The 57,671-nt window shown below is 36.9% G+C and carries 63 protein-coding genes, 1 tRNA gene and 2 pseudogenes (1 of these 66 only partly in view); 35 read left to right on the top strand and 31 right to left on the bottom strand.

Going from position 1 to position 57,671, the window contains the following annotated elements; translation table 11 throughout:
• Window positions 1-369: 369 nt before the first annotated feature.
• Window positions 370-495, bottom strand: coding sequence for a hypothetical protein (locus IPP64_05310; GenBank protein MBL0328835.1), 126 nt, complete (start codon window positions 493-495; stop codon window positions 370-372).
• Window positions 496-725: 230 nt separating this feature from the next.
• On the opposite strand from IPP64_05310, the gene IPP64_05305 reads away from it, so the two are divergent.
• The 6 genes from IPP64_05305 to IPP64_05280 all read left to right on the top strand — a co-directional run bounded on the left by IPP64_05305 (window position 726) and on the right by IPP64_05280 (window position 3,466).
• Window positions 726-980 carry a hypothetical protein gene (locus IPP64_05305; protein MBL0328834.1) on the top strand — a complete coding sequence of 85 codons (255 nt, stop codon included), beginning with the start codon at window positions 726-728 and terminating at the stop codon, window positions 978-980.
• An 858-nt stretch (window positions 981-1,838) separates the two neighbouring features.
• Window positions 1,839-2,204: a hypothetical protein gene (locus IPP64_05300; GenBank protein ID MBL0328833.1), complete on the top strand. Its 366-nt coding sequence runs from the start codon at window positions 1,839-1,841 to the stop codon at window positions 2,202-2,204.
• Window positions 2,205-2,331: 127 nt separating this feature from the next.
• On the top strand, window positions 2,332-2,511 hold the full coding sequence (locus IPP64_05295; protein ID MBL0328832.1) for a hypothetical protein: 180 nt from the start codon (window positions 2,332-2,334) through the stop codon (window positions 2,509-2,511).
• Window positions 2,512-2,784 carry a hypothetical protein gene (locus IPP64_05290; protein MBL0328831.1) on the top strand — a complete coding sequence of 91 codons (273 nt, stop codon included), beginning with the start codon at window positions 2,512-2,514 and terminating at the stop codon, window positions 2,782-2,784.
• A 43-nt stretch (window positions 2,785-2,827) separates the two neighbouring features.
• Window positions 2,828-3,175, top strand: coding sequence for a hypothetical protein (locus IPP64_05285; GenBank protein ID MBL0328830.1), 348 nt, complete (start codon window positions 2,828-2,830; stop codon window positions 3,173-3,175).
• 78 nt (window positions 3,176-3,253) lie between these two features.
• Window positions 3,254-3,466: a hypothetical protein gene (locus tag IPP64_05280; protein ID MBL0328829.1), complete on the top strand. Its 213-nt coding sequence runs from the start codon at window positions 3,254-3,256 to the stop codon at window positions 3,464-3,466.
• A 52-nt stretch (window positions 3,467-3,518) separates the two neighbouring features.
• Here the strand turns inward: IPP64_05280 and IPP64_05275 are convergent, their stop codons facing one another.
• The gene (locus tag IPP64_05275; protein ID MBL0328828.1) at window positions 3,519-3,716 is read right to left on the bottom strand and encodes a hypothetical protein; all 198 of its coding nucleotides are present in this window, start codon (window positions 3,714-3,716) and stop codon (window positions 3,519-3,521) included.
• Window positions 3,717-3,979: 263 nt separating this feature from the next.
• Window positions 3,980-4,324 (bottom strand): mechanosensitive ion channel, encoded by a 345-nt coding sequence (locus IPP64_05270; protein MBL0328827.1) that lies wholly within the window; start codon window positions 4,322-4,324, stop codon window positions 3,980-3,982.
• Window positions 4,325-4,454: 130 nt separating this feature from the next.
• On the opposite strand from IPP64_05270, the pseudogene IPP64_05265 reads away from it, so the two are divergent.
• The 3 genes and pseudogenes from IPP64_05265 (at window position 4,455) to IPP64_05255 (ending at window position 6,036) form a co-directional block, all read left to right on the top strand.
• A pseudogene (locus IPP64_05265) lies at window positions 4,455-4,681 on the top strand (DUF1456 family protein).
• Between the two features lie 130 nt (window positions 4,682-4,811).
• On the top strand, window positions 4,812-5,243 hold the full coding sequence (locus tag IPP64_05260) for a GNAT family N-acetyltransferase (GenBank protein MBL0328826.1): 432 nt from the start codon (window positions 4,812-4,814) through the stop codon (window positions 5,241-5,243).
• Between the two features lie 394 nt (window positions 5,244-5,637).
• The gene (locus IPP64_05255; protein MBL0328825.1) at window positions 5,638-6,036 is read left to right on the top strand and encodes a hypothetical protein; all 399 of its coding nucleotides are present in this window, start codon (window positions 5,638-5,640) and stop codon (window positions 6,034-6,036) included.
• 16 nt (window positions 6,037-6,052) lie between these two features.
• Here the strand turns inward: IPP64_05255 and IPP64_05250 are convergent, their stop codons facing one another.
• Both IPP64_05250 and rocD read right to left on the bottom strand, forming a co-directional pair.
• A complete protein-coding gene (locus IPP64_05250) occupies window positions 6,053-6,544 on the bottom strand; it encodes a hypothetical protein (protein MBL0328824.1) in 492 nt (163 codons plus the stop codon).
• A gap of 344 nt (window positions 6,545-6,888) precedes the next feature.
• On the bottom strand, window positions 6,889-8,130 hold the full coding sequence (gene rocD, locus IPP64_05245) for an ornithine--oxo-acid transaminase (GenBank protein ID MBL0328823.1): 1,242 nt from the start codon (window positions 8,128-8,130) through the stop codon (window positions 6,889-6,891).
• Between the two features lie 165 nt (window positions 8,131-8,295).
• Here rocD and IPP64_05240 point away from each other — a divergent pair, with 165 nt between their 5' ends.
• The 7 genes from IPP64_05240 (at window position 8,296) to IPP64_05210 (ending at window position 15,995) form a co-directional block, all read left to right on the top strand.
• A complete protein-coding gene (locus IPP64_05240; protein ID MBL0328822.1) occupies window positions 8,296-9,036 on the top strand; it encodes a hypothetical protein in 741 nt (246 codons plus the stop codon).
• 229 nt (window positions 9,037-9,265) lie between these two features.
• Window positions 9,266-10,027 carry a hypothetical protein gene (locus IPP64_05235; protein MBL0328821.1) on the top strand — a complete coding sequence of 254 codons (762 nt, stop codon included), beginning with the start codon at window positions 9,266-9,268 and terminating at the stop codon, window positions 10,025-10,027.
• A 147-nt stretch (window positions 10,028-10,174) separates the two neighbouring features.
• Complete coding sequence (rlmD, locus tag IPP64_05230) at window positions 10,175-11,608, top strand: 23S rRNA (uracil(1939)-C(5))-methyltransferase RlmD (protein ID MBL0328820.1); 1,434 nt, start codon at window positions 10,175-10,177, stop codon at window positions 11,606-11,608.
• Between the two features lie 178 nt (window positions 11,609-11,786).
• Window positions 11,787-14,309, top strand: a complete 2,523-nt coding sequence (locus IPP64_05225) for a carboxypeptidase-like regulatory domain-containing protein (protein ID MBL0328819.1) — start codon at window positions 11,787-11,789, stop codon at window positions 14,307-14,309.
• A 12-nt stretch (window positions 14,310-14,321) separates the two neighbouring features.
• On the top strand, window positions 14,322-14,906 hold the full coding sequence (locus IPP64_05220; GenBank protein MBL0328818.1) for a methyltransferase domain-containing protein: 585 nt from the start codon (window positions 14,322-14,324) through the stop codon (window positions 14,904-14,906).
• 52 nt (window positions 14,907-14,958) lie between these two features.
• Complete coding sequence (locus IPP64_05215; GenBank protein ID MBL0328817.1) at window positions 14,959-15,474, top strand: C40 family peptidase; 516 nt, start codon at window positions 14,959-14,961, stop codon at window positions 15,472-15,474.
• A gap of 20 nt (window positions 15,475-15,494) precedes the next feature.
• Window positions 15,495-15,995, top strand: coding sequence for a phosphoribosyltransferase (locus IPP64_05210; GenBank protein MBL0328816.1), 501 nt, complete (start codon window positions 15,495-15,497; stop codon window positions 15,993-15,995).
• On the opposite strand, the gene IPP64_05205 is transcribed toward IPP64_05210, so the two are convergent.
• Genes IPP64_05205 through IPP64_05195 form a run of 3 tightly spaced genes read right to left on the bottom strand, consistent with a single transcriptional unit; the run spans window position 15,992 to window position 16,986 of the window.
• Window positions 15,992-16,333, bottom strand: a complete 342-nt coding sequence (locus IPP64_05205) for a hypothetical protein (protein MBL0328815.1) — start codon at window positions 16,331-16,333, stop codon at window positions 15,992-15,994. The two genes, IPP64_05210 and IPP64_05205, sit on opposite strands and share 4 nt — an antisense overlap.
• A 25-nt stretch (window positions 16,334-16,358) precedes the next feature.
• Window positions 16,359-16,508: a hypothetical protein gene (locus IPP64_05200; GenBank protein ID MBL0328814.1), complete on the bottom strand. Its 150-nt coding sequence runs from the start codon at window positions 16,506-16,508 to the stop codon at window positions 16,359-16,361.
• The gene (locus tag IPP64_05195) at window positions 16,468-16,986 is read right to left on the bottom strand and encodes a hypothetical protein (GenBank protein MBL0328813.1); all 519 of its coding nucleotides are present in this window, start codon (window positions 16,984-16,986) and stop codon (window positions 16,468-16,470) included. Before IPP64_05195 ends, IPP64_05200 begins: the two co-directional genes overlap by 41 nt.
• A 231-nt stretch (window positions 16,987-17,217) precedes the next feature.
• Here IPP64_05195 and IPP64_05190 point away from each other — a divergent pair.
• The 9 genes from IPP64_05190 to IPP64_05150 all read left to right on the top strand — a co-directional run bounded on the left by IPP64_05190 (window position 17,218) and on the right by IPP64_05150 (window position 29,401).
• A tRNA-Lys gene (locus tag IPP64_05190) sits at window positions 17,218-17,290 on the top strand.
• 441 nt (window positions 17,291-17,731) lie between these two features.
• Window positions 17,732-20,110 (top strand): TonB-dependent receptor, encoded by a 2,379-nt coding sequence (locus tag IPP64_05185; protein MBL0328812.1) that lies wholly within the window; start codon window positions 17,732-17,734, stop codon window positions 20,108-20,110.
• A 2-nt stretch (window positions 20,111-20,112) separates the two neighbouring features.
• Entirely contained in the window at window positions 20,113-20,691 is a 579-nt protein-coding gene (locus IPP64_05180; GenBank protein ID MBL0328811.1) for an NAD(P)H-dependent oxidoreductase, read from the top strand.
• A gap of 27 nt (window positions 20,692-20,718) precedes the next feature.
• On the top strand, window positions 20,719-21,741 hold the full coding sequence (locus tag IPP64_05175; protein ID MBL0328810.1) for a sensor histidine kinase: 1,023 nt from the start codon (window positions 20,719-20,721) through the stop codon (window positions 21,739-21,741).
• Window positions 21,738-22,493: a response regulator transcription factor gene (locus IPP64_05170; protein MBL0328809.1), complete on the top strand. Its 756-nt coding sequence runs from the start codon at window positions 21,738-21,740 to the stop codon at window positions 22,491-22,493. Before IPP64_05175 ends, IPP64_05170 begins: the two co-directional genes overlap by 4 nt.
• Window positions 22,494-22,546: 53 nt before the next feature.
• Window positions 22,547-23,875 (top strand): DEAD/DEAH box helicase, encoded by a 1,329-nt coding sequence (locus IPP64_05165; protein ID MBL0328808.1) that lies wholly within the window; start codon window positions 22,547-22,549, stop codon window positions 23,873-23,875.
• An 8-nt stretch (window positions 23,876-23,883) separates the two neighbouring features.
• Complete coding sequence (locus IPP64_05160; GenBank protein ID MBL0328807.1) at window positions 23,884-24,105, top strand: DUF2132 domain-containing protein; 222 nt, start codon at window positions 23,884-23,886, stop codon at window positions 24,103-24,105.
• Between the two features lie 180 nt (window positions 24,106-24,285).
• On the top strand, window positions 24,286-28,737 hold the full coding sequence (locus tag IPP64_05155) for a hypothetical protein (GenBank protein ID MBL0328806.1): 4,452 nt from the start codon (window positions 24,286-24,288) through the stop codon (window positions 28,735-28,737).
• A 103-nt stretch (window positions 28,738-28,840) separates the two neighbouring features.
• Window positions 28,841-29,401 carry a hypothetical protein gene (locus IPP64_05150; GenBank protein ID MBL0328805.1) on the top strand — a complete coding sequence of 187 codons (561 nt, stop codon included), beginning with the start codon at window positions 28,841-28,843 and terminating at the stop codon, window positions 29,399-29,401.
• Here IPP64_05150 and IPP64_05145 read toward each other — a convergent pair whose 3' ends face one another.
• From IPP64_05145 to paaA, 17 genes and pseudogenes are all read right to left on the bottom strand, one after another.
• Window positions 29,402-29,857 carry a hypothetical protein gene (locus tag IPP64_05145; protein MBL0328804.1) on the bottom strand — a complete coding sequence of 152 codons (456 nt, stop codon included), beginning with the start codon at window positions 29,855-29,857 and terminating at the stop codon, window positions 29,402-29,404.
• The gene (locus IPP64_05140) at window positions 29,857-30,300 is read right to left on the bottom strand and encodes a hypothetical protein (protein ID MBL0328803.1); all 444 of its coding nucleotides are present in this window, start codon (window positions 30,298-30,300) and stop codon (window positions 29,857-29,859) included. The genes IPP64_05145 and IPP64_05140 overlap by 1 nt, the downstream gene beginning before the upstream one ends.
• Before the next feature lie 4 nt (window positions 30,301-30,304).
• A pseudogene (locus IPP64_05135) lies at window positions 30,305-30,697 on the bottom strand (hypothetical protein).
• 1 nt (window position 30,698) lies between these two features.
• On the bottom strand, window positions 30,699-31,295 hold the full coding sequence (locus tag IPP64_05130) for a transferase hexapeptide repeat family protein (protein ID MBL0328802.1): 597 nt from the start codon (window positions 31,293-31,295) through the stop codon (window positions 30,699-30,701).
• Window positions 31,296-31,315: 20 nt separating this feature from the next.
• A complete protein-coding gene (locus tag IPP64_05125; GenBank protein MBL0328801.1) occupies window positions 31,316-31,642 on the bottom strand; it encodes a four helix bundle protein in 327 nt (108 codons plus the stop codon).
• A gap of 63 nt (window positions 31,643-31,705) precedes the next feature.
• Entirely contained in the window at window positions 31,706-32,917 is a 1,212-nt protein-coding gene (gene pcaF / locus IPP64_05120) for a 3-oxoadipyl-CoA thiolase (protein ID MBL0328800.1), read from the bottom strand.
• A 50-nt stretch (window positions 32,918-32,967) separates the two neighbouring features.
• Window positions 32,968-33,393, bottom strand: coding sequence for a hotdog fold thioesterase (locus IPP64_05115; protein ID MBL0328799.1), 426 nt, complete (start codon window positions 33,391-33,393; stop codon window positions 32,968-32,970).
• A 20-nt stretch (window positions 33,394-33,413) separates the two neighbouring features.
• Window positions 33,414-34,157 (bottom strand): phenylalanine 4-monooxygenase, encoded by a 744-nt coding sequence (locus IPP64_05110; protein MBL0328798.1) that lies wholly within the window; start codon window positions 34,155-34,157, stop codon window positions 33,414-33,416.
• Window positions 34,158-34,419: 262 nt separating this feature from the next.
• On the bottom strand, window positions 34,420-35,604 hold the full coding sequence (locus IPP64_05105) for an NAD(P)-binding domain-containing protein (GenBank protein MBL0328797.1): 1,185 nt from the start codon (window positions 35,602-35,604) through the stop codon (window positions 34,420-34,422).
• A 3-nt stretch (window positions 35,605-35,607) separates the two neighbouring features.
• Window positions 35,608-35,973, bottom strand: a complete 366-nt coding sequence (locus IPP64_05100; GenBank protein ID MBL0328796.1) for a four helix bundle protein — start codon at window positions 35,971-35,973, stop codon at window positions 35,608-35,610.
• Window positions 35,974-36,019: 46 nt separating this feature from the next.
• Complete coding sequence (locus IPP64_05095) at window positions 36,020-36,799, bottom strand: 2-(1,2-epoxy-1,2-dihydrophenyl)acetyl-CoA isomerase (GenBank protein MBL0328795.1); 780 nt, start codon at window positions 36,797-36,799, stop codon at window positions 36,020-36,022.
• Between the two features lie 60 nt (window positions 36,800-36,859).
• Window positions 36,860-37,903: an ATP-binding protein gene (locus IPP64_05090; protein MBL0328794.1), complete on the bottom strand. Its 1,044-nt coding sequence runs from the start codon at window positions 37,901-37,903 to the stop codon at window positions 36,860-36,862.
• On the bottom strand, window positions 37,885-38,367 hold the full coding sequence (locus tag IPP64_05085; GenBank protein ID MBL0328793.1) for a PAS domain-containing protein: 483 nt from the start codon (window positions 38,365-38,367) through the stop codon (window positions 37,885-37,887). The genes IPP64_05090 and IPP64_05085 overlap by 19 nt, the downstream gene beginning before the upstream one ends.
• A gap of 58 nt (window positions 38,368-38,425) precedes the next feature.
• Entirely contained in the window at window positions 38,426-38,920 is a 495-nt protein-coding gene (gene paaJ, locus IPP64_05080) for a phenylacetate-CoA oxygenase subunit PaaJ (GenBank protein ID MBL0328792.1), read from the bottom strand.
• Window positions 38,921-39,002: 82 nt separating this feature from the next.
• Window positions 39,003-39,761: a phenylacetate-CoA oxygenase subunit PaaC gene (gene paaC / locus IPP64_05075; GenBank protein ID MBL0328791.1), complete on the bottom strand. Its 759-nt coding sequence runs from the start codon at window positions 39,759-39,761 to the stop codon at window positions 39,003-39,005.
• A 4-nt stretch (window positions 39,762-39,765) separates the two neighbouring features.
• Entirely contained in the window at window positions 39,766-40,053 is a 288-nt protein-coding gene (gene paaB / locus IPP64_05070; GenBank protein ID MBL0328790.1) for a 1,2-phenylacetyl-CoA epoxidase subunit B, read from the bottom strand.
• Window positions 40,054-40,141: 88 nt separating this feature from the next.
• Entirely contained in the window at window positions 40,142-41,083 is a 942-nt protein-coding gene (paaA, locus tag IPP64_05065; GenBank protein ID MBL0328789.1) for a 1,2-phenylacetyl-CoA epoxidase subunit A, read from the bottom strand.
• A 211-nt stretch (window positions 41,084-41,294) separates the two neighbouring features.
• On the opposite strand from paaA, the gene IPP64_05060 reads away from it, so the two are divergent.
• Window positions 41,295-41,729 (top strand): hypothetical protein, encoded by a 435-nt coding sequence (locus IPP64_05060; GenBank protein MBL0328788.1) that lies wholly within the window; start codon window positions 41,295-41,297, stop codon window positions 41,727-41,729.
• A gap of 30 nt (window positions 41,730-41,759) precedes the next feature.
• Complete coding sequence (locus IPP64_05055) at window positions 41,760-44,819, top strand: PKD domain-containing protein (protein ID MBL0328787.1); 3,060 nt, start codon at window positions 41,760-41,762, stop codon at window positions 44,817-44,819.
• 78 nt (window positions 44,820-44,897) lie between these two features.
• Here the strand turns inward: IPP64_05055 and IPP64_05050 are convergent, their stop codons facing one another.
• Window positions 44,898-45,968 (bottom strand): 2Fe-2S iron-sulfur cluster binding domain-containing protein, encoded by a 1,071-nt coding sequence (locus IPP64_05050; GenBank protein ID MBL0328786.1) that lies wholly within the window; start codon window positions 45,966-45,968, stop codon window positions 44,898-44,900.
• Between the two features lie 115 nt (window positions 45,969-46,083).
• On the opposite strand from IPP64_05050, the gene IPP64_05045 reads away from it, so the two are divergent.
• Window positions 46,084-47,247 carry an acyltransferase gene (locus IPP64_05045; protein ID MBL0328785.1) on the top strand — a complete coding sequence of 388 codons (1,164 nt, stop codon included), beginning with the start codon at window positions 46,084-46,086 and terminating at the stop codon, window positions 47,245-47,247.
• Window positions 47,248-47,319: 72 nt separating this feature from the next.
• On the opposite strand, the gene IPP64_05040 is transcribed toward IPP64_05045, so the two are convergent.
• Window positions 47,320-48,423 carry a T9SS type A sorting domain-containing protein gene (locus tag IPP64_05040; GenBank protein MBL0328784.1) on the bottom strand — a complete coding sequence of 368 codons (1,104 nt, stop codon included), beginning with the start codon at window positions 48,421-48,423 and terminating at the stop codon, window positions 47,320-47,322.
• Window positions 48,424-48,521: 98 nt separating this feature from the next.
• On the opposite strand from IPP64_05040, the gene IPP64_05035 reads away from it, so the two are divergent.
• The 7 genes from IPP64_05035 to IPP64_05005 all read left to right on the top strand — a co-directional run bounded on the left by IPP64_05035 (window position 48,522) and on the right by IPP64_05005 (window position 54,678).
• Window positions 48,522-49,517, top strand: coding sequence for a hypothetical protein (locus IPP64_05035; GenBank protein ID MBL0328783.1), 996 nt, complete (start codon window positions 48,522-48,524; stop codon window positions 49,515-49,517).
• 159 nt (window positions 49,518-49,676) lie between these two features.
• Entirely contained in the window at window positions 49,677-50,327 is a 651-nt protein-coding gene (locus IPP64_05030) for a carboxypeptidase-like regulatory domain-containing protein (GenBank protein MBL0328782.1), read from the top strand.
• Between the two features lie 69 nt (window positions 50,328-50,396).
• Window positions 50,397-52,892 carry a TonB-dependent receptor plug domain-containing protein gene (locus tag IPP64_05025; GenBank protein ID MBL0328781.1) on the top strand — a complete coding sequence of 832 codons (2,496 nt, stop codon included), beginning with the start codon at window positions 50,397-50,399 and terminating at the stop codon, window positions 52,890-52,892.
• A gap of 16 nt (window positions 52,893-52,908) precedes the next feature.
• A complete protein-coding gene (locus IPP64_05020) occupies window positions 52,909-53,286 on the top strand; it encodes a hypothetical protein (GenBank protein MBL0328780.1) in 378 nt (125 codons plus the stop codon).
• 32 nt (window positions 53,287-53,318) lie between these two features.
• Window positions 53,319-53,732 (top strand): hypothetical protein, encoded by a 414-nt coding sequence (locus IPP64_05015; protein ID MBL0328779.1) that lies wholly within the window; start codon window positions 53,319-53,321, stop codon window positions 53,730-53,732.
• 30 nt (window positions 53,733-53,762) lie between these two features.
• Entirely contained in the window at window positions 53,763-54,005 is a 243-nt protein-coding gene (locus IPP64_05010) for a hypothetical protein (protein MBL0328778.1), read from the top strand.
• On the top strand, window positions 53,998-54,678 hold the full coding sequence (locus tag IPP64_05005; GenBank protein MBL0328777.1) for a DUF4159 domain-containing protein: 681 nt from the start codon (window positions 53,998-54,000) through the stop codon (window positions 54,676-54,678). Before IPP64_05010 ends, IPP64_05005 begins: the two co-directional genes overlap by 8 nt.
• 3 nt (window positions 54,679-54,681) lie before the next feature.
• Here IPP64_05005 and IPP64_05000 read toward each other — a convergent pair whose 3' ends face one another.
• The 4 genes in view from IPP64_05000 to IPP64_04985 are tightly spaced (each overlapping or abutting the next) and all read right to left on the bottom strand, a layout consistent with a single transcriptional unit that may run on beyond the window.
• A complete protein-coding gene (locus tag IPP64_05000; GenBank protein ID MBL0328776.1) occupies window positions 54,682-55,335 on the bottom strand; it encodes an alpha/beta hydrolase in 654 nt (217 codons plus the stop codon).
• The gene (locus tag IPP64_04995) at window positions 55,335-55,946 is read right to left on the bottom strand and encodes an inorganic pyrophosphatase (protein ID MBL0328775.1); all 612 of its coding nucleotides are present in this window, start codon (window positions 55,944-55,946) and stop codon (window positions 55,335-55,337) included. Before IPP64_04995 ends, IPP64_05000 begins: the two co-directional genes overlap by 1 nt.
• Window positions 55,943-56,536, bottom strand: a complete 594-nt coding sequence (locus tag IPP64_04990; GenBank protein MBL0328774.1) for a hypothetical protein — start codon at window positions 56,534-56,536, stop codon at window positions 55,943-55,945. The genes IPP64_04995 and IPP64_04990 overlap by 4 nt, the downstream gene beginning before the upstream one ends.
• Window positions 56,536-57,671: the 3' portion of a T9SS type A sorting domain-containing protein gene (locus IPP64_04985; protein MBL0328773.1), read on the bottom strand. Its footprint extends 439 nt past the window's final position; the window shows 1,136 of its 1,575 coding nt (coding positions 440-1,575); its start codon lies off the right edge, out of view; its stop codon occupies window positions 56,536-56,538. Before IPP64_04985 ends, IPP64_04990 begins: the two co-directional genes overlap by 1 nt.

Below are 57,671 nucleotides of genomic sequence, written 5' to 3'. Positions count from 1 at the left end.
CTTTCTCTGGAGTTTTACTTCCAAAAATTTAATTCCACTGGTTCTTTTAATCCCGCAACCCGGAATACTTCTTCATCTGTAGTGGGCAGATGTCAACATTCGCTTTTTTAAATTTTTCAGATGATAAACAATAAAACGACATGTCTTCCTGAAAACCAAACTCCAAAGCTTTATCAAACTCATCCAATACCAAACGTATGGATGGTTGCAGTATTTATATTTTCATTGCGAATATGAAATGCCAATCGCCCCGGTGTTCCTACTAATACAGCCGGTGCTTCACACCCAAACTATTTTTTCCGTTTTTTGTAGAATGTCCGCCATACGCACACCACTTTAAATCCGGTTTGCACGAGTTTAAACACTTGTTCAATTTGAATGGGCTAACCCCGCGATGGAACAATCACCAAGGCTTGAATCCTTCTTCGTTTTATCCAAAGAATTTAAAACAGGCAATAGAAATCCTAGCGTTTTTCCCGAACCCGTTGGCGACAATAAAATAATATCGTTTGATTTCTAGCGGCTTCAATCGTTGCTAATTGCATTTCATTTAATGAGGCAATTTTTAAATTCTCCAGTGCTTTCTGTAACATCATCATGTAGTTGAACAACAAAGGTAAGTTAGATTTCCTATACTACACTATTTATTGTAACTTAGCGTTAGTAGTATTCAAATGAAATTGTTAAAACATATTTTTTCGCCTCGTTAATTTCCAATGTTAACGATGATCACTTCATTCGTTGATGAGTCAGAAGAAGAAATCAAATATGAGATACTAGCACAAGGAACTACTGCCCAACTCAATTTTAGTGGAGGACAGTATTTTACGATAGATAATATTTTTGAATACGATGAATTCTGGATTCATCTTACAGGAAGTACAACAAATAAGCCCTATGCGGACCTGAGTATATCTACGATTATTGTTTGGGGAGGAGTTGGAAAATCGATAAGATTACCTTTTCAAACCAATTCATAAATATCTATTCTACAACAACAAAAGCAGGTCCTCCCTAATATGACTATGGCCAGTGGCAGCCTGCTACTACCTCCATACCGACTCATTAAAATTCCCTGCAACAGTAACCCCTGTCAAATCTTTTGTGCAGGTGCTTGAACCTGAAGCAAAGGAAGACTAACATCCTTAAAAAATAGATTCTCTGTTGGCTCTTCTTTACACCCAAACAAAACAATTATTTGTCATTTTTGAATAATCACAGAATTATATTCTGCAAAAATTAATTTGCTTGGAATTTAAACTAATTAATTTTACTTAGCTATACAATTATTGGGTTAGTAATAAAATTATAACATTAAGTTTATAAAATCTTACAGTTAAAGCCATGGCGGATACAACCACTGATAAAAAAGAAAATCAACTCTTCCATCGAAGAGGCGACTTTGATAAAAGGTTTGAATTGATGTGCACTGCCAAAGCAATGGCAGAACTTATGAAGCCAATAAAGAAGTAACCGCAAAATATGCATGCTACTCCACGCGGACATGAAGCGATTCAGTTGGTTGTTAGTTTGCAATTGTTACCTACAGGATTTTCTTTCGGCCTATTACCGTGACGATAGCATGATGCTTGGAATCGATGCAGCCCTATCGAATTAATGACGTTGCAGCTATTGGCAAAACGCGATGACCCTTTTTCCGGTGGAAGAACCTATTACTGCCAAGCGATCGTTTAAAAAGAGACGATATGCCTAAAATCGTCCACCAAATCTTCTGCAACGGGAATGCAAGCCATCCCAACAAACGGGTGCCATGGGTATTCAATATTTAGAAAAACAAAACCCAAACTCATTTACCCTCTCCAAGGGAGAGGGAGAAAGTGGACAAACCCATTGCGGTTTGTTCTCTAGGTGATGCGTGTATTACCGAAGGTGAAGTGGCGGAAGCATTTCAAATGGCGGTATTAAAAAAATTGCCAATCCTTTATGTTGTTCAAGATAACGAATGGGATATTTCGGCAAACGCAAAAGAAATTCGCGCTCAAGATGCCACCGAATATGCCAAAGGATTTAAAGGATTGGAAACAAGAACCATTGACGGAACGGATTTTGAAAAATCATACAACACCGTTAAAGAAGTACTGCCATTATCCGCAAAGAACGCAGAGACCTTTAATTCATGCGAAAAAACCTTTGTTAAATCACCATACCTCAGGCGAGCAAAGAATGGTACCGCGATGATTTGAAGAAGTACAAAACTTGATCCGTTTCAAGATTGCACAACAAATGATTGTAGCATGATTTCTATCCGAATTAAATGAAACTGAATTATCGCAAAAGAAAAGGTAGGAACGCGATTATCAAAAAGCATTGATGCAGAAGATCCTCGCCCTGAAGATTTATTTTCTGATCACGACTACTGCACCTACTCCTGTTACCGAAGAAAAGGTGAAAGAGAACCGCAGGAAAGAAAAACTGTTATGGTGGATTCTGCTTTCCAATTCAAGAATTGATGGAAACATCCGGAATCTTTGCTATACGGCCAAGATGTAGGTGGACGATTCGGAGGAGTTTTTCGGGAAGCAGTTACTCTTGGCACAACCATTTGGGGACAAACGCGTATTTAATACACCTATCCAGGAAGCATTCATTATTGGCAGCACTGTTGGAATGAGTGCGGTTGGTTGCAAACCCATTGTAGAAGTTCAGTTTGCCGATTACATCTGGCCGGGCTTAAATCAATTTATTACAGAAGTTTGCGAGATCCAGTTATTTGTCGAATGGCAAATGGCCGGTGAGTGCCATCATCCGTGTTCCAATTGGTAGCGTATGGAAGAGGTGACTCTATCACTCTTCGAGTGTAGAAAGTATTTTAACCAATATCCGTGGTATCAAAGTATGTTATCCTTCCACCGGTGCTGATTTAAAAGGTTTGATGAAAGCTGCCTACTACGATCCGAATCCGGTAGTGATGCTCGAACACAAAGGATTGTACTGGAGTAAAGTGAACGGAAGATGCAAAACCATTGAACCGGATGAAGATTATATTATTCCATTCGGAAAAGCGCATGGTGCGGGTAGTAGGAATGGAAAACGGAAAATGGAAAAATGGAAGATGGTACATTTGCCGTCTCACATTATACATCATCCATCACAATCATTACTTAGTGAATGGGCGTGTATTGGGCAAAAATGCAGCGAAAATTTCCCTTATTAAGTTGAAATTGTGGATTTAAGAACACTAATCCACTGATGAAGAAACAATTTAGCTACCGTTAAAAAACATGGAAAATGCATCGTACTTACGGAAGAACCTTATAACAATGGTTTCTCGCAAGCATTGGCAGGACGAATTTCTAAAAAATGTTTCGAATATTTAGATGCTCCGGTAGAAGTAATCGGTTCGGAAAACCTTCCGGCTATTCCTCTAAATTCTACGTTGGAAACAACCATGTTGCCGAATGCCACCAAAGTTGCAAAAGCAATTGAAGAATTATTGAACTATTAATAACTACCCCCTTTTATAAAAAAAGCTCCCGAATCATCGGGAGCTTTTTTATTTATTCTTGTACCATTACGCGCTTAATCTGCGGACCTTTAATACCATTGTCGATTAATGCCTGATGAATATTTTCATACGCATTGAACTGCACAAATTGAGAATTGTCGGGTGTGGCATATGGACGAATGGAAAGCATCATTGCACTTTCTGCATAGCCAACAATATTTACAGTAGGCGCTGGTTCTTTTAAGATCAATCATCCTTACTCAACTCTTCCAGAATTATTTTTCTCACCTTGTGAAGGTCTTCCATTAAAATCAACACTCACCTTTAATATCCACACGCAAACTTCCTTGTTTAGAAACATTGATGATCGTACCATTAGATACCGCACCATTCGGCAAAATAATCCGTTTTGTTTTTCCGTAATCATAATGGTATTAAAATCTGAATTCTTTACCTGTCCACTTTCACCTGACACGTTATTAAATCACCCACCTTGAACGGCTAAAATTAAAATCAAACACCACCAGCAAAATTCGACAAAGAACCTTGTAAGGCCAAACCGATTGCCAAACCTGCTGCTCCAAACACTGCTACAAGAGAAGTGGTTGGCAAACCAATCATTCCGGCAACCGTAATTAAAACAATAATTTTTAATCCGATGTTCACCAAACTTCTTACAAAACTTCCCAATGAAACATCGTAATGACGGCCATTAAAATATTTAATCAAAAGTTTATCCACGCGTTTGGCCAGCCAAAACCCGATGACCAAGGTGAGCAATGCTTTTATCAATCCTGGTAAATAAGAAATCAAGGTATCCAGATACGGATGTAACTTATTTAATAGTTCGTTACTCATATTCATAATTTTAAAACATAATTACAAGGTTCAAATCTACAAATAAATGAGGCGATATTGACTATTTTTGAAGAAGAAACAACGATTCATATATTATTGATAACTTTGCAGATTCAAACACTAAACGATGCTGTCAAACAACGATATTCTAAAATTACGCGTAGCGCTGAGCTAAAAGACGAAGATGTTATTAAAATCTTAAAGTTGGTCGATTTTCGAAATTTCAAAAAGTGAAGTCAATGCTTTACAGAACACCCGACCACCAAAACTTCAAACCTTGTGGCGATCAGTTGTTGCGCAACTTTAAATGGATTAATTATCTACAAACGTGGACCAATGCCTCCGAAAAAGAAGTGACAGGTGGCGGCAAACAATAGAATAAAATAATCATCGTGACCAACAATTAAAATTACAGCAGGATTAATTCCCCCTTTAAAGGGGGCCAAGGGATTGGCAATCACCAATTCACGCAGTCTCACATAAATAAATGAATCACTCCTACACCTTCAAAGAACTCCTCACACCCGAAGAAATGCTTCAACACATTTCTCTTCTTCAACAACTACAACCGACACTTACCATAGAAGATTACAAAATCCTGCTTCCCGAAATGCTAAAAAATGACTACGGACAAGTGGCTATTTTTGATGCGGATACATGCATCGGTATTTCCGGATATTGGATCAATACCAAATTGTATTCCGGGAAATATTTGGAAATGGACAATGTAGTGATTGATAAAAACTACCGCTCCAAAGGGATTGGAAAACTAGTATGCGATTGGTGTACCCAAAAAGCAATAGAAAACAATTGCAAGAAAATAATGCTGGATGCTTATTTAGAAAATGAAAAAGCTCATGCCTTCTACGAACGAGAAGGATTTGTAAAAAAAGGATACCACTTTATAAAAACGATATAAAATTCCTTTCTAAACTGCATTTATAAACCCTAATACCCAATTATTAATATTTACTACCTTCGGTGTACCAGGGGCACTCCATAAAATGTCTGGGGGACATTTTATGAGTGGAGCCAGTTTGAAGGGGAGGGTTTCAGGATGACCGGAAACCTAAGATGATATGTTGGGAAATATGTTTTTTAGGTTTTGTATTGGAAAATTGCTAAAATAAATGGAACAACTGTTGAAACCCTACTTATCCGAAAAAATTAGTATTCAAAGATCCAAACAAAGGTAAACCTAGCGGATACAAATTGCGTCTGACAGGTGATTTATAGACATTTTACATTGTTTAGTAGGGGCTTTTGTCTAGTGGGTAGATAAACATGTTAGATTAATAAGTATATTTGATGACATGAAAAAAACATTTGCAGCAATTTTTATTTTACTTATTTCAGCTTGCGGAAATAGCTATAAAAACGATATAAATGTTTCTGAAGCAAAATCCATGTCGGAAGAACTACTGGTAAAAATTCAAGAACAAAATTACGATGTAATTAGGCAGTACTACTCGGATAACTTTTTTGTCGAAGTAAGTGAAGACCAATGGAAAAAAAATCTGATGATGATTAACGACAATATAGGAGAAATCAATAGGTTTGAATTATCCAACTCCGAAATTACATATGGAAGTGAACCCTTTGTCGCGTTGACATATATAGTAGACAGAGGAAAGACACCTGAAATTCATGAATTCTCAATAACCAAGGAAAATGGCACTCTCAAGATCTTTGGTCACAAGATCAAATTATAATTAATTATAACACTTACTACTTCGTCTCCCGAATTGTAAAGCCATTAAAATCCTTAATAGTTTGGGAAAAATATTCTAGATCTTCCTTATCAGTAAACTTTGTGATCAAATAGCTAATATCAGTATCTTTTATTTGGACAAAAACGCGCAGAATTGTTGTACCAGAATCATAATCCGCAAGCTCTTTACGCTTTGTTATGGTTAATTCAAGATCTAAATACGCGTTTTCGAGCTTATAGTAGTTAAGAACAGGTATTCCTAAAACTACACCTTTTTTTGTAACGAGATACTCGCCTTTTTTATGAAATTCTATTTTTTCTCGATAAGTGAAAGTCAATAACACAAGCAAAACCAAAACCGCTGCGGTTCGAATATTAAAATGACCAGAAGAGTAGTAGAGTCCAATTACAATAATAAAAAACATCCGTTGCCAGATCTTTCTTTTAATTATTATCTCCAGTCTCTGATCACTAACAGTGATTTTGTAACGTAAAAGCAGTTTATTCATGTGTCCCTAAAATCGATGCTTATTAAGGTGAAGGATTAATTTACTTTATTTCAGGTGCAGCACGGGTGCGCAATGGGGTTCGAACACTTATTCATTTTCTTCTCATTGTACTCCTCCGGTCATCCTGAAACCAAACCTTCGATACACCGAAGTAAGCTAATATAGTAATTTTTAGTTTCATTTACTACAAGATGCCTTATGAGGAGTTCGGCATTGAATGCATTTTGCACATTTGGTTTATAACTCAAAATTGAAAAGTTTGTTTCGCTTAAAAACAATCAAATCTTATTCATAAAAAAAGCCCCGTAATACATACGAGGCTTTTTAATTTATTGTTTATAGGATTAAAACATCTTCACCACTTTTCTAATAATACTTACACATTCCATCAACTGTTCTTCAGTTATCACTAATGGAGGCGCAAAACGAATAATATCGCCATGTGTAGGTTTCGCTAACAATCCGTTTTTCATCATTTCAATGCAAACATCCCAAGCGTCTTTTCCATTGCGTTCATTAATCACCATCGCACAAAACAATCCTTTTCCTCGCACCAATCTCACCAATTCCGGATTTTCTGCTTGAATCTTTTTCAATTCGGCTAACAACAATTTTCCTAATCGTTCTGAATTTTCGGATAGTTTCTCTTCTTTCAAAACAGTCAATGCTGCTATTCCAACCTTACATGCCAGTGGATTTCCTCCGTAGGTGGAACCATGTTGTCCGGGCTTGATGCACAACATCACTTCATCGCTTGTTAATACGGCAGAAACGGGATACGTTCCACCGGACAATGCTTTTCCTAATATCAAAATATCGGGATGCACTCCATCGTGGTCGCAAGCCAATAGCTTTCCGGTTCTTCCCAATCCGGATTGAATTTCATCTGCAATAAACAATACATTGTTTGCTTTACACAAATCATAGCATTTTTTCAAATAACCTTCATCGGGCACCACCACTCCAGCTTCGCCTTGTACCGGCTCAATTAGAAATCCGGCTACCGTTTTATCTTTTAACAATTCTGCCAACGCTGCCACGTTGTTGTATTCTACGGATAGAATTCCGGGTGTAAACGGTCCGAAATTTTTACGCGCATCTTCATCATTACTTGCCGAAACGATAGAAATGGTGCGACCATGGAAATTGTTTTGACAAACAATAATCTTTGCTTCGTTTGCCGGTACGCCTTTTTTCTCATATGCCCATTTACGTGCAAGTTTTAATGCCGTTTCTACGCCTTCGGCTCCTGTATTCATTGGCAATACTTTATCAAAACCGAAATAAGAAGTGATAAATTTTGCATATTCTCCCAACGAATCGTTATAAAATGCACGAGACGTAAGGGTTAATTTTTGAGCTTGTTCAATGAGGACAGAAATAATTTTAGGATGACAATGTCCTTGGTTTACGGCACTATATGCTGCAAGAAAATCAAAGTATTGTTTTCCGTTAACATCCCACACATACACACCTTCTCCACGCTCCAAAACCACCGGTAACGGATGGTAGTTGTGAGCTCCGTATTTTTCCTCTAATTCGATTGCTTTTTGTGCGCTAATTTTATTTTCTGACATTGTTTCCATACGATTCATAAATTACTATACAAATTTAATGAAAATAACTGTAACTTTATAGAAAGTAAAGTCCGAGTATAATCGTCATTCTGCCTAGCAGCACCCATGACGTTAAAGACCTTAGCAATGCGAGTGTTTAGACTATTTATATTTTTTGCTTGTTTTATTTTTTGCATGAATACCGCATCATCGCAAGAAGTAATAGATAGTATTGCTGAAAAAGCAGAACCTGCCGCTGTAAATACCAACTCCTCCAACTATACCGATTCCGCTGCTACTGAAAAATTCAAAAAAGTTGATGAATACGTTCTGAAACTAAAAAAGAAAAACAAAGCGGTTCCCATTCTTGCAAAAGAAATCACAGCACCTTTTACAACCGAAGAAGAAAAAGTACGGGCATTATTCATCTGGGTAACCAACAACATTGCATACGATTGCGTTACTTACCACAACAAAAAAACACCGAAAGGAAATTTTAGCTATAAAACACCCGAAGAACTTTTAATAAAACTGGATAAATACTATTACAATTATTCGATGCTGGTGGTGAGAAACAAAAAAGGAGTTTGTGATGGTTATGCAATTCTTTTCCGCGAACTTTGCAAAAGTGTAGGCATCGAATGTCAACTTGTGGAAGGCAGAGCAAGCGAGAACAAAGACAAAATAAAAAAACTTCGCAAGAGAAATAGTTTCAGCACCAACCATACCTGGAACAAAGTAAAAATAAATGGCACCTGGTATTATCTGGATGCTACTTGGGCTGCAGGGTATTGCGACAAGCCCGTAAAAAAGTTTTATAAAAAATTTAATGCCTATTATTTTTTAGCATCGGAAGACAATCTGTATTCAACACATGCAGAAAATGTTCGGTTTACCGAAAGAAGAAACAATCCTACCAAACAAGCCGAAGATTAGGTCACTTCGAGTTCGACCAGCGGGAGAGTATCGAGAAGTAGTTGATAGTTATTTTTTCGTTTGTTCTCGATACGTTCCTCCGGAACACTCGAACTGACACTAACACCAAAGTCAATTCGAAAAAGTAACTTTTTCTCGCCCGTATCTTTTTTATAGCACCTCGTTATATTGACACATTCGGCCGAATGAATCAATACTAAACGCTACGAACCCTTTAATCTTTACTGCTATGAAAAAGACCCTATTCATTGGTTTTGTATTCATTTTATTTTTTACAAAACAACAAATCGCTTTCGGCCAAGCCACACTTGATAAAACACTTACCGCTCAAGTGGATGCTGATATACTTGCATTTAAAGAAACCTATACCACCATTCCGGAACTCTCTAAAAAATTAACCACAAAGTATGAAACCGAGGAAGAAAAAGTGAGAGCCATCTTTCGTTGGATGACAAACAACATTGCGTACGATTGTAAAACATTTCACAACAACGGAAAAATAAGAGGACTCGATTCCAAAGATTACAACAATTCAAAAAGTTATTATTATGCTATTGCAGAACATGTGATGAAATCTAAAAAAGGAATTTGCAGCGGATATACCTTTCTGTTTTATGAATTGTGTCGCGCTGCGGGATTAAAATGTTACATCGTAAATGGAATCACGAGTCAACACCCCAAAACAGTAAACTTCTTCCGCAAATTGAACATGTTCAATACCAACCATGCCTGGAATAAAGTAAAAATCGACAATAGCTGGTATTTTATCGATGTGACCTGGGCGAGCGGTTCCTGCAATAGAATGGTCACAAGATTCAAAAAACAATTGGATTCAAACTACTATTTAACACCGGAAAATGAACCTTACGTTACACATGCAGAAGAAAAAACAGAAAGTGCTGATTTCAACGACTATATTGATAATCCGGGATATCCTAACCATCAAAACCGACATCCTTGTCTAAACATTTTTTATTGCACCGACTGGTAAAGACATTCACAAAAAAATGGAATCCAGAACAATAGGAGTGAATTGAAAGGATGATCTAATTTTGCTGCCTCTGTAAGCAAATAAAATCAGCGAAAATCCTGAAAATCCGTTAAATCTGCGTTCCATTTTTTTGTAACTTCGTGCGTTATGAGAAATGCCAATAAAAAACCTTTACCCATACTTGAGAACATTACTGTAATTGATGCCAGCTCTGATGGACAATCTGTTGCCAGAACGGAAGAATATGTCATTTTCATCAAAGGTGCCGTACCCGGAGATATTGTTGATGTACAAGTCACCAGAAAAAAGAGCAAATACAGAGAAGCGACAGCTATTGCTATCAAACAAAAATCAGATAAACGTACGGAACCGATTTGTGAACATTTTGGAACCTGTGGTGGCTGTAAATGGCAAAACATGAGCTACGACTGGCAATTGTTCTACAAACAAAAACAAGTGAGCGATGCCTTAACACGCTTAGCGAAAATTGAATTACCCGAAATACAAAAAATTCTTCCTTCACAAAAAGTGTACAACTACCGCAACAAGCTGGAATTTACATTCTCCAACAAAAAGTGGTTGACGAAAGAACAAGTAAACGACAAAGCACTTTCATTTGGAGATGGTGCAGGAGAAGTTTCCCGCAATGCACTTGGATTTCACATTCCAGGCATGTTTGATAAAATTTTAGACATCAACACCTGCCATCTGCAAGAAGAACCTTCCAATGCAATACGCAATGAAATAAGGAAGTATGCGCTTGCAAACAACCTTTCTTTCTTCGATTTAAGAGAGCAAATCGGGTTTTTAAGAAACATCATCATCCGCAGTACTTCTACCGGTGAATGGATGCTGATTGTTGCATTTCATTATGACGACAAAGTAGAAATCCCTAAATTATTAGATCACATAGCCAACCAATTTCCGCAAATCACGTCCTTACAATATGTGATTAATTCTAAAAGAAATGATACAATCGGAGATTTGGATATTCTCGTATATAAAGGAAATGATAGTATTTACGAAAACATGGAAGGCCTAAAATTTAAAATTGGCCCGAAAAGTTTTTATCAAACCAACTCTGATCAAGCGTATGAATTGTACAAAGTAACACGTGAATTTGCTGCAATCAAAAACACAGATGTTGTTTACGATTTATATACCGGTACCGGAACCATCGCCAACTTTGTTGCCCATCAAGCAAAAAAAGTGGTTGGTGTAGAATATGTTCCGGCTGCAATTGAGGATGCAAAAATAAATTCCGAATTAAACAAAATCTCCAATACGGTGTTTTATGCCGGAGACATGAAGGATGTGTTGAACAACGAATTTATTAATGAAAACGGTAAGCCGGATGTGATCATTACCGATCCTCCAAGAGCCGGAATGCATGAAGATGTAACAAAAAAAATATTAGAGATAGAACCCAACAGAATCGTTTATGTCAGCTGCAACCCTTCTACTCAGGCACGAGACCTACAACTATTGGATTCAAAATACAAAGTAATAAAAGTACAACCGGTTGACATGTTCCCACAAACACATCACGTTGAAAACGTTGTGCTTTTGGAACTGAAATAGGTGAGTAAGTAACTAGGTGACTAGGTAACTAAGCTCTTGGATAATGGGATGATAGCGTTATAATGTGATAAAGTTGTATCGGAAATAAAAAATTGAAAACTAAAAATATTAATTACAAAGAAATCCATTTCCCTCTTGATCCCGATAGCTATCGGAAGTGTTAGGGCTGTGTTTACGAATGACTATTAAAAAACTACTATATCTTTTACTCTTTCTCTTGTTCAGCTATGCATCAATGGCTCAGCAACCCACCGTTATTAGCGGGCATGTTTCTGAAATTGGAACCAACAGCGGAATCCCTTTTGTAAACATCTATTTCAAAGGAACATTAATTGGAACGGTCACCGATTTTGATGGTAATTATTCAATCACCACAACTACTCCCAAAGATTCAATTTATGTGTCGCTCATCGGATATAAATCAAAAGCGAAAAAAGTAGAAAAAGGGAAAGTACAAGAAATCAATTTTCAATTAAGTCCGGAAGCCCTTAACCTCAACACCATTGAAATTCGTCCGGGCATCAATCCTGCCTTGCGCATCATCCGGAATGCACAATTGAACAAAGCGAAATACGATCGAGATAACTTAACTGCCATTCAATACATCAGCTATACCAAACAAGAAGCAGATGTGGATAATATCACTCCGAAAATGCGCAGATGGAAGTTATTCCGACCCTTCGCTGCCATGTGGGACAGTTTGGATTTAATCGTTGGCGAAGAAAGTAAAGCAAACCTTCCCGTAATGATGAGCGAAGTGATTTCAGATATCTACTCCTACAAAGAAGCAGAAAGAAGACACGAAGATGTTGCTGCGGTAAAAATTAAATTTGTGGGAATGAAAGATGGAAGCGCTGTTTCTCAGCTTACAGGAACAGATTTTCAAAACTACAACTTCTGCAAAAACAGTGTCGCCATTCAAGGAAAAGACATCCTCTCTCCTATTGCAGAAAATGCAATGCTCTTCTATAATTACATTTTGGTGGATAGCGTTTTTATCGACAGCATGAAATGTTATAAAATTGATTGTCATCCTAAAAACAAAAAAGATTTAGCCTATACCGGATTTGTTTGGATTACGGATACCACATTTGCTATCAAACAATTGGATTTAGGTATTATTTTGGATGTGAATGTGAATTGGATCGATCATGCGAGAATTCAACAAGTATTAATTCCAACCGAAGCCGGACCATGGGTGCCTGCTCAAACCAGAACGCTGGTTGATTACACCACACTCACCGATAAGTTTGTAAGTATGGTGGTGAAAACCTACAACTCCAACCAAAATTTTGTGGTGAATAAACCTAAAGAAGCAGACTTTTATAAATCACGAATTACCTACGCGGAGAGCGCATTAACGAAAGATACGGCTTGGTGGGGAGAAAACCGACATGAACCGTTAACGAAATTGGAAAACAAATCGTACGACATGATTGACACCGTGCGGAACATTCCATTTATCCGTAAAGGAGTAAACATTTTATACTTTTTATTTTCCGGCTACAAAGACATCGGACCAGTTGACATTGGACATTACATCAATGTATATGGATACAATGCATACGAAGGAACACGTTTGCGTTTGGGATTCAGAACCAATCAAAAATTCAGCGACACCTGGATCATCAGAGGATATGGAGCATACGGATTTAAAGACGAAGGATTTAAGTACAACCTTCAACTAGAAAAAATTCTAACACGTTATCCTTGGAGCAAAGCCGGTATTCAATACCGTGATGATATTGATCAGATCGGAACCAACTTCAATTATTCAAACAACATGAACCTGGGACAAGCGCCCAACAACTTAAACAACACCTTTGCACAAATTGGGAACATTTCAAAATTGGTTCGTAAACAAGAAGCACGCATCTGGTACGAAAAAGATTTTAATCCAGGCATCAATACAAAAATCACCTTTCAAAACATCCGCACCAACCCGTTGTTTCCAATTAATTTTGGCGACCAGTTTAATATTTTTCAAACACGAAAATATTCCATCACGGAGGTATTAATCGACACCCGCTTCTCTGTAAAAGAACGTTTTGTACAAAACGGAACAGAACGCATCAGCTTTGGAAACAACAAATCACCCATCATCACCTTCAACTATACACTCGGTTTAAAAAATGTATTTGCCAGCGATTTTGAATATCACAAAGCAAGCATCTCCTTCTCTAACCGCTTTCGGATGGCTACCTTGGGCTATTCGCAAGTGTATTTAAGAGCTGGAAAAGTATTTTCTAAAATACCGTATACCTTACTTGAAATTCCTCGTGGAAATGAAAATGTATTTTATGGAAATAACATTTTCAATCAAATGAATTATTTTGAATTTGTTAGTGATCAATTTATCGAAGCATTTTGGCAGCACCATTTAAACGGACTTATCTTTAACCGAATTCCATTTATCAAAGATTATAACTTCCGTGAAATTGTAGGAATCAACATGGTGTATGGAACGCTGAGCCAACGAAACAAAAATTTCAACAGCAACAACACGTTCACCGTAATGGACGATGTACCTTATTTTGAAGTTGATTTAGGAGTTGAAAACATTTTAGACATCATTCGCATCGATTTTCTATACCGCTTAACTTATAACGATGATTTTTACAAAAAAGAATATGAACTGGCCAACCCTGGGAATCGAATCAACAATTGGGGAGTAAAAATCGGATTGCAATTTTCATTTTAATATTTTAATAGTATGCTAGATTTAACAAAAGAATATTGGACCTCCCGTTATACTGAAAATGATACCGGCTGGGATTTAGGAGAAATCTCCACTCCACTCAAAGAATACATTGATCAACTCACGGATAAAAGCATTTCAATTTTAATTCCGGGAGCGGGCAATTCTTACGAAGCAGAATATCTTTTCAAAAACGGTTTTAAGAATGTAACCATCATTGATCTTTCAGAAGAACCACTTAAAAATATTCAAAAACGCATTCCTGATTTTCCAAAAGAAAACTTAATTGTAGGCGATTTTTTTGAACACCACAACCACTATGATTTAATTTTAGAACAAACATTTTTTTGTGCCATCAATCCATCTTTGCGACAAGCGTATGCAAAAAAGATGCATGAATTACTCAACAACAAAGGAAAACTGGTAGGTGTTCTATTTAATGATGTTTTAAACATCGACAAACCGCCTTTTGGAGGAAACAAAGAAGAATATATTTCCTATTTCAATCCCTATTTTCATTTCAAAACATTCGACAGTTGCTACAATTCAATTAAACCAAGGGCAAACAGAGAATTGTTTATTCATTTTGAGAAAAAATAAACACGACACCAGATTTCTCTCCTTTTTTTAAATTTCGTATCTTCGCACAACGATGAAGTTGCGAATTCTCATACTATTATTTTTAGTTCCGTTTTTAGTTGCTGCCCAGCCCAAAAAAGCAAAGCAAACAACCAAAAGCAAACCTCAAAAACCAAGCATAGAAGCCTTCTATGCCTCGCATCAGCTTGCTCCGGATTCTGCATGCAGCCCTTACCTGTATTATCAAGTTTACGATTGGGTAGGAACCAAATACAAATATTCAGGCCGTACAAAAAAAGGGATCGATTGTTCCGGTTTTGTGAGTACCATGTATAAAAATACGTATTGCATCGACTTAATGGGAGGCTCCAAAGATCTTTGGCCCATTGTAAAACCGGTAGAAAAAAACGACTTAATCGAAGGCGACATTTTATTTTTCAAAATCAAGAAAGGGCAAATTTCTCATGTTGGTGTTTATTTGGGGAATAACAAATTTGCACATGCTTCCGTTCATTCAGGAGTTATCATCAGCGATTTGAACGAAGACTATTATAAAAAATACTTTTTTAAAGGCGGACGGATTCAATAAGCAAAAAGGAAATTAATACTATGGGCAAAACACTAATCTTGAACGGCAAACAAATTGAGCAAAAGATCAATCGAATTGCCTATGAAATATACGAGAACAACCATTCTGAAAAAGAGATTATCATCGCTGGAATTTCTGACAACGGCTATATTTTTGCAAAACGATTGGCAAGTGTTGTAGAAAAAATTTCTTCTATTAAAATAAAATTGATTGAGATTAAAATCGATAAAGAAAATCCGCTTGCGAAAGAAATAAAAATTTCATTGTCGGACAAAGAATTAAAAAACAAAGTCATTATTCTGGCTGATGATGTTTTAAACTCAGGCAAAACGCTCATTTTTGGTGCGAAGCCGTTTTTAATTGCTCCGGTAAAACGATTAACAACGGTTGTTTTAGTCGACAGAGGTCATAACCGCTATCCAATAAAAGCGGATTTTGTAGGATTATCCTTATCCACCACTTTGCAGGAACACATTACTGTTGATTTGAAGAAAGGTAAAGAGTCGGTTTATTTGAGTTAAACCCCAACTTGCTCTTTCACAAAAGCTGCCAATTCCTTTACATTTAAGTCTTTGCCTTTTACGATATATTGTGCTTGGTGGTAGATGTCTTCTCTTTTTTCCAATTGTCGATTCACAAATTCTCTCAATTGCTTTTCATCTTTATTCAAGATGAGTGGACGCTTTTCTTTTGCGTTCATCAATCGATTGACAAGTGAATCAGCGCTCATTTTTAAATAAACGGTTGCACCGCTGTTGTTCATCAACTCCATATTATTGTAATAACAAGGAGTTCCGCCACCGCAGGCAACAATAACATTCTCTTTCTCAATTACTTTTTTCAAAGCATTGTGTTCCATTGCTCTGAACTCCTTTTCACCTTTGTTATGCGAAAATTTCAGGAATGGTCATTTTGTATTCTTGCTCAATAAATTTATCCAAATCAATAAATTCGTACCCCAATTGGGTTGCCAAGGTTTTACCGGCAGAAGATTTACCACTGCCCATGTATCCGGTTAAAAATATTTTTGCCATTAGTTTGGAGTATTAGTGGAAAATCAATTTCAGACTTTCCGTAATTAATAGAACTCAATTTATTTTTTTCGAAATAAAAATCAATGTTTACTTCATCAAACGTTAATCGTTTTTCACCCCATTCGTGCACTTCTGTTTCGAAGTTGGTTATGCCTTTGCTTTTAAATAAATCAATAATCTGTTTTTCGGTGAAGGAGAATATCTTTTGTCCCCACAAAACCACATCTTCATTGTCAATTTCCACACAACAAAAAATTTGTTCGTTGTGTTCATCAAAAAACAGAGAAAATCCCTGTTCCCAATAATGCCATACGGTAGATTGACTGTCTTCAATATCATCCAAAAACTCATTTTCTTCCGCTTTACCGAAAACTTTTTCAGCATCCGCCATGGATGCTCCAAAAAGCAAATCAGACAGGCCCAGAATAGGTTTTATTTCCAAATGCAAACTCAAGGTGAATATCGATAGGTTATACACAATTATACCACTTTTTTACGACATATCCACTTCTGTCGGCTATAAGATTTAATCTTTTACAGACCAATGATTCGGTTTCGAAAACAGATTGAAATGCGCTGAAAATCAGGCAGAAAGAAAATAGTTCAGTTTTTATTTAAAAAGGCTTTGCAAAATTAAATAATGCATCTATATTTGCACTCCCAAAAACAAACATTCTGGTTTTGGGGACTACAATGAAAGTGTAGATTAGATTCCGTAGCTCAGCTGGTAGAGCATTACACTTTTAATGTAGGGGTCCTGGGTTCGAATCCCAGCGGGATCACATAAGATCTCAAACCCAAGCCTTTTCGGCTTGGGTTTTTTTATTTATATGCGTCAAAAGCTCGCTTTTGTAAGTAATATAAATAAAAAAACTTCGCTCCTTCAAGAGGAGCGGGTTTGAGATATCGCACACGACAAGCTGGGAACAGCGAAGCTAATCCCAGCGGGATCACTGTAAGGTCCTAAAGCCTCTCCGCAAGGAGGGGCTTTTTTATTTTCTGATGCGTTGAATACTTTCATTCATAAGTATCAGAAAATAAAAAAGACATAGAACGCAAAGCGTTCAGGCTTTAGATATTGGACCATTGATTTTATTGGGAACATGAAATAATCCCAGCGGGATTCTACAGCATACAACTCAACCTCCAAAATCAACAACTCACCCATTTTATACTTTTGCAGGTGCTCAGTCTCCTTTACTATTGCATAAAAAACATCAAAAATGAAAAAAACAGTCCTATTCTCACTTCTGATCTGCCTTTTCCTTTCCATCGGTAATAGTGCAGCACAAACGCCAACACAAACCATCAAAGGTGTTGTAATTGATAAACAATCCCAAGCAACAATCCCGGGCGTTAACATTGTTATCATGAATTCTGATCCGCTCAAGGGTGTGAGCACCGACATGGACGGACATTTTAAAATAACGGAAGTAAAACCGGGTAGATACGACTTGAAAGTAACTTATTTAGGTTACAAAGAAATTGTCATCCCCAATGTTGTTGTTACTGCCGGCAAAGAAGTAAGCTTGGATGTAGCCTTAGAAGAAAATGTAAACTCCTTGAAGGAAATTGTGATTTCAGGAACCAAAAAGAATGAAACCAACAATGAAATGTCGACCATCAGCGCACGCTCCTTTTCTATGGAAGAAGTAAATCGTTATGCAGGTGGACGTTCCGACCCTTCACGTTTAGCAGCCAACTTTGCCGGAGTAAGTAGTCCGGATGACTCCCGCAACGACATCGTTATTCGAGGCAACTCACCAACCGGAGTATTATGGAGAATTGAAGGATTAAATGTACCCAATCCAAATCACTTTTCAACTGTGGGAACCACAGGTGGTCCCGTAAGTGCCATCAATACAAACGTTTTAAAAAACTCTGATTTCTTTACCTCTGCTTTCCCATCCGAATATGGAAATGCAAATGCAGGTGTTTTCGACTTAGGATTCAGATCAGGGAATGCCGACAAACGCGAACATACCATTCAATTTGGTGCGTTAACCGGACTTGAAGCAATGACCGAAGGACCAATCAACAAATCGAAAGGTTCATCGTATTTGTTTGCTTACCGCTATTCGTTCACCGGCTTCGCACAAGCATTAGGAATTCCTGTTGGAACAACGGCAACACCATTCTATCAAGATTTATCATTTAAAATTAATAGTGGAAATACAAAACTTGGAAAATTTACCCTCTTTGGATTAGGTGGTGTGAGTAAAATCGAATTCCTGCATAATAAAATTGATAGCACCGATCTTTTTGCTGACCCAACAACTGACAGTTATTTTACAAGTGACATTGGCGTAGTCGGATTAAAACATTTTATTCGCTTAGGAGCAAAATCATACATGAGTACCGTTATCGGATCGACTTATGCAGCCTCTAATTTTAATTTGGATACCATTTCTATCTCCGATGAAACACCATCACGCACACTTGAAAATAAAACCACACGTATTCATTATTCCGCAAACACCTCCTTCAATTCAAAAATAAATTCAAAATTATTTATCAAGATTGGTGCAATGGCAGAAATCATGAACTTGAATTTGTTTTACAGAAATAAAGAATCGAATGGCAGCTGGAATCAAATCTGGGATTACAATGATTACACAACATTGGTGCAAGGATATGCGCATGCAAAATACAATTTCACCGACAAACTTACCTTAAATGCAGGTGTTCATGCACAAATGTTAACGCTTAACAACGCAACCTCTGTTGAACCACGTGCCGGATTAAAATATCAAGTGAACAATAAAAATGCAATCAGCGTAGGTTATGGAATGCACAGTCAAATGCAACCCACCGATGTTTATTTTTACAGAGAATTAAAAGCAGATGGAACGTATGACCAATCGAACAAAGATTTAGAATTTACAAAGAGTCAACATTTTGTTTTAGGTTATGATGTTTTACCTGCTAAAGATTGGAGAGTAAAACTTGAAGTGTATTACCAAATGTTATCCAACATTCCCGTTACCAATACACCAAGTAGTTTCTCGATGCTGAATGCTGGAGCAAGCTTCAATCCAAACGAACAAGGCTCCTTAAAAAACAAAGGAACAGGCACAAACTACGGAACAGAATTAACAATTGAGAAATTTTTCAGCAGAGGATATTATGGTTTAATTACCGGTACATTATATGAATCAAAATATAAAGGAAGTGATAACATTGAACGAAACACAGCTTTTAACGGAAAATTTGTATACAATGTATTAATCGGTAAAGAATTTAAAGTAGGAAAAGAAAAACGCAACGCCATTAGCTTCGATATTAAAATGACACAAGCTGGAGGAAGATACTATACGCCTGTTGATTTAGTTGCCTCACAAGCGGCTCAGCAAGAAGTATTATCCAATGATTCGCTTGCGTTCTCTGCACGTTACTCCAACTTCTTCCGGTTAGATGTAAAAATGGGCTACACCATGAACAGCAAAAAAAGAAATGTATCTCAGTCTTTGTTTTTTGATATTCAAAATATCACAAACAACAAAAATGTGTTTGCAGAACGTTACAACCCGCAAACCAATAAAATAAATACAGCTTATCAAATTGGGTTCTTCCCGAATTTCACTTATAAAGTACAATTTTAAAGATGAAAAAAATATTAATACTAAACGGACATCCCAATCCTGAAAGCTATTGCAGTGCACTTGCGATGGCCTATAAAAAAGGATCGGAAAAAACAACCAAGGAATTAAAAACAATTGAATTGTCAGAAATCAATTTCAATCCGATTTTAAAACATGGTTATCAAAAACGCACCGAATTAGAACTAGACTTATTCGCTGCATGGCAAAAAATTGAATGGGCAGACCACATCGTAATCATCACCCCTATTTGGTGGGGAGGAATTCCTGCAGGATTAAAAGGTTTTTTCGACAGAGTATTCTTGCCCGGAATGGCATTTCAATATAGAGAAAATTCAGTGTTTTGGGATAAACTCTTAACCGGAAAAACTGCCCACATCATTAGCACCATGGATACACCCAACTGGTACTACAAATTGATTTACGGAAATGCAGGGATCAAACAATTAAAAAACAACATCCTGGAATTCTGTGGAATAAAGGTTGTAAAAACAACAGCCATCACACCCATGAGAAATTCTACAGAAGCATTTCGAAAAAAATGGCTAACTCAAATTGAAAACGATGGCTATAAATTAAAATAAGAAGAGATTAATTGTTAAATTTATACCATGCGTACAAAGAAAAGTAGATTTATTTACATGATCATTGCGGGAATAGGAATTTCGATGCTCCTGCATTTGATTATTCCTTTCCCGGATGAAAATCACAGTAAATTTTTCGATTTTTTAATTTCCATCTTTATTACCATCATGGCATGGGAGGGAAATTTACGTATCGACAATTGGATGAATCAAAAATTTCCTTGGGTTGAAAAACCAGGCAAAAGGATTCTTGTACACTTTCCTACCAGTGTCATTTTTAGTTCTGCGGCCATATACATCCCAATGTATTTCTTCAACATCTACATCTGCCATGCCGATGCAGCCGAGACCGATAAAACATTTATGGTCACCACCATTGTTATTGGAACGTTGGTATCCGTTATCATTTTGTCGATAGAAATAAGTACCCAGTTCTTTAACCAATGGAAACAATCCATGATTGAAGCTGAAAAATATAAAACAGAAAGTGTAGAAGCACAATTACAAAATTTAAAAAATCAAATCAACCCACATTTTTTGTTTAACAACATGAGTGTGCTATCTTCGTTGGTTTACAAAGACCAGGACAAGGCCGTTGACTTTATCAATCAATTATCAAAAGTCTACCGATACTTGTTAGACAATCGTAATAATGAGTTGGTTTCGTTGGAAAATGAGTTGGCATTTATCAAATCGTATATTTATTTGCTTCAAATCCGATTTGATAAAAACATCATCTTCCATCTAACCATCGAAGAGCAAAAACGCTCCCTACTCATTCCACCAATGGCAATTCAGATGTTGATCGAAAATGCGATTAAACACAATGAAATTTCTGAAGCCTTGCCATTGACAATTTCTATTCAAACAGTAGAAAACAAAATTGTTGTCATCAACAACTTGCAGCTTCGAACCAATCCGGAAGTGAGCTCAAAATCCGGACTTCAAAACATCAAGGACAGATATCACTTTTATACAGATCGATCAATAGAAATCATTCAAGATAATCAATCATTTATCGTGAAACTACCACTGCTAAACGCGCAATGAAGGCCATCATCATAGAAGACGAAAAGCTCTCCGCTGAGCATTTAATGCATCTTTTGAAAAAAATTGATGCCTCCATCACCGTTGTTGACACCTTTGATACCGTAAAAAAAAGCGTAGATGCATTAAAAAATGGAGTCCCTGCCGACTTGCTTTTTGTTGATGTTCATTTAGCAGACGGAATCAGTTTTGATATTTTTTCAAAAATTTCTATTGACACGCCTGTTATTTTCACAACAGCCTATGATGAATATGCTATAAAAGCATTTACACTGAACAGTGTCGATTATTTATTAAAGCCAATTGGCATTGATGATTTAAAAAGAGCCTTGGAAAAATTTAAAAAATTAAATCAACCTATACAATCAAACACAATCCAACAAGTAGGTGAGAGTTATCATACCGAAGCAAAACAACACAAAAACAGGTTTATGGTAAAAATGGGAGATGTGATTTCATCGGTTAAAACGGATGAAATCTCCTGTTTCGTTTCGGAAGATGGAATGGTTTTACTCATCACTACTTCCGGCAAAAAATATGTTATTGATTATACACTCGATAATTTAGAATCATTAATCGACTCAGACACGTTCTTTAGAATTAACCGAAAGGTGATTATTCACATCAATAGTATCCAAAAAATCAGTACGTATTTTAACAGCAGACTTAAACTCAGTTTTCCTTCTTTGTCGGAAGACGACTCTATTGTAAGTAGAGAACGTGTCAACGATTTCAAAAAGTGGCTGGATAAATAAAATCGCTTAAAAATCCCCATAAATTGAGTACCTTCGCGGAAAATAATATAACCGTGAGCTTCGACCAACTTAATCTCGACAAACCATTAATAAATGCCCTGAATGACTTAGGCTATGTACAACCTACGCCCATTCAGGAAAAAGCATTTTCACTGATTATGTCCGGGAAAGACATTGTCGGGATTGCTCAAACCGGAACAGGTAAAACATTTGCTTACCTCCTACCGATTTTACGTCAGTTAAAATACTCTGACCAAAAGCATCCTCGCGTATTAATCATTGTTCCAACACGCGAATTGGTGCTACAAATCGTAAAAGAAATAGAAAAACTATGTACGTATAAAAGCATTCGTTTTTTGGCAGTATATGGTGGAACGAATATCAATACTCAAAAACAATTGGTCTATAATGGCTCTGATATTATCGTTGCTACACCCGGCCGATTAGTTGATTTGGCGTTAACGGGTATCCTTCGTTTAAAAGATATCAAACAACTTGTTATTGATGAAGTAGATCAGATGTTGAGCTTAGGCTTCCGTCAACCTTTATTAAGCTTCCTGGAGACATTGCCAGCAAAACGTCAAAACTTGATGTTTTCTGCAACTATGAACGAAGAAATTGAACAAGTGATTTCTAAATATTTCTATGAACCTGAAAAAATCGAAGTGGCTCCTCACGGAACTCCTTTAGAACAAATTATTCAGCTTTGTTACCATGTTCCAAATTTCAATACCAAAGTTAATTTACTTGATTATTTATTAAGAACAGATTCAGAACTTAGTAAAGTACTTGTGTTTGTTTCAACAAAAAAATTAGCAGACAATCTCTTTGAACAACTGAAAAACAAATTCACAGATGATGTTGCGGTCATCCATTCCAATTTAGCTCAAACAGCGCGTATCAATTCATTGCGACAATTCCATGAAGGCACAAAACGCGTATTAATTGCAACCGACATTCTTGCACGTGGATTAGACATCTCCGATGTAACACACGTTATCAATTTTGATACTCCGGAAACTCCTGAAGATTATATTCACAGAATTGGTAGAACAGGACGTGCAAACAAAGCAGGAACGGCCATCACTTTTATCAATGAAGCCGAACAAGAATACCAAGTAGAGATTGAAAGAGTAATGAACAAAGCGATTCCATACGAATCGATTCCGGAAGATGTGGTGATTTCAAAAATGCTTACGGATGATGAAACACCAAAAATGATTGACAAAATCAAGCAGAAAAAAGGAAAAGACAAACATGTTCCCGGACCTGCTTTCCACGAAAAGAAGGAAAAAAATAAGAAAGTAAACCTTGGCGGCCCAGGAAGAAAAGAAAAACTCAAAGGAAAAGACGCCAAAATCAGAACCTTTAGAAGAAATTAAGTGGTTTCATGGAATCTCAGAAGCAAAAAGACCCGTTGCATGGCAAAACCCTTGAAATGATTCTTAATCATTTGGTTAACTATTATGGTTGGGAAAACTTAGCCTACCATATCGACATCAACTGCTTTAAAAAAGACCCCAGCATCAAATCCAGCTTAAAATTCCTCCGAACCACTCCGTGGGCACGTAAAAAGGTGGAAGACCTCTATATATCTATATTAGAAGACTAAAATTTAGGATTAAAGGATTTGGGATTTAGGAATGAAATTCATTGACTTACCCTTTAAACCCTTTATAGATCCTTACAATTCCACATTCCTTAATATATAAATCCTAAATTTTTCATTCCATTTATGGAATCTTAAAACCTCCTGCATCTTATTGGCGAAAAGAAATTAAAATCTATAGCCATGAGAAATATAAAAATCAACAGAATTGTGCCAATCGCTGGAATTAGTCTAGCCATGTTGGCAATGGTAGCCTGGATCACACCAAGCAATTATTACCAATTAGCAATGGATAATGAATTTATCCGTTCCATAAAAACAAAACTAAGCGCTTATCAACAAAAACTACCGGAAGATCGGTTATATGTTCAGTTCGATAAGCCTTTTTATGAACCGGGAGATAATATCTGGTTTGCCACTTTTGTTCGTGATGGACAGACAATGAAAGCTTCAAATAAAAGTGACATTGTGCATGTTGAATTTTTAAATCCCAAAGGCACCATTGAAAAAAGCATCAACATCATTGCAAAAAATGGCGTTGCTGCAGGTGATTTTGTATTAGATGCAGAAGCTCTTGGCGGAATTTATAAAGTTAGAGCCTATACCAATTGGATGAAAAATGAAGGAAATGACAACGTTTTCGAAAAAGAAGTACAAGTTCAAGATGTTGTTCTTCCCAATTTAAAAATGAAATTGGATTTCGAGAAAAAAGCATTTGGAGCAGGTGATGAAGTAATTGCAAAACTTGAGTTAAATACCAACGAAAATAAACCACTTAGCAATTACAAAATTAAATTTGTTGCCAACTTAAACGGACAACAAATTGTAGCAAAAGCAGATGAAACAGATGAAAATGGAATGCGTTACATCAAATTCGACCTTCCAAAAGAATTAAAAACAAATGACGGGCTTTTAAATGTCATGATCGATTACAATGGCTTAACAGAAAGCATCTCCCGCTCTATTCCTATCCTATTAAATAAAATAAAATTTACGGCATTTCCTGAAGGTGGTGATTTAGTTACCGGATTAGAAAGCAATGTCGCTTTCCGCGCCTTAAATGAATTTGATAAAGCTGCAGACATTGAAGGAATCGTCATCAACGAAAAAGGGACAGAGGTTGCGTCACTTACTAGTTTTCACATGGGTATGGGATCATTCAAATTTACTCCACAGCCGAATGAAAAATATTCTGTAAAAATAACAAAACCGGAAGGCATCTCCGAAACATTTGCATTACCAAAACCAATGGAACGCGGTTATGTAATGAATGTTGACAATTCTAAACCGGGAGAATTAACAGTAAACGTCAACACCAGCGAAACCGAAACCTTGTCGCTTATTGCACAAGTGAGAGGAAAAATATATTATTCAACAGAAATTGTTACAAAAAAAGGAAGCAATAAAATTGTTTTCCCTACAAGTAATTTTCCAATTGGTGTTTCACAAATCACCTTATTCGATTCAAAAGATGTTCCGCGTGCTGAACGTTTAGCGTTTGTAAATAAAGACAAACAACTAACAATTGCTGTGGAAACAGATAAGGAAAAATACCTTCCAAGAGAAAAAGTAAAAATGACGGTTACAGTAAAAGATGAACGTGGCATCCCTATGCCTGCAAACCTTTCCATGTCTGTTGTAAACGATCAATTAATTTCATTTGCGGACGACAAATCAGGAAACATTTTATCTCAACTTTTATTGCAACAAGATATTAAAGAAAAGGTAGAAGAACCTGCATTCTATTTCAACGAAAAAGAACCAAAAGCAGACAAAGCATTGGATTATCTTTTATTGACTGCAGGATGGAGAAGATTCACATGGGAGAAATTAATGAACGATAACATTCCTGCTGTAGCATACTTGGGAGAAAGAGCCATTATTTCCGGAACTGTTATCGATGCATCAACAGGGAAAGTGTTGACCAATGCAAAAATAAAAATCAACAACGGAAGTGAATATGAAACAGATGAAAATGGAAAATTTATTTTTAACAAAGTAGACTTATCCTCACCGGTTACATTAACTTATTCCGCATCCGGATATTCCCCACAATCCCAATATATTCAAAACTATAATCAAGGTATAGTAGCGTATTTATACAACAACAACTACTACAACCAAATGTATAAAACAGTCCCAACATCTACCTCTTCCAGAGTGGATATTGATGAAATGGTAGCGATGCCGGCAGAAGCACGAATGGGAGGATCAGGAGAGAGCGTAAAGTTTCGCGGTGTCCGCAACCTAGAACAGGTTGAAATGAACGCACCAAAAGTAAAAGAGAAAAACAATAAAAAAAGTAAAAGTGTTGAATCGTTTGCAGCTCAAGTTGGTCCCAAAGACGATGCTAATAAACCAATGGCAGAAAATAAACGAGACAAAAACCAACTAGCAGATATAATGGTTGCTTCAAAATCTATTGATGCTCGTTCGGCAAGATTCGCAGCACTCGACTCAGAACAAGAAGATCAACAACAACAAAACATCCAAACGTACTACCGTGCGCGCCAGTTTGCTGCGCCAGTATACGACAAGAACGAAACTGTAGAAACAAGAACTGATTTCAGAAATACCATCTACTGGAATCCAAATGTAGAAATTGATAAATCAGGGACAAAAACGATTGAGTTTTATGCATCTGACGACATTACCTCTTTCCGCACCACGGTTGAAGGTATTGCTTCTGATGGAACTGTAGGAAGAACAGAAAAGAACTTCTTTACACAATTGCCTTTCGCAATGACCACAAAAATACCGGTTGAAGTTGCAACGGAAGACATTGTTTCCATTCCATTAACTTTAAAAAACAATACAGACAAACCTTTGGGTGGAGCATTAACCATTACCTCTCCTGATGGATTAAAAGCCATTGTAGATGTTCCAACGGCACAAATCATTATGCCAGGAAAAGCAAAAACAATTTATCTGGATTATAAAGTATTGGATAAAATCGGTTATGGAGAATTCACCATTTCATTCCGTGCTTGTGGTTTAGGAGACGCCTTCACACAAAAAATAAAAATCGCTCCGAAAGGATTTCCTGTAACAGCATCCTTTTCAGGACAGGATATGGAAAAGAACTTTTCATTTGAAACCAATAAGGTTGTGAATGGTTCCTTCAAAATGAGCTTCACTGCTTATCCAAATGTTGTTAATGATTTAATGAAAGGTGTGGAAGGAATTTTATCAGAGCCATACGGTTGTTTCGAGCAAACATCGTGTACAGCATACCCAAATGCAATGGTATTGGATTATTTAAAATCAACCGATAGCAAAGATTCAAAAACAATTGCTCGTGCTACTGACTTATTGGACAGAGGATACAAACGCTTAACAACATTCGAAGCGAAAGATAAAGGGTATGAGTGGTTTGGTGCTTCTCCCGCACATGAAGGATTAACAGCTTATGGAATCATGGAATTTGTCGACATGAAAAAAGCAGGTGCGGATGTTGACCAAAAAATGTTGAGTCGCACCGCTGAATGGTTAATGAGTCATAAAGATGGAAAAGGCGGATTCCAAAGAGAAGGTCATGCATACCACGATTTTGGAAGAATCAGCAATGATATCTTGAATGCGTATACTGTTTATGCGTTAGCAGAAGCAGATTATACAGACATCAAAAAAGAATATGAAACGTCTTACAAAAAAGCAATGGAAACAAAAGATCCATATATGCTTGCGATGATGGCCAATGCATCTTACAAATTAAATGAGACAGCAAAAGGAAATGAAGCAATGGATGCATTGATTGCAAAACAAGCAAAAGATGGTAGCTGGACAGGAACAACACATTCCATCACCTATTCACAAGGACAATCCTTAACGATAGAAACAACATCCCTAAGTATTCTTGCTATCCTAAAAACACCAGGAAAGAATGCAAACGCGATGCAAAATGCAGTTAAATATTTGGTAGGAGCTCGCAGTGGTTCAGGAGTATTTAGCAGTACACAAGGTACAATCTTGGCGTTGAAAGCATTAACGGAATATGCTAAATCCAGTAAAAAAGCCAATGAAGATGGAACAGTTGAGGTATATGTGGATGGCAAAAAAGTGGCAGAGAAATCATACAAAGCGGGCGACAAAGGTACAATTGTGATTGAAGGAATGGAAGAGTTTGTGAAAGGTGAAGGGAAACACGATGTAAAAGTAAAATACGTAGGTGTAAAAACGCCACTACCGTATTCAGTTTCTGCAACATGGAACACCACTTTACCGGTTAATGATGCTGTTTGTGCAATTGACTTAAAAACAAAACTGGCTACTAAAACTGCAAATGTTGGAGAAACAGTTCGTATGACCGCAACCATCACAAACAAAAAGAACGAGGAAGTTCCAAGCACCATGGCTATCATTGGAATTCCAGCAGGTTTCACCGTTCAACCTTGGCAGTTAAAAGAATTGCAAGAGAAAAAAGTGTTTGATTATTACGAAATTGTTGGAAATAACATTGCAGTATACTATCGCGGTATGGATGCAAAATCGGTTAAAACAATCAACCTCGACTTAAAAGCAGAAATGCCGGGAGAATACGATGCACCTGCTTCATCCGCATACTTATATTACACCAATGAATTCAAAACCTGGAGTGGAATGGATAAAGTAACAATTAAAAAAGCAACGATTTAAATGTTTTGCAGATTTCTCGTCCTGAAAAGTCTCAGGACGAGGATGCAAAATTTTGTTAAAAAAACAATAAAATAAAGTATCAATCGTTTAATACAAAAGACAAATGAATAATCGCAGAGAGTTTAGAGAGATAGTAAAGATGAGTAGAGAAGGTAGCGCTCCAAAATTTTTATTACCGAAATTTTTCGGGGCTCTGCGTTTATTCATTTTATTTTTTCTATTAAGCAATCCCACATTTGCACAGAATATCCAGAATCAACAATACGACATCAACGATCCCAGAAATCCAAATTGTCCTTGCCACAAACTGCAAAAACTGGCCGATGACGAATATCAACGAATTCAGAACGACAACAATGCAAATGAACAACAGTTTGCTATGAATATAACTAACTCGAACAAGTTAGAAAACAACGACCAGCAGCAAGTATTAAATCTAAATAACTTTAGCCAGGTTAGTAATAATGAGAAGGAATCAAATCCGGTTAAAAATGACTTCAATTTTAAAAGTCGAGAACTATCAATCGGTTCAGGTAGCTCAGGATCGAAGGCTAAAAAGAAAAAAACTGCAGCCAGTTTTTATAAAAAACTCAACCGAGCAAAACTAAAGCACTCCAAAATAAAAAAAGTAAGACCCAATTACGCGGTTTGCTATAAATGGTAATTATAGAAGTCTGAATTGCTTCGAATGATGCACCGCATGCTTGTGAAGCAAATGTACCCACTCATCAAAGTTTAAATCTCCAAAAAAGGGATTGGTAATCGTTGCACCTTTATTCGTTTCAAAGTAATTGATAAAAGCAGCAATCTGTCTTTCCATTTCTTGAACCGCTTCTTCCATATTAAATTGAATTACTGGTGCAGGAACAGCAGACATTAAGGAATTGGGTGTATTGGGTTTAAATTCTTTATCACTCATCGCGAAGGATTTGTATTTATCCACATGTTCAACCGGAGAATGCAATGCCTGTGTGTTTTTTCCAGTAGCATAACTAATTGACTCTGCCATGTGTTCTACCATTTGCTGTCCGTTTAACACGCCCCACTCCCCTTTTGCTTCAGGACTTAAGGTTCTTACTAATTTCGGAAATTCTGTTTTTAAAAAAGCTAATTTATCCATTAGTTTGTCTTTATTTTAAGTTCTTTAGGAAAGTCTGTTTTCACTATATACACCCCATTCATTGGATTTTCCATTGGAATTGCATCTCTTAAATAGAAATACAAATGAGTATCTCTTGTTCCTTCATCCACCACTTTCTCTGTTTTCTTTAAGAGTTTTTTAGAAACGGCAAATTGCATCTTCGTGCCACTTTCAGTTACACAGTCAACAATAGTCATATCCCACACTTCAAAACTAAAAGGTTTCTCATCAGGGAAAAACCCTGCTAACGTATAAATAGCGTTATTAGAAATTTTAAACTCTTTAACAGGTTCTGAAACTTGAAACTCATCTTCCCATAAATGTTTGATATTATCTTCCGACTCTTCGCCATTGTATAAATCATCCGCCAATCCTTTATTGAATTCAGAGTTTACTAATATAAAATGCAAGTATAGATTCATAGTTTTATTTTAAACTTACTCCTTTTGCGGAATAAAATGGATGTACTTCTACTTTCAATCTTCCGGCTTTCACCATTGGATCTTAGTTTGCTAATTTTTCTGCTTCTTCTTTTGTAGCAACATTATAAATACAGATTCCACGTAAATCACCATCATCTAGCAACGGCCCACAGATATCCATTTTGCCCGAATCAGCCATCTTTGTTAAATGCGCCATGTGCTGCTCTTGTAATTTACTAACTGTTGTTGAATCCTGGGTTCTGTTCTCCCCTTTTTTCAAAAAAACGAGGTAATACGTTTTCATCTCGTATTTTTTATCAATTGTTTTCTCTTGAGCATTTGTTATAAATGCTATCAAAATAAAAAATGATGTCAAAAGAAATGAGATTTTTTTCATGCTATTTCCCTTTCGTTTCTTTCCAGGTTTTATAAATATCCTGTTGCTTCGGTCTGTCCTTTTCAACTTCTCTTAATGGCTGACATTCTTTTAACGATGCTCTGCAATCGTCTGGCAACTGCTGATACAATTTTGTTCCTTGTGTTTTCCATTCCATCATTTCATCACTCACGTCTTTCACAATCTTTGCAGGATTTCCAACAACAACTTTTCTTTCCGGAATAATTGTATTTGCTGGAACAAAACATAAAGCACCGACAATACAATTATCTCCTATCACCACATCATCCATCACAACAGCATTCATTCCAACCAAAACATTTTTCCCAATTGTTCCACCGTGAATAATTGCACCATGACCAATATGTGCTGCCTCTTTTAATAATACAGTCGTACCAGGAAACATATGGATTGTGCAATTTTCCTGAACATTGCAACCATCTTCAATGATAATTTGTCCCCAATCGCCACGAATCGCAGCACCAGGACCAACATACACATTTTTTCCAATGATTACATTTCCTGTAACAGTTGCATTCGGATGAATGAATGCACTTTCGTGAATAACTGGCTTATATCCGTTGAATTCGTAGATCATTAAAGATTAAGGATTTTTGATTAAGGATTTTTTGATTTAATTGTTCTAATACCAGCTGAAAATATTGCCGTTAATTCATCCGCTTCTTTCATTAAATATTCTAGTTCATTATTATCACATTGAATTTCTAAATCTTTTATGAACTCCAACCAGAATAACGTTTCATCAGCTTCCTCATCAACTACTTTCAACTTATTTAAAAAATCAGCAGTAGACTTGCCTCTGCACACTGCTCTATAATTTGCCGCAACAGAAGATGCAGATTTCATAATCTGATAGGTAACTACATCCGTTGATTTACTTTTTGGCAAAGTATTCATAAATTTAAAAGTTCTAACAGCAAACATTTTAGTTCTTTTCTTTAGCTCCTCCTTCGTCATAACAAATCCTCAATCCTAAATAAAAAAATCCTAAATTCTCTCAATAATTACCGCATACCCTTGTCCAACACCAATACACATTGTCACCAACGCATAACGTTTGTTTTGTTCTTGCAATTCGATTGCAGCAGAGTTTAAAATTCTTGCTCCGCTCATTCCTAATGGATGGCCCAAAGCAATTGCTCCTCCGTTTGGATTTATTCTTGAATCGTTATCAGCAATTCCTAATGCGCGCGTACATGCTAATGATTGCGCAGCAAACGCTTCGTTCAATTCAATCAAATCAATATCTTTCATGGTTAATCCAGCACGTTTCAAAGCCATGTTGGTTGCTTCAACCGGACCGATTCCCATAATTCTAGGCTCCACACCTGCAACACCACTGGAAACAATTCTTGCTTTCGGGACAAGGTTGTATTTTTTGATGGCATCTTCTGAAGCCAATAAAATGGCAGCTGCTCCGTCATTTAATCCGGATGCATTTCCTGCTGTAACGGTTCCACCTTCTTTTTTAAATGCGCCTTTTAATTTTGACAACCCTTCCATGGTGGTATCTGCACGCATGAATTCATCTTTATCAAATAGTTTAGGATCACCTTTCTTTTGAGGAATGGAAACGGCAACAATCTCTTTTGCAAATCTTCCTTTCGCTTGAGCAGTAGCCGCTTTTTGTTGCGACCATAAAGCGAATTTATCTTGATCTTCTCTCGAAATTTTATCTCTATCTGCTAAATTCTCTGCTGTTTCACCCATTGCATCCACTCCGTAAAGTTCTTTCATCTTTGGATTGATGAATCTCCATCCAAAAGAAGAATCAAACATCTGCTGATCACGACCGAATGCTGAAGATGCTTTCGACATCACCCATGGTCCGCGTGTCATATTCTCTACACCACCGGCAATCATCAAATCTGCTTCACCAATCATAATGCTTCTAGCAGCTGCCATGGATGCAGATAATCCGGAAGCGCATAAACGGTTTACGGTTTCACCGGGAACCTGATACGGCAAACCTGCCAATAGCAAAGCCATACGTGCCACATTGCGATTGTCCTCACCCGATTGATTTGCACAACCCAACAATACATCGCTGATTTGTTTAGGATCAATACTTGGATTACGCTTGATTAATTCTTTTAAAACAATCGCAGCCAAATCATCGGTACGCACCGTTGATAATGTTCCTCCGAAGTTTCCTATTGGAGTACGAACTCCATCAATAATAAATGCTGATTTACTCATTCTTAAATTCTTTTTTATGGTAATCGTGAATATTTTATTTTCAAATATTTCTATTTAACATCCCACTCTTTGCTGGTGCGATACACCGTTCCTTTAAAGAGTGCTACAACTTTATTATTTTGATTGGTAATAGTAACATGATAAACAGCTACTTTATTGGATAGACTCATTTCCTCAGCGGTTGCAATGATAACATCTCCTTCTTTTAGGGATTCTGTATGCGAAATACTTGTTTCAACAGAAACACTCATTCTACCATGAGAATTCGATGCAAATGCCAACGCACTATCTGCTAACGAATAAGTAATTCCGCCATGCGCGATGGCAAACCCATTTAACATTTCTTTTCGAATAGTCATGCGCAAAACACATCTACCTTGCTTTACTTCTAATCGTTCTATTCCAAGCCACTGACTAAACCAATCAGCATCGAACATTTTACTGACAGCTTTTTCCGGTAGAGAATTACTTTCCATACAACAAAGTTATCAAAATATTAGAGAATTACAGCCTCTTTTTCGAGGGCTTTTTGAAGCAGATTTTCTATCTCAGATAGCGAATTATAGAGCTGTTCAAAGGATTTGATTACAAAATACCTCTCCTGAATGATATCTGTTCTAAAATCGGTATTAAAAATGGTTGCCACGTCAAAATCCAAACGAATAGCCTTCTCGCTTAAACAATGTTTTGTTTCTCCCATCGATGAGATAATTCCCGCTCCGTAAATCTTAAGTTCATCTTTCTCTTTTATCAAACCAAATTCGATGGTGAACCAGTAAATTCTCCCCAGTAATTCAATTGCTTTCGGATTATCAATATGCTTCAACGCAATATCACTTATTCCTTTGAAAAAATTCACATAATTGTGATTGCTCAGAAGAGGAACGTGTGCAAATACATCATGAAACATATCCGGTTCTTCTAAATAATCCAATTGCTCCATTGCTCTTAACCAGCAAGTGGACGTAAATTTTTTATGAGAAAGAAATTCAAAAAATTCTTTTTGCGGACTAATGTTCGGAACGACTTGAATGCTCCAACCAGTTATAGGTTTGAGCAACGTTCCTATTTCTTCGAAATTGGGAATTTTGTCGGATGAAAATTTTACTACAGCCAATGCTTCTAAATATTCGGAAGAAACAATTGGCTTTAGAATGTTCATTTGTCGGTTAAACAACGTTTCCCATACCAGGAAATCGTGTTTTGTGTAATTGTCATAAATCTGTTTTGTTGGTCTCATCGTTTTTAGTTAAAAGATTGAAAAATTAAAGGTTGAAAAATTGGGCAACAAAAAAAGCCCGCTTCTTTCGAAACGGGCTTATATAGTTGTATGTAGAAGTATCTAGTCTATGAACAATATATTACCATTCCGAACTGAGTGCTCAGATAATAGTAATAATACATATTGTTCATTTTTTGCATGTAGCAAATGTAAGAAAAATAAATTAATCGAATAAAATTTCTTCGCTTCTCCCGATAGCTATTGGGACGAAATGACAATTCTAATAGAACTTCTTTTCGTCACGCACCATCATCTTTAAAAGAATAGATGGACGGTAGCGGTCTTCGTTGTATAATTCATATAATACATCCAAAGAAGTATAGACATTCTTCAAGCCGATTTCATCTGCCCATTTCAACAATCCTTTAGGGTAATTCACTCCTTTGGTCATGGCTAAATCCAAATCTTCTTTGGTTGCCAATTGTAAATACAAGGAGTCAATGGCTTCGTTGATTAACATGGTGATTACACGATTGAAAATGTATTTCCCTAATTCTTCGTCTTGTTTTGGCTGAGGCATTGCAACACCTTCAGCATAATTATAATATCCTCTCCCCGATTTTCTTCCAAACAATTTTGCTTCATACAAACGCTTTTGAGTCAAGGATGGCTTAAAGCGCGGTTCGAAGAAAAACTGCGTCCATACACTTTCAGTTACTTTATAATTAATATCATTACCAATAAAATCCATTAATTCAAACGGACCCATTTTAAATCCACCGTATGTTTTCAAAGCCCAATCGATGGTTGCAAAATCAGCCATTCCTTCTTCGTAAATACGGATAGATTCACCATAAAATGAACGCGCCACTCTATTTACAATAAAGCCCGGTGTATCCTTTGTAAGAACGGTTACTTTCCCCCAACTATCAATTATTTTTTTTGAATTTTCTGTTACGGTATTATCGGTAAGAATACCCGGGATAATTTCCACCAATGGCATTAACGGAGCTGGGTTAAAGAAATGTATTCCAATCACACGTTCAGCTTTTTTACAAGCCGATGCAATGGAAGCAATAGACAAAGAAGAGGTATTGGTTGCTAAAATGCAATCTGCAGAAACAATTGCTTCTAAATCAGAAAATAGTTTTTGTTTGACGTCAATATTCTCGATAATTGCTTCGATGATTAATCCACAATTTTTGAATTGATTTAAATCATTAGCAAAGTGCGTGTTTGCAAGAATAGATTTTGCTTTTTCATCAGTAAGTTTTTGCTTTTCAACTAATTTTTTCAAAGTTGAATCGAGATTTGCTTTAGCCTTATCAAGTGTTGCTTGATTGTTGTCATATACAATTACATTATGACCAGCAGTTGCTGCAACTTGCGCAATTCCTGCGCCCATAGCACCAGATCCTATTATTCCAATAATGTTATTAGTTGTTAGTTGTTGGTTGTTTGCCATATACTAGTTTAGCTTTAGGTAATAATTTATAAATCCATTCAATAATTTTTTGCAGGTTGTAGTGTATTCAATTGACAACTCAAGTGTTTCTTCATCAATATAATTTTGGTCAAATGCAAGATATAATTGAGTTTCCAATTCAAACAAGGAACCTCTACTAATATAAAAAAATTGAATTGAATCTTTTGCATGATTTCGTCCACAACCTTCTGCTATATTAGAAGGAATAGACACTGCGCATCTTCGCATTTGATTAGACAATCCATACATCTCTTCTTTGGGAAACATTTTTGTTAAATCATAAACGTGTTTTACCAATTTTCTAGTTTCTTTCCAAACATCCAAATCATTATATACTTTGTAACTCATAACTTCATTTTACTTTCCAACAACTAACAACCAACAACCAACCAACTTATTCACCTTTGAAAGTTGGTTTTCTTTTTTCTAAAAATGCATTCACCCCTTCGGTATAATCATAGGTTGATGCAGCGTGCACTTGCATATCACCTTCGTACGTTAATTGATCTACTAAATTATTCGACATGGATTTATTCAGCAACAATTTTGTGTATCCGATTCCTTTTGTCGGCATTTCCGCCAATGTTTTTGCAATCACATTTGATTCCGTTTGCAGATTGGCATCATCTACCATTTTATAGACCATTCCCATTTTTTCTGCATCTGCTGCAGACACTTTATCACCCAGCATCATCAATGCCGATGCTTTTCCAAAACCAATTAAACGAGGTAGAAAGAATGTTCCACCGCTATCCGGGATCAATCCGATTTTACTAAACGCTTGTATAAACGCGACTGATGCAGCAGCAATTACCACATCACAAGCCAAGGCAATGTTTGCTCCCGCTCCTGCAGCCACACCATTTACAGCACAAACAACAGGTTTTTCAAGGTTTCTTATTTTTAGGATAATGGGATTGTAATGTTCTCGAACAATGCGTTCAATTCCCGGACCGCTTGTATCCATTGCTTCCGAAAGATCTTGTCCTGCACAAAATGCTTTTCCTTCTCCGGTTAACAAAACAGCACGAATCGATTTATCGGATGCTGCTTTGTCCAAGGCTGCTTGAAGTTCTAATGCCATCGCACGATTAAAACTGTTGAATTTATCGGGACGATTCAGCGTAATTTTCAAAACGCCACCATCGGTTTCTGATTTTATAAATGTTGTCATAATTTGGTTGTTTAACAGACCAAATATAACTGCAATTAGCCAATAAAAAAAGGGGAATTATCAGGATTTGGTGAAACGGATATCGTAGGTGGAACCAGATTGATTTTCGTACGTTAATGTTGCATTTATCTGATCGATTAATCCATGGATAATATCCAAACCAACAGAGGATGCTGCGGCATTGTCGAAATCATAACCTGGACCAGAATCTTTGATTCTTAAAAATACTTTTTTGTTGTTTTCAATCAACGAAACTTCGATTGTTCCTTCCTGTTGATTGTTAAAAGCATGTTTATAAGAGTTGGTCACCAATTCGTTCACAATAAGTGCTAAAGGAATAGCGGTTGACACATCCAATTCAACATCATTAATTCCTTTTTTCATAACTATTTCTTTATGATCACTATCAAAAGAGCTATGCAAATTGGATAAAATCTCTTCTAAATAGTGTTTAAAATTAACACTCGAATACGATTTGGATTGATACAACAATTGATGTACCGTTGCAATCGAATTTAAACGATCACGAGATTCATAAAACAATTTTTTATGGTACTCATCTTTTGCTTTGTTGGCTTGCAAATTCAACAAACTGGAGATAATTGTTAAGTTGTTTTTAACGCGATGATGCACTTCTTGCAACAATACCTTTTGTTCGTTTAAGGCAACTTCCAAGTCGTTTCGGGCCTTTTGCTTTTCACTTGTTTCTAAGGCTAGGGAAATAATTTGTGCGATAACCAATCCGAATTTCTGTTCTTGCAAATTCCATTCACGTGGAGAATTGGTGTGTTCAAAACACAATACACCAATCATTTCTCCTTCAATACGAATAGGGATATCCATTAATGAGCGGATGTTATGTGGCTTCAAATAAATATCCAGCAACTCATGTGTTTTAGAATCAACATAGGCATCAGAGGAAATAATTATTTTTTCCGATTCGAACAATTTAAAATAGTTCGGCATTGCAATACGGGGCAGATCACCTTGGGCAACCAGCTTATTTTGAAGCGCATCAAAATTACCAATACAATGAATTTCGGAATAGGTTGGAGTAAACAACCAAGCATTTACACGCTGCGTATTTACTGAACGAGATGCCATTTCGAGAATTTCATAAATCGCATCATCCAATTTTCCATCTCTAATTTTTCTCGATTTAGAAAGATGTTCAACTGTAAGTGTTTTTTCAACAGGTCCTTACGAATCCGTTGATAGGGAGAATTATCTTTTATGTAAAGTATGAAACGACCTTCTTCGTCTGTGTTCGTATTTTTAATTAACCGAACACGTGCAACAAACTGAGAGCCGTCTTTCTTTTGCAATGGCGTATAAAAAACGATTGATTCGGAATAATTGGCTGCCTCAAAAAGTGCGACCATTTCCTTTTTCTTATCGAAAAATAAATCATCCACCGATTTATTTGTCAACTGTTCGTTAGAATAACCGATGAGTGAAATAAAAAAATCTGAACAAAAAATGATTTGATGTTTTGTATTCAGCAATACAACACCTTCAGTAAAATGATTCAGTAGTTGAGTAGTAGTATGTTTATCCAAAACAGACATTCGTAGTATAATTTTAGATTCTTATCGTAAATATACGACAATTTATCGAAACATTAAACTATAAACATTTAAAATAATCGAAAGGTTCTTTACAGTCGAGGCAACGATACAAAGCCTTACAGGCTGTAGAGCCAAATTGAGAAATCATTTCAGTATGAATGGATCCGCAGAGGGGACATTTTAAATCGCGGGCTTTCCCGAGTAATACTTTTTTATCGACCGAAGAATGATCGGGAGGAGCAATGCCATATGCTCTTAATTTTTCTTTTGCTTCATCCGAAATCCAATCGGTCGTCCAGGCAGGAGAATAGACCAACTCCACGTTCACCTTTTCGATTCCAATTTCTTTGAGTTTTATTCGAATATCATCCTCAATCACTTTCATGGCTGGGCAGCCGGTGTAGGTTGGAGTAATAACAATTACACACACCTCATCTACAAACTTTACTTCACGTAAAATACCAAGTTCAATAATATTGATAACAGGAATTTCAGGATCAGGTATTTCTGAAAGGAGTTTGAAGATTTGTTCTATGCTATAATTAGAGACCATTAGGATGAGATTGCTTCGTTTCTCTCGCAATGACGCTACGAAATGAAAAGTGTATTATACATAGAGATTTATTATTCAAAAGCTACCATTTGGCTCCAGGATACGCTCTATGCACGTATTGCATTTCCGCTAATAAAAACCCTAAGTGCTCAGAATGTTTCCCTTCTTTACTACCTTTTTGCTTGAAAGTGGTTGTTGGAATTTCTAAGGTTGCTTCAGCCAACACTTCATGAACGCGTTTTTCCCAATTTGCTTTCACTTTATTTAAATCAGGAGCAATGCCTTCTTTCATCAATAGTGTATCCACCTCATCCATGTCAAACATTTCAGAAGTAAACATCCACAAATCGTTTAACCCATTTTGCAAACGCTCATGACTTTCTGCCGTTCCATCTCCTAAGCGCAACATCCATTCCGTTGTATGACGCAAGTGATACGTAATTTCCTTATGAGACTTTACAGCAATTGCTGCAATGGTTTCGTCTTTACTACTTTTTAATTCTTCGTATAAGAAAAACATATACGTATCAAATAAAAATTGACGAGCAATCGTATTTGCAAAATCTCCGTTGGGTTGTTCGGTAATTAATAAATTACGAAATTCTCTTTCGCCACGCATAAATGCCAAATCATCCTCTGTTCTACCTTTTCCTTCAACTTGTCCGGCATAACCTAAAATAGAAGTAGCATTGCCAACAAAATCCAAAGCGATATTAATCAACGCGATATCTTCCTCCAGAATTGGTCCATGTCCACACCACTCCGACAAACGGTGACCGATAATCAAACTGCTATCACCTAAGCGCAGTAAGTATTCAAATTTTGCTTCTTGTAATGTCATTTGATTATAAATATTTTACTCCTTCCGGAATTTTATAAAATGTGGGGTGGCGATACGGTTTATCGTTGGATGGTTCAAAAAATGCACCTTGATCTTCCGGGCTGGAAGCCGAAATTGCATTCGCTGGAACTACCCAAATACTAATACCTTCGCTTCTACGCGTATATACATCGCGCGCATTTTGAATTGCCATTTCAGCATCAGCTGCATGAACGTTACCCACGTGCTTGTGTGATATTCCCGGATTTGCTTGTACAAATACTTCCCATACCGGCCATTGTGAATCACTCATAATCTTAGTTGTTAGTTATTAGTTTAAAGTTGTTAGCTCTGGTCATAAAGTGTTTTCCAACAACTCACAACCAAAAACGATCAACAATTTATGCTACTTGTTTTTCTTTTGCTTGTTTTGCAGCATAAGCAGATGCGGCTTCACGCACCCATGCTCCTTTTTTATCTGCATCAACTCTTGCTTTCAAACGCTTTGCATTGCAGGGACCATTTCCTTTAATCACATCAAAAAATTCATCCCAATTAATTGGTCCATGGGTATAATGTCCTGTTTTTTCATCAAACGTCATGTCTTTATCAGGAATAGTTAATCCGATAAAATCCGCTTGAGGAACGGTTCTATCAATAAAACGTTGACGAATGGCATCGTTACTTTCCATTTTCACTTTCCAACGCATTAACTGATCACTGTTTGGTGATTGATCGTCACTTGGTCCTAACATCATAATAGCGGGCCACCACCAGCGATTTAACGCATCTTGCGCCAATGCTTTTTGTTCAGACGTTCCTTGTGCTAACGACATCATGATTTCATATCCCTGACGGTTGTGAAAACTCTCTTCTTTACAAATGCGGATCATTGCCCGACAATACGGTCCGTAAGAACCGCGTGCCAAAGCCGTTTGATTCATAATTGCTGCACCATCTACCAACCAACCAATTGCTCCGATATCGGCCCAGGTTAATGTTGGATAATTAAAGATGCTGGAATATTTTGCTTTTCCGGTATGCAATTGAGCTAATAATTCAGCACGATCAACACCCAATGTTTCTGTTGCGCTGTATAAGTACAAACCATGTCCGGCTTCATCTTGCACTTTCGCTAATAAAATTGCTTTTCTGCGTAAGTTGGGAGCACGGGTAATCCAGTTTCCTTCCGGCAACATTCCAACAATTTCTGAATGAGCATGCTGACTCATCATACGAACCAATTGTTTGCGGTATGCTTCCGGCATCCAATCTTTCGGTTCTATTTTTTGTCCTGAAGCAATTTTTGCTTCAAAAGCTTCCAGTTGTTTTGCGTCTTCCATAGTAATCAATCTTATAAGCTATAAAAATACGGATTAAATCAGTTTTTACAAAATTGAAGATAAAATTAATGGTTTTAATCGTTATAAAGTGCTGTATTTCTTACAAAAATCAGATTCAGCAAGAGTACCGATTACTAATAATTTCTTTGTTTTGTGTTTGATAACAAAACGTTTAACTACTTAATTTGTTCTAAACAAAATACAATTTGCAATGAAAAATATCACTCTAAAATTTTTCTTAATAGCACTTTCAATGCTATTATTTATCAATCTTTCCTTTTCACAGAAGAATAAACAAACGCCAAATTATTCAAAACACCCTTATTGGATAGAGATGATGAATGATCCAAATGCAAATTATTTTGAGACAGTGAAAGCTTACGATGAATTTTGGTCCATCCGAAAAATGCCTTCAGAAGAAGATGAAATTATTGGGCAAAAAAAATCTGCCTCAGAAAAACAAAATTTCCTTCAACGCTTTTTTAAATCGAAAGAAGAACGAGCAGAAGAGGAAATAAGAAAATACAAATTGGACGTCAAAAAATTTAAGCATTGGCAATTAAAAGTTAAACCATACGTGCAAGAAGACGGAAGAATTTTGAGTGCAGATGAGCAATTAAAACTTTGGCAAGAACAAAAAAAATAATTTCTTAATCGCATTAAAAACCTATCGACAATGAACATATTTAAATATACCTATCTACTTTTTGCCATATTATTAATTACCACAAAGTGTGTTGCGCAACCTGGAACAACGTGGCAATCGACTGGCCCTAATCTTTTCCCTACGGATATTTCCGGCCAAATAAACGGTATTGGAAGGGTCTCTCAACTAAAATTCCATCCAACCAACCCACTGAAAATGTATGCCGTGAGTGCATCAGGAGGATTATGGATCAGTAGTGATAGTGCAAACTCGTGGGTAAAAACAGGAAGCGACAATTTACCCGCCACTGCCTGTGCATCTGTTTGCATCGATTATACAGACGACAACATTCTTTATCTCGGAACTGGGGATGCAAATTATTATGGCGGAGATTTTGGGATTTGGAAAAGTACGGATGCGGGAGCAACATGGACACAATCCACCACCGGACTGGGAAATTTATTACCAATTGAAATTTTAATGTCGCCTACCAATAATAATATATTGGTTACAGCAACAAACAACGGAATTTATAAATCTACAAATGCAGGAGCCAACTGGGTTTTAGTAAAAACAGGAGGCGATTTTACGGACATGCAATTTCAACCGGGCAGTAGCACAACCTTGTATGCTGTTACACATTCACAATTTTGGAAATCGACAGACTTTGGAACCACTTGGGTTCAAACAACAGCTGGTGTTACCATACCCGGAGGCGGAAGCGGTGAAGGAATGAGAATAGCCGTAAGCGCTGCAAACCCGAGCATTGTTTATGTTGGGATGGTCAAACAAAATGGAACAATCTTAAAATCAACAAACAGCGGTGCTTCTTTCACAACTGTTTATACGAGTACCACCCAATCAATTGTTGGTTATGACGCAACTGATATTGGAGGTGGACAGGGGAATTATAATTTTTCAATGACCGCAGACCCTAGTAATCCCAACAACCTATTTGTTGTGTCACACGTTGTATGGAGAAGCACAAATGGTGGTGTATCATGGACACAATTAACTGATTGGTGGGCGAATTTGCATACGGACATGCATGGAATTGCTTATCATCCAACTTTCCCAGGAAAATTATTCAGCATCAATGATGGCGGTGTTTGGCGTAGTTTGGATAACGGAGACAATTGGACGCAAAGGTCAAATGGATTATCCGCTACCGAAATTTATCATGCATCACAAAGTCCGATTAAACAAGATATGATTAGCATTGGAACTCAAGACAATGGTGAATTGTATTATAGCTCAGGCAGCTGGAAAACAAACAGAGGTGGTGATTGGGGCAGCCGATCGTCTTTTGACTATTTAACCAACAATATGGTTTATTATTATGAAAATGGCGATAGACGAATTGTTACCGGCTCAGATGCTAGTTATAATCTACCCTTTACTCCCACCAATAATATTGTTCTCGAATTCAGAAAAAACATAACAACAACAGGATTTTCTGGTGAACAAAATATCTGGAGAACAACCAATTTGAATGCAGGAACACCAACGTGGACACAAATATCCACCTTCAACCAGCAAGTAAAAGCAATAAATAGTTCTCCGGCAGATTCTACTATGCTGTATGTTGTTACTGCATCCAATAAAGTTTATCGTAGTGACAATGCACTGGCTCCATCACCAACGTTTACAATGTATACCGCTCCGGGATCTACTGCTTTGTATGCTAGCATCGCAGGAATAAAAAGCAACCCCAATATTGTTTATGTTTCTTGTGGAAGTAAAGTATATCGTTCATCCAATAAAGGTTCAACGTGGACGGATGTAAGTTCTAACCTACCCGTTGGAGTAAATATCATCAAAATTTATCATGATGAATTTAATACCAATGAAGCGATGTATGTATGCAGCGCAAAGGGAGTTTATTATAAAGAAGTCGGAAGTGCTTTGTGGACAAATATTTCATACAACTTACCAACAGTTGCAAACATTCAAGATTTTATGGTTTATAACCCCGGAACGACATCGAGCCTGATACGAGTTGCTTACTATGGACGAGGCGTTTGGGAACTTCCATTAAATGTGAGCATGCCACCGGCACCTTCATTCACGGTAAACGAAAACACAATTTGTCCGGGTACTACCGTAACCTTCACAGATTTAAGTACAGGATCTCCTACCGCTTGGAGCTGGAGTTTCCCTGGAGGAACACCTTCTACCTCTACCTTACAAAATCCAACAGTTACTTATCCAGCAGTAGGCACCTACAATGTCACACTTTCTTGTACAAATGGATTTGGAACGAATTCGGTAACCGAGTCATCGTATATGGTTGTGAGCAGCTCTCAATCATTACCTTTCGCTGAAGGGTTTGCATCCTCCGCTACACCGCCCAATTGGTCGAATTATGATTATGCAGGGAATGCTCAAGTGTGGCAACATTCAACAGCTGTTGGAGGATTTGGAACAAGCTCTCAATCGGTATTTTTTGACAATTACAGTTATGATGCAAACGGGGAGCGTGATGAATTGAGAACTCCTTTATTTGATTTCACAGCAGTAACTCATCCGATTTTGACGTTCGATAGAGCATATGCGCGATATAGCGGAACTTACAACGATTCACTTGTTGTTTTAATTTCAACCGATTGTGGACAAACATATACTTCATTGTATACTAAAAGCTCTACTGCATTGGCAACAGCTCCCGATTTCACTTCTGCTATTTTTGTTCCTACTTCCGGACAATGGGATAAAGACACCATTGATTTATTAGCTTATAGTGGACAAAACAACATTCTGTTTGCATTTCAAAATCGAGGACATTATGGACAAGCTGTTTACCTCGACAATATCAATTTGTCGGATCTTTTAACAACAGCTATTGACCAAAATTCAAACATTCATATTTCGGTTTATCCAAATCCTTCATCCGGACAATTTAATTTTAGCGGATTAGAAAAAGGAAGTCATATTGAAGTGTTTGATCTAACTGGAAAGAAAATTTACGAGACAACATCCAACTCAGATATTCAACGCATTGATATCAGTGAAAAAGCAAAAGGAGTATACTTTTACAGAATTACGAAGGACATGCAGTTGATACAGAGCGGTGAGATTAGTTTGCAGTAGATAAATTCCCGCAATCATAAAAAAGAAAAAGGTCGCAATGAAAAAATTGCGACCTTTTTTCATTCAAATATTTTAAACCTACAATCCTTTATCGTAATTCACCACTACTTTATCAGTAGTAGGTCGGCTTTGGCACGTTAAGATAAATCCTTGTTTTACTTCTGATGCAGAAAGCGCATAATTCACAGCCATTTCTACTTTCCCGTCTTCTAATAAAGCACGGCATGTGCAACATGAACCACCTTGACAAGCATAAGGAGCATCCAATCCGATACGAATAGCTGCTTCTAAAATCGTTTCATTTTCTTCCAATACAACAGGATGTTCATCACCATCAATAATGATAGTTGCAGAAGCACCGGTAGCTGTATTTCCAGAAGGTTTTATCTCATCTGCATTTACAGGAGCTGTGAAATACTCGATATGAACAGTTGTTTCATTGATTTTTAGTTCTTTCAATGCATTCACCACATTTTCCATCATTGGTCCGGGACCACAAATGAAATATTCATTGTCAGCAGCTACATCTACATAATCCTTCACCAATTCAATATTCTTCTCTTTGGTCATCATTCCTTTTAATTTTTCAGGATGACCCGTTGGAGGAGTATTTAAAACATGTACAACATTTAATCTATCAGAATTGGACACTGCCAATTGCTCGATTTGTTTTTTGAAGATGATGGAAGATTCGTCATTATTACCATAAAATAAGGTAATTCTGCTGTTCGGTTCCGACTTCAATACTGTTTTTAAAATAGAAAGCATTGGAGTGATTCCACTGCCACCACCAAAAAGGATATAATTCTTTTTATTGGCAGCGTTCATTTCAGTGAAGAAATTTCCCATCGGGAGCATCACTTCCACAACATCACCAACTTTTATAGTATCGTTAATAAATGTAGATACACGTCCATCTTTCACCTTCTTAACCGCAACACGCAATTCGTTTTCGTCAACCGGACTGCTACAGATGGAATAAGAGCGTCTCAACTCTTCCCCTTTGATATTAAATTTCAAAGTGAGGTATTGTCCTTGTTTATATTTATAATCTTGCTTTAAATTAGCAGGTACTTCAAAGGCTACAGAAACTGCATCAGCTGTTTCACGAACAACATCAACAACTTTTAATGAATTGAATCTCGACATTTTATAGAATGATTTTAGGGCGCAAATTTACAATTAATTAAGAAATGTACAAAGATTAAAAACGGGTCGTTTTGCAGAAAAAATATATAAATTGCGAGCATTATCCATTTATTGAATGATTGAGTCCAACAAAGTATTTTTCCCTAACCTCGAAGGATTGCGTTTTTTTGCATTCTTTGTGGTGTTTATCAATCATGCAACCGGCAGTTTAGGATACTTCAACTCATCTGCTAGCTATAGTTTTATCCGTTCCAATTATTTATGGAGTGGCGACTTAGGTGTAAGTTTTTTCTTTGTATTAAGTGGTTTTCTCATTACCTATCTCCTTTTAAAAGAAAAAGAACTCAGCGGGAAAATCAATATCAAAAATTTTTACCTCCGAAGAGCACTCCGCATCTGGCCACTCTACTTTTTAATTGTAGCGATGTGCTTAGTTGTTTTCCCAATGTTTGAACCCATTTTACCGAAATGGTTTCCCATTAGTGTAACTACAGACGAACTCAACAAATGGTTTTATTTAACCTTTACCGGCAACTTTGATTATCTCTACAATGGCATCACCAATGTATTAATCGGAATACTTTGGTCGGTATCGGTTGAAGAACAATTTTATTTATTCTGGCCATTGATTGTTGCATTCATTCCAAACAAATACCTCCTTAGAGCTTTTATCATTATCATTTTAGCATCAGTTGCCTTCCGCTTTTTTTACTCACAAGGAAATGCCATGCTGAACAAATACCATTCACTCTCGTCTTTATCGGATTTGGCTACCGGTGGCGTCATCGCCTATTTGGCCTTCCAAAAAACGACCATCGAATGGATTGAAAAAACACCAAAATATGCCATTGCACTCCTTTATTTATTGCTTTTAATAATGATTCCAATGCGACTCTATACTTGGAAACTCGGAGTGTATTACAGCCATGTTTCTTCTATCATGCCATTGGTTTATTCCACTCTTTTTGCATTGATAATTTTAGAACAGAACTATGCGAAACATTCCTTATTTAAAATCAAAAACTGGAAACTAATTTCATCCTTTGGCAAATTCACCTATGGAATGTACTGCTATCACATGATTGTATTTTTTGTGGTATTATTTCTTTTTTACCTAATGGGAATTAATATCCAGCAGATGAGTAAATACACGTTTATCATACTTTTACTGATTTCTTTTTTCTCAACGATTTTAGTTTCCGAATTAAGTTATCAGTATTATGAATCGATCTTTTTGAGGTTGAAAGATAAATTTAGTTTGATACGAAAGGAAGAATAGATTTCTGATGGCTTCTACTATCCATAAAAAAAGCCCCGTTCTTTATCAGAACGGGGCTTCGTTATTTAAAATTTATTTAGAAACGACTATTCGATGGACAGCTCTGCCTGTATTGGTTTCCAAGACAATCATATAAACTCCTTGAGACAGTTTTAAATCAGCAACAGGAATGGATTGTTGGTACGTTCCTGCTCCTTGCGTTTGATTAATCAATGTAGAAATTGTTTTTCCAACAATATCCGTTACGCGAATTTTTACTTGCGATTTCCCCTTCAATGTATATTGAAAAACAGCATTGTCAACAATCGGATTTGGATAGACCAGGGAATTAAAATCTTCAGTAGAATAATCTGCAATACTTAACTGAGGAACTCCGGGAAGCAATGTGTCTTGATATTCAACATTATTAATGGTAATTGTTCCCAAAACATCCGTAGCATCCACTTTTAAAACAGGAATTTGCATTCCGTTTGCCAACCATTTAAACTCGTAACGAGTAGGACGAGGAATATCGCTTCCAAAGCCAAGAATATCCAACGCCAACGTATCAACCGCGGAGATAGTCGATTTCACACGTAATGTATTAAATGTACCAAATGGCGTAATCAAAGTTCCCCAGCCATCTACCACATTCACACGATGACCATCTTGTCCGTAATATCCTATTGTAGGAATCGGCAATGCGAATTTATAATCACAAGAATCTGTATCTAAATAATCCATTGGAAAATTATAAATCACATCATCTGAAGTATACAAAAAAGGCAATGGTGCACCATTAATGGTGTATCCGGCACCAATTTGACGAAACTTTGAAGAAGATTCTTTTAAGAAATCGTAGGCCATATCCAGTGTAACTCCGGGAATTGGCAAGCTTGTTAAAATATTATTTTCATTCCCGTAGGTTGTATTAAAAGGATTGAATATCAAATTAAATGGAGTTGGAAATGTAAGAGGTGAATCGAATTTTTCGTACCGCTGAAATGTGGGTATCAATGTTGAATAATCCCATGTAAAATTAGCACCGGTTAAATTGATATCATTGGTATCAATTGAATTTGCAACACTAATCAAAACCGAATCACCGGCATTGGGCATATCGGCAGATGTAATTGTTATTTGTGCTGTTAGTGCTGTAGAAAAGACCAGTGCAATTGGGAGTAAAAATTTATTCATCATCTTATTTTTTAAAAAACATTCGAACTCAAATGTATTAAATTTCAGGCAAATAGCCTTCTTTTTTTTGTATCTTCGTATGACAAAAATCAGAAAACATGAAAACGCTTAAAACTACTACAATCCTATCACTTGCACTCACAAGTGTGATTGCATTTAATTCCTGCAAAAAGGACAAAGACGAAGAACCGACAACCACAACGACTACACCTACGCCAACAGCAGCATGTACACCAGCAACAGTTTTTACACCTACATCCGCTGCAACACCGCGCTTAATCTTTAAATTCAAGTTCGATTCCACACAAGTGCGTTTGGATAACATCGGGAATCCGGCAACGGTTCCAGCCGGACATGCCGCTCAATCTCCTATTTTTAACTTCATGAGCCAGCATTATATTGAATTGGCTGGCGACTTCGATTTAGTAGGAGCCGGAAAGGTATTGCATGTTGGAACACAAACCACCGCTGGTGGAGCAACAGCAATTGATTATTGCGCTTCTGTTTTATCTGCAGAAAACGATGTATTCTATTCAATTCCGTTAGACTCCATTACACCGGGATCTTATAAATGGTTGCGTGTATCACTTGCTTACCAAAATTATGATATTACGTATAAATCGGCTGCTGTACCGGGAGGATTTGGAACAGGAACAATTGCATCGTTTATCGGATTCAAAACGTATATCACAGGCTATCAAATCAATGGAGTAAGTTATACACCTTCCTCAGGAACAGGTGGTTCAGGAAATCACAATCAAGGATACTGGGGATTTCAAACCAATGTGCTGGGCACCAATTATTTTTCTGATGGTCAATCAGCAGGGACTACCGTGCCGAATCCATTATTTGCTACTTCACCAATCCCTGCAGGTAGTTGTTTAGTAACCGGTCAGTTTGTCGACAACCTGATGGCCAACTCTCCACTTGTTATTACAGGTTCTGAAACCAGTGATATTGTAATTACTGTTTCATTGTCTACCAATAAAAGCTTTGAATGGATTGATTCTACTGCCGATGGATACTTCGAACCGGAAGCCGGAGAAGCAGTTGTGGATATGGGCATCAGAGGAATGATTCCAATTAAAAATTAAATCCAAACTTAAAACACCTTACAAAAGCCTTCCATTAAAATCGGAAGGCTTTTTTTATGCCAAATTTTACAATAAAAACACTGCGAATACGTTATTAAAAATTGTTCTGAAATGGCGCAATAAATGTGTACTTTTGAGTATTGATTAAGAACTCTTATTATGAAAAAATTTATTTACCTAATCGCGATGATTGTCCTCCCGTTTTTTGCAACGGCACAAAATAAAAAAGTTGCTTGGCAAGATGGGAAACACGATTTAGTTCAATTTTCAGGTGTTGTTGTTGAAGGCGACAGCTTGCGACCGATTCCTTATACAAGCATCATTGTGCAAAACAGTCACCGTGGAACAGTAAGTGACTTTTTCGGATACTATTCATTTGTTGCACAAGAAGGTGACACCATTGAATTTTCTGCGATTGGTTTTAACGATGCATTCTTCATCATTCCGGATACCTTAACAAACAATAAATATTCATTGATTCAAGTTTTAACAGCTGATACCGTTAGTTTAGCATTAACAGAGGTATATCCGTGGCCAACAAAAGAGCAATTCAAAAAAGCATTTTTGGCATTGCAACTTCCAGAAGATGACATTATTCGTGCCGACAGAAACATGGCGCGTGCCGATGTGAAAGAACGTATGACAGGAATGGCAATGGATGCAAGCTTAAATCAAAAATACAACATGCAACAATATCAAAGTAAATTGTATTATGCCGGACAACTTCCTCCCAATAATTTATTAAATCCTATTGCTTGGTCGAAATTTATCAAGGCTTGGAAGAACGGAGATTTTAAGAAGAAGAATTAATTTGCGCTGACGTTTATTTTGAAATTCCCCATACGCCATATAACTAAAAACTCGGGATGGAAATGCTTGTTGCTGTTCCTTTTTGTTTCTGCGCAACTCATTTCTCAAAATACCGCAACTGTTTTTGGTAGAATAACCGATATCGATAATCAACCGGTGGAAGATGTGAGCATTTCTATTTTAGGCTCACCGCAATCGCCAACTTTCACAAATGCAAAAGGAGAGTTTTCATATTCGATTCCTGCAGATGCAGATATTACTATCGTTTTTTATCACCTGAATTTTATCCAATCACAACGAAGTGTGCGTTTAGCAACCGGTGAAAAATTAGACATTGGAAGAAGAATTAATTCAAAAGAAATCACCATGACGGTTGTGGAAGTGAATGACGGTAGCCGCTTTAAAGATCTAACCCGCCTCGACCCGATTAACATTACGCATATTCCAACAGCCAGTCAGGATTTCAATGCCATTCTTTTTACATTACCGGGCGTCTCCAACCGAAATGAGTTGAGTTCCTCCTACTCTGTTCGTGGAGGAAATTTTGATGAAAACCTCGTATATGTAAATGGCATAGAAGTATATCGTCCGTTTTTGACGCGCTCCGGGCAACAAGAAGGTTTGAGTTTTATCAATCCGGATTTGGTTTCCTCCGTTTTGTTTTCTGCCGGTGGATTTGAAGCCAAGTATGGTGATAAAATGTCGAGCGTGCTGGATGTGCAATACCGCAAACCTAGAAAATTTGCAGGAACCGTTTCTGGAAGTTTATTGGGCAGTAATTTACATTTAGAAGGCTCCTCAAAAAATTATAGGTTCACCTGGTTGTTTGGTGCTCGATACAAAACAAACAAATACCTGCTTGGGAAAAATGATGCACAAGGCGATTATAAACCATTTTTTGCCGATGTTCAAATGTATACCACCTACGACATCACTCCGAATTGGGAATTGGATTTTTTAGGAAATTATGCGAGTAATAAATATCAATTTGTTCCGGAAAATAGAGAAACGGATTTTGGAACACTTGATAAAGCGTTGCGATTGAAAATTTATTTTGACGGACAAGAAATCGACCAATTCAACACGATGATGGGCGCTTTGTCGGCCATCTACAATGATGATGCAGAAAAATTAAATTTAAAATTTATTGGTTCCGCATTCAGAAGCAAGGAGGAAGAAGCATTTGACATTCAAGGACAATATTTTATCGGAGAATTGGAAACCGATTTCGGAAAACCAAATTTCGGAGACATTGTTACAGAAAGAGGAATCGGAACGTATATTGATCATGCTCGTACAAACCTTGATGCTTACGTTTTCAGTGGAGAGCATAAAGGAACGTATACCGAAGGCAAAAAACAATTGCTCTGGGGTGTAAAATATTCCAACGAACAAATCACAGATAAATTAAGTGAATGGAAGTTTGTAGATAGTGCAGGATTCTCATTACCAAACACTCCGGGGCCAATTATCAATCCGGGCGATATTACCCTGCAAGATGTTGTAAAAACAAAAATCAAAATCTCCTCCAATCGTATTTCAGGATACTTGCAAGGTTCGTTGATGAAAGATACAAAGGATACATCTACCATTTCCGCAACATTGGGTATTCGTGCCAACTATTGGGACTTCAACAATCAAATCTTAGTTGGGCCACGCGGTACATTTGGTGTTAAACCCAATTGGAAGAGGGATTTCTTATTTAAATTTTCTTCCGGCTATTATTACCAGCCGGCTTTTTACAGAGAACTCAGAGGACGTGATGGTGTTGTCAATCAAAACATCAAGGCACAAACCTCTATCCATTTTGTTTTAACGAGCGACTATAATTTTAAAGCATGGAAACGTCCGTTTAAATTTATAGCGGAAGCGTATTACAAATACCTCGACAATTTAATTCCTTACGAAATTGATAACGTACGCATTCGTTATTCAGCAAACAATAATGCACGTGGCTATGCAACCGGTATCGATTTAAAAGTAAATGGTGAATTTGTAAAAGGTTTGGAATCGTGGGCATCTTTATCCATCATGGAAACACGAGAAGATTTAAAAGACGATTTTTATTTCGACTATTACAACAGTGATGGCGAAAAGATTGTTCCGGGCTATACAGCCAACAGCGTTGCAACCGACAGTGTTCGAAACGAACCCGGCTACATTTATCGCCCAACCGATCAACGGGTAAGTTTTGGATTATTCTTTCAAGACAATATGCCCAACCTTCCGGATTTAAAGATGCACTTAAATTTATTGTTTGGCTCCGGTGTTCCTTTCGGTGCTCCTGGAACGGAACGCTACCAGCAAGTATTGCGCATGCCTTCTTACCGAAGAGTTGACATCGGATTTTCATATCAGGCTTTAAAAGAAAACAGAAAACCCAAACCCAAAAGTCCGTTACGCTTTGTAAAATCGTTATGGATCAGTTTAGAAGTGTTTAACTTATTAGGCACAAACAATACCGTTTCTTATATCTGGGTGGAAGATGTAACCGCACGCCAATATGCTGTTCCAAATTATTTAACACAACGTCAGTTAAACTTACGGACGATTATTAAGTTTTAGTTCATCGAAATTCATCATGGCAAAACAGAAAAAATCCATCCCTTTCAGTTTCGCAATCGAAAATTTATTTTCAAGGGAACCAATTGTGAAGCAAATGTTTGGCTGCCACTCCATTTATATTGACGGAAAAATTGTGCTCGCATTAAGAGACAAAGATGATGTGGACAGTGGCGTATGGATTGGCACATCAAAAGAGCATCATGAAAGTTTAAAAAAAGAATTTCCAAGTATGCGGTCGATACAAATCTTCGGTCCCGGCACCAGTGGCTGGCAAGTCATAAACAAAGATGCCGATGATTTTGAATCCAGTGTAAATCGCTTGTGTGAACTGATTCTGAAGGACGATCCAAGAATTGGAAAAATCCCCAAGCCTAAAAAGAAAAAAAGTAAGTAATTCTGATTTTCTATTCGTAAATTTGAATACAAATGAATTATTCGAAGGAAGCCATAGAAAAAGCAACTGCATGGGTAGAAGGAAGCTCAGCAGCTAAGCTATGGTTGGAAGAACATAATTTTCCCGAATTGATACAACTCAAGGATGCTGCGAGCAGACATGCAAAAGCATTTGAGTACTTACTGGTTCACAAACACATCGTGCTTGCTACATTTGTGAATGCTATTTGGGATGATAAAAAAGCTTTTCAATTGCTAATGGATAGCAAACAATACCATTGGGCAGCCATGGCCAATTATATTAATGGCGATGACAATGCAGCTGCTTTTTTGAAAAAAAATAATTTAGCACATTATGCGCAACTTGCCCATGTGATACAAGCTAAAATTCGAAGAGAAGGAGATGAAGGAACCAACATATTTAAAAGTGGACCCTATAAAGGATAACAAGTATCACGTATTTAGTATCAAGAAAAAATGAGAGTTATAGCCAACATACCACATCCCAAAATCACCATCAACATCTTTTCGATGAATGATAAATATCAAATTCAGTTTTTAGCTGGGAATATGGAACAAACATTCAAGATTGGACACAGCGAAGTAAATGGTGTGGAAGGGATTCAAAAATTAGTAGATGATGCTTTTTTACAAAAAGTAGTGGAACGATTCAATGAAATGTATTTATCATTAAAAGACACGAAAGAACGAAATGCTTAAAAAATCAATTATACTTCTTGTCATAATTATAAGTTGCTTCGCATTTAATCCTGCTCCAACCTATCAAATTGCATTATTAAAATATAGTGGTGGTGGCGACTGGTATGCAAACTTAGAAACATCCCTTCCAAATCTGATTGAATTTTGCAATACCAACTTAAAAACAACCATCAACCCGGAACAGGCGACCATTGAAGTTGGCAGTCCGGATATCTACAACTACCCTTTTGTTCACATGACCGGGCATGGGAACGTGGTTTTTAATTCACAAGAAACGGAGAACTTGCGCAACTATTTAATTGGCGGAGGATTTTTACACCTCTCTGATAATTACGGAATGGATAAATTTATTCGTCCGCAAATGAAACGTGTTTTCCCTGAATTGGATTTTGTAGAACTACCATTTTCGCATCCCATCTATCATCAAAAATTCGATTTCCCGAATGGCTTACCTAAAATTCATGAACATGAAGACAAAGCACCACAGGGATTTGGTTTAATTTACAAAGGGCGTTTGGTTTGTTTCTATGATTTCGAATGCGATTTAGGAGATGGCTGGGAAAGTTATGAAGTTCACAAAGACTCACCGGAAACACGCCAAAAAGCCTTAAAAATGGGTGCTAATATTATTCAGTACGTATTGATGGGTGGTGAAAATAGCGTAAAGAAATAACTATCAAATTGTCTCCAACTCTTTATTAATAATTCCACTAATCTCTTCCCCTTTATTGATTATCATAAAATGTGTTCCACCTTGGATGGTGTAATCACATCCAACAACATTACGATGTGGAAGAACACGATCAGCATCCCCATGGATATGAATTAATTTTTCGGGGCGAACTTTATTCTCCCATTTTACGATACAGTGAACTGCTCCGTTAAAATAGTTTTCAGGTGCTTCGTCTAACATCCGTCTAAAACTAGTCTTCTGCTCTTCTGTAATTACACCAAACTGCTTTTTGGCAACCATCACGGCATTCTTATAGAAACCGTCTCTAAACAAACGGTACAAGGGTAATTTTCTCCAAAAGGTAATTTTCAAGGGCAATTCGCCATCAAATTTACTGCTGGAAATAATAAATGTTTTTACAGGATTTAATTTTTTTGAAATCTCCACACAACACATACCGCCAAAGGAAACACCTATCAACACATACGGCTGAGTGGTGTCAATCTGTTTAGCAAGTCGCAACGCATAATCCGGCAAAGTTTCATTCTTATAGGGTGTTTCCCATTTAATGTGGTGAATTTGACAATTATTTAGTTTGAGATTTCTAAACAAACGCTCATTCACACCCATCCCTGGAATACAATAGACGTTAAGCATTATTTTAAAAACTTATTTTTATAATCCTCTCTACTTCTATTGATTACCTCATACGCCTCATCTCTTCCGTAAATATGCGTAATCTCACAGGTAGGTTTTTCGGCACCCGGAATATTTTTATAGGTTAAAAAATAATGCTTCAACCGATCTATCACTGCAACAGAACAATCTGTAATATCCTTCCAATGTTCAAACACTTCATCCGATTTCATCACTGCAATAATTTTATCGTCTGCTTCTCCTTTGTCGATTAAACGAAAGCCACCAATCGGAACAGCTTGTAAAATGATATCGCCATGTGTGATTGTTTTTTCACTCAACACACAAATATCCAAGGGGTCGCCATCTCCTTTCGAAACAACCTTTCCGGATTTCAATGCGGCATATTCTGCCACCTTTACATCACAATAGGTTTGTGGAATAAATCCGTATAACGTTGGAACCACATTCGAAAATTTTTGAGGGCGATCAATTTTTAAATATCCAGATTCTTTATCGATTTCATATTTTACTGTATCTGTCGGAACAATTTCGATAAAAGCGGTAATAATGTCTGGTGCATTTTCTCCGATAGAAATGCCATGCCATGGATGCGATTTAAATTTGTTCATTTTTTCTTACGAGTAAAAAAGTAAATACCAACCATTACCAACAATGAAATTAACAACAACACTATTTTTCCTGTACCCGATGGTTGTGTATTGTGTCGAGCTGTATCAGTTGCAGAGTTATTCAATACAGTGAGTTCGGCAAAAGACTGAATTCCCAATGTTGTTTTCAAAAATGTAATTTCTTCTTCAAATGTTCTTTTCAAATCCATCAGATAAATATCTTGTTCCCCACTGTTGAATTTTTTTCGACTGTGTTCACAAATGGAAATGTTGAGATAATCAAATTTGGTATACCGCGCATAAACAAGCCATTCTTCATCAGCCGTAAAACTCATCAAACATTCTGAAGAACAATCAAAATTTATTTTTACTTGCTTGGCAACCGTTCCTTTGTAAAGCTCAATAATTGAAAAATAGGCAATTGCTCTTTCTTTTTGACTATTACAAGTGCTCACAGAGTCAACACGGCCATAAAAAACAACATCGTAAGCAGCAGCCAATTCTTTTGTAATTGGTGAAATGGGACTACATTCACAGGCGAATCCCTGCAAAGCAAAAAGTAAAAAAACAATGGACAGAATCTTTCTCATTAATACACAATCATTTTTTTAGTAATCGCAAATTCATCCGATGAAATGGAATAATAATAAATTCCGGGTTTTAAATTATAAGCGGTTGCATTAAAGATATAATCATAATCCCCATCATTAAATTCTTCATTTTTATAAAGCGTAGCAACCTTTTTTCCTAAAACATCAAACACCTCTAAATTTACTCTTCCTGCTTTTTTTAAACTGAACTTAATCCAAGTCGTTTTATTAAATGGGTTCGGATAATTCTGTTGCAGCTCTACTGGTGAAAAAGCATTCAATCCTGAATCATCGATACTCATCGTTGCTCCATCAATCAAGGCTGTCCATACGCTTAACGTAGAAGCACTGTAGGCCATCCAAATGGGGCGTACCATATTGTTGTATGCCGAAACACCTGTATAGTCACCAAAGAAAATAGTAGGGCTTGGAATAAAACTGGTTTGATTGATTTTATAATTATTGAATGTATTCCCGCCATCCGTTGACTTTGCCATGTATACATCTGTTTGTTGACTGCTCGGAGAGAAATTTCTGCGATCATAAAACACACAATACAAATTACCGGTAACAACATCTAAATCCATCCAGGTTAAAAATTGTTGACGCCCAGGAATATCATCATTCACTCTTACCGGAGCACTCCACGTTGTACCGCCATCGGTTGATTTCACCAACCATACATCGGTATCATTTGTTCCGTTACGTTGATCTGTCCAATTAACATAGATAGTTCCATGATTCGGACCACCACTCAAATCACAAATAGTTTGAGGCAAGCCATTACAACGTTGTAAGCCTGCAATGTTATAATCCCAACCACCCGGCATGGATGTAACTGTTGTTTCGTGCGGCAACCAGGTTAAGCCTCCGTCTAGACTTTTATTAAACACCAATCCATTCGGACCGGTCCACACCACATAAATTTCTCCAGAAGGACCAACTGCCGGGACAGCACCTTCCATGGTATTATCGCTATCCACACAATCTCCGGCATCGCTGCTGATACGTATTGGTGAACTCCATGTCAATCCTGCATCTGAAGATTTGGCAAACAAAATAACACTGCTATCACTTGGAGAAGAACTCCCATAATTATCGAATTGTGTCCACGTGACATAAATCTCGTTGTTAA

The sequence above is a fragment of the Bacteroidota bacterium genome, from assembly GCA_016722565.1.
Classification (GTDB): domain Bacteria; phylum Bacteroidota; class Bacteroidia; order 2-12-FULL-35-15; family 2-12-FULL-35-15; genus 2-12-FULL-35-15.
Note: the sequence above shows the minus strand (reverse complement) of the source record. Positions and strands in the feature narration are given on the sequence as shown.

Bases quoted from the DNA above. Each gene is read 5' to 3' on its own strand.
- IPP64_05015 (MBL0328779.1), top strand. From the start codon at position 53,319: ATGAATTATTCGAAGGAAGCCATAGAAAAAGCAACTGCATGGGTAGAA.
- IPP64_05235 (MBL0328821.1), top strand. From the start codon at position 9,266: ATGAAAAAGACCCTATTCATTGGTTTTGTATTCATTTTATTTTTTACA.
- IPP64_05010 (MBL0328778.1), top strand. From the start codon at position 53,763: ATGAGAGTTATAGCCAACATACCACATCCCAAAATCACCATCAACATC.
- IPP64_05145 (MBL0328804.1), bottom strand. From the start codon at position 29,857: ATGGATAAATTAGCTTTTTTAAAAACAGAATTTCCGAAATTAGTAAGA.
- IPP64_05040 (MBL0328784.1), bottom strand. From the start codon at position 48,423: ATGAATAAATTTTTACTCCCAATTGCACTGGTCTTTTCTACAGCACTA.
- IPP64_05055 (MBL0328787.1), top strand. From the start codon at position 41,760: ATGAACATATTTAAATATACCTATCTACTTTTTGCCATATTATTAATT.
- IPP64_05200 (MBL0328814.1), bottom strand. From the start codon at position 16,508: ATGGCAAAAATATTTTTAACCGGATACATGGGCAGTGGTAAATCTTCT.
- IPP64_05140 (MBL0328803.1), bottom strand. From the start codon at position 30,300: ATGAATCTATACTTGCATTTTATATTAGTAAACTCTGAATTCAATAAA.
- IPP64_05160 (MBL0328807.1), top strand. From the start codon at position 23,884: ATGGAATCTCAGAAGCAAAAAGACCCGTTGCATGGCAAAACCCTTGAA.
- pcaF (MBL0328800.1), bottom strand. From the start codon at position 32,917: ATGAGTAAATCAGCATTTATTATTGATGGAGTTCGTACTCCAATAGGA.
- paaA (MBL0328789.1), bottom strand. From the start codon at position 41,083: ATGGAAGACGCAAAACAACTGGAAGCTTTTGAAGCAAAAATTGCTTCA.
- rocD (MBL0328823.1), bottom strand. From the start codon at position 8,130: ATGGAAACAATGTCAGAAAATAAAATTAGCGCACAAAAAGCAATCGAA.
- IPP64_05180 (MBL0328811.1), top strand. From the start codon at position 20,113: ATGAAAAAAATATTAATACTAAACGGACATCCCAATCCTGAAAGCTAT.
- IPP64_05050 (MBL0328786.1), bottom strand. From the start codon at position 45,968: ATGTCGAGATTCAATTCATTAAAAGTTGTTGATGTTGTTCGTGAAACA.
- rlmD (MBL0328820.1), top strand. From the start codon at position 10,175: ATGAGAAATGCCAATAAAAAACCTTTACCCATACTTGAGAACATTACT.
- IPP64_05155 (MBL0328806.1), top strand. From the start codon at position 24,286: ATGAGAAATATAAAAATCAACAGAATTGTGCCAATCGCTGGAATTAGT.
- IPP64_05210 (MBL0328816.1), top strand. From the start codon at position 15,495: ATGGGCAAAACACTAATCTTGAACGGCAAACAAATTGAGCAAAAGATC.
- IPP64_05150 (MBL0328805.1), top strand. From the start codon at position 28,841: ATGAATAATCGCAGAGAGTTTAGAGAGATAGTAAAGATGAGTAGAGAA.
- IPP64_05045 (MBL0328785.1), top strand. From the start codon at position 46,084: ATGATTGAGTCCAACAAAGTATTTTTCCCTAACCTCGAAGGATTGCGT.
- IPP64_05305 (MBL0328834.1), top strand. From the start codon at position 726: ATGATCACTTCATTCGTTGATGAGTCAGAAGAAGAAATCAAATATGAG.
- paaJ (MBL0328792.1), bottom strand. From the start codon at position 38,920: ATGGTCTCTAATTATAGCATAGAACAAATCTTCAAACTCCTTTCAGAA.
- paaB (MBL0328790.1), bottom strand. From the start codon at position 40,053: ATGAGTGATTCACAATGGCCGGTATGGGAAGTATTTGTACAAGCAAAT.
- IPP64_05255 (MBL0328825.1), top strand. From the start codon at position 5,638: ATGAAAAAAACATTTGCAGCAATTTTTATTTTACTTATTTCAGCTTGC.
- IPP64_05175 (MBL0328810.1), top strand. From the start codon at position 20,719: ATGCGTACAAAGAAAAGTAGATTTATTTACATGATCATTGCGGGAATA.
- IPP64_05295 (MBL0328832.1), top strand. From the start codon at position 2,332: ATGCAGAAGATCCTCGCCCTGAAGATTTATTTTCTGATCACGACTACT.
- IPP64_05215 (MBL0328817.1), top strand. From the start codon at position 14,959: ATGAAGTTGCGAATTCTCATACTATTATTTTTAGTTCCGTTTTTAGTT.
- IPP64_05225 (MBL0328819.1), top strand. From the start codon at position 11,787: ATGACTATTAAAAAACTACTATATCTTTTACTCTTTCTCTTGTTCAGC.
- IPP64_05170 (MBL0328809.1), top strand. From the start codon at position 21,738: ATGAAGGCCATCATCATAGAAGACGAAAAGCTCTCCGCTGAGCATTTA.
- IPP64_05270 (MBL0328827.1), bottom strand. From the start codon at position 4,324: ATGAGTAACGAACTATTAAATAAGTTACATCCGTATCTGGATACCTTG.
- IPP64_05110 (MBL0328798.1), bottom strand. From the start codon at position 34,157: ATGAGACCAACAAAACAGATTTATGACAATTACACAAAACACGATTTC.
- IPP64_05205 (MBL0328815.1), bottom strand. From the start codon at position 16,333: ATGGAACACAATGCTTTGAAAAAAGTAATTGAGAAAGAGAATGTTATT.
- IPP64_05030 (MBL0328782.1), top strand. From the start codon at position 49,677: ATGAAAAAATTTATTTACCTAATCGCGATGATTGTCCTCCCGTTTTTT.
- IPP64_04995 (MBL0328775.1), bottom strand. From the start codon at position 55,946: ATGAACAAATTTAAATCGCATCCATGGCATGGCATTTCTATCGGAGAA.
- IPP64_05220 (MBL0328818.1), top strand. From the start codon at position 14,322: ATGCTAGATTTAACAAAAGAATATTGGACCTCCCGTTATACTGAAAAT.
- IPP64_05005 (MBL0328777.1), top strand. From the start codon at position 53,998: ATGCTTAAAAAATCAATTATACTTCTTGTCATAATTATAAGTTGCTTC.
- IPP64_05060 (MBL0328788.1), top strand. From the start codon at position 41,295: ATGAAAAATATCACTCTAAAATTTTTCTTAATAGCACTTTCAATGCTA.
- IPP64_05100 (MBL0328796.1), bottom strand. From the start codon at position 35,973: ATGAGTTACAAAGTATATAATGATTTGGATGTTTGGAAAGAAACTAGA.
- IPP64_05020 (MBL0328780.1), top strand. From the start codon at position 52,909: ATGGCAAAACAGAAAAAATCCATCCCTTTCAGTTTCGCAATCGAAAAT.
- IPP64_04990 (MBL0328774.1), bottom strand. From the start codon at position 56,536: ATGAGAAAGATTCTGTCCATTGTTTTTTTACTTTTTGCTTTGCAGGGA.
- IPP64_05085 (MBL0328793.1), bottom strand. From the start codon at position 38,367: ATGTCTGTTTTGGATAAACATACTACTACTCAACTACTGAATCATTTT.
- IPP64_05185 (MBL0328812.1), top strand. From the start codon at position 17,732: ATGAAAAAAACAGTCCTATTCTCACTTCTGATCTGCCTTTTCCTTTCC.
- IPP64_05115 (MBL0328799.1), bottom strand. From the start codon at position 33,393: ATGGAAAGTAATTCTCTACCGGAAAAAGCTGTCAGTAAAATGTTCGAT.
- IPP64_05250 (MBL0328824.1), bottom strand. From the start codon at position 6,544: ATGAATAAACTGCTTTTACGTTACAAAATCACTGTTAGTGATCAGAGA.
- IPP64_05260 (MBL0328826.1), top strand. From the start codon at position 4,812: ATGAATCACTCCTACACCTTCAAAGAACTCCTCACACCCGAAGAAATG.
- IPP64_05000 (MBL0328776.1), bottom strand. From the start codon at position 55,335: ATGCTTAACGTCTATTGTATTCCAGGGATGGGTGTGAATGAGCGTTTG.
- IPP64_05105 (MBL0328797.1), bottom strand. From the start codon at position 35,604: ATGGCAAACAACCAACAACTAACAACTAATAACATTATTGGAATAATA.
- IPP64_05035 (MBL0328783.1), top strand. From the start codon at position 48,522: ATGAAAACGCTTAAAACTACTACAATCCTATCACTTGCACTCACAAGT.
- IPP64_05125 (MBL0328801.1), bottom strand. From the start codon at position 31,642: ATGTTTGCTGTTAGAACTTTTAAATTTATGAATACTTTGCCAAAAAGT.
- IPP64_05240 (MBL0328822.1), top strand. From the start codon at position 8,296: ATGAATACCGCATCATCGCAAGAAGTAATAGATAGTATTGCTGAAAAA.
- paaC (MBL0328791.1), bottom strand. From the start codon at position 39,761: ATGACATTACAAGAAGCAAAATTTGAATACTTACTGCGCTTAGGTGAT.
- IPP64_05095 (MBL0328795.1), bottom strand. From the start codon at position 36,799: ATGACAACATTTATAAAATCAGAAACCGATGGTGGCGTTTTGAAAATT.
- IPP64_05130 (MBL0328802.1), bottom strand. From the start codon at position 31,295: ATGATCTACGAATTCAACGGATATAAGCCAGTTATTCACGAAAGTGCA.
- IPP64_05090 (MBL0328794.1), bottom strand. From the start codon at position 37,903: ATGGCATCTCGTTCAGTAAATACGCAGCGTGTAAATGCTTGGTTGTTT.